A 51,864-nucleotide genomic window follows, 5' to 3' on the forward strand; every position below is an offset into this window, starting at 1 on the left:
AAACCCCGCTCGACTTGCATGTATTAGGCACGCCGCCAGCGTTCGTCCTGAGCCAGGATCAAACTCTCCAATAAAGTATTGAAAAGAGCGATAAGCTCATTTTGAATCTGACGAGATATAAATCTCATGGTTTGCTGTTATTTACATAACAGCGGTACTCACTCGTTGTTCAGTTTTCAAAGATCAAGCTGTTCAGTTAGCTGAGATAATGTTTCATCAGCAACTCTTATAATATATCATGTCCTATTCGATTGGTCAAGCTTTTTTTGATTCGTTTATTACTGCTAAACTTTTCATAATCAAAGGCTTATCCAACTCGAATGACCGAGATCTAATGTATCATATATTCATTTCCTACGTCAATACGTTTTTCTATTCCGTTTACTGCTAAATAATAAATAATCGCCGCACCTTTGTGCAGCGATTGCTCAACCCTATTCTATACACAACTAGCTTATTAACGTTATCTTTAGAGCGTAAATCATGGCCACACCCGGCAAACCCAGTACAGCAACGGTACCAATTGTATAGGGATTTAAGGGAATATAGGCGTACCCCGGCCAATTCAGCTCGTTCACAGCATACAGCGCTACCGCAGCCAATACTAGATGGAATCCGAATACGGTTAACCACGCTGCCCCGATTCGCCTGCGAATAGACAGGAGAACGATAGCTGATAAAGAAAGAATAAGCACTCCCCAGATCGCGATCTTCATATCAAGTTCCTCCCCCACAGCGCTTATCCATTTTGCTCGACTTTCGTCTCACCAGGAACGTGAAACCGATGAAGACCTGCCCTTTTGGCCTGCCTTAAAAACATCTGGTATTTGCGCTCAGCTGCCTCCAAGGCGAATATAGCGTAATCAATTTCATCTGTTCCGCTAGCTTCATGAAAAACTTGATATGCCCGCTCCCATTCTCGCTGTGACTTCACGATCTGATCGTACAGCTCCTGCCTGCCATTCTTCTCTTGCCGTTCCTGCTCTCGCGCTCCGAACCATTTACTACGCCACCCCGCCACGCAGTATCCCCTCCCGTAAAATGGATCATGTACGTTCATTCGCCTATAACCATATGTATCAGGGGAGGGACAAACTTAGAACAAAAAAGAGGCCTCTCGGCCCCTCTCTGTTACACATCATGTGCAGTCATTCAATAATGGATTAGTTCAGTTCACGGCGGCCTTCCAAAGCTTTGGACAAGGTCACTTCGTCTGCATACTCCAAATCTCCGCCTACCGGCAGACCATGGGCAATTCGTGTCACCTTGATTTCAAACGGTCGTACCAGCCTGGAAATATACATAGCCGTTGCCTCTCCCTCGATATTTGGATTAGTAGCCAGTATCAGCTCCTTCACCCGCTCATCACTCAGACGCGTCAGCAGTTCCTTCAGCTTAATGTCATCCGGCCCAACCCCCTCCATCGGAGAAATGGCACCATGAAGAACATGATAGTACCCGTCGAATTCCTTGGTGCGTTCCATTGCTACCAGGTCCTTGGCTTCCTGCACCACACAAATGACGGAAGCATCCCTTGTCTTATCCTGACAGATTCGACAAGGGTCTGTATCGGTGATATTGCCGCACACTGAACAGAAATGAAGATTACGCTTCACACTGACCAGCGCTTTGGCAAAATCTATAACGTCATCTTCTTTCATGTTCAGAACATGAAACGCTAGACGTGCCGCTGTCTTCGGCCCCACACCCGGCAGCCGGGTAAAAGCATCGATCAGCTTCGCTATCGGTTCCGGATAATACAATGTTAGGTTGCTCCTTCTTAAGACAGATTAGAACAAGCCCGGAATTTTCATACCACCGGTGAATTTGCCCATGTCATTATTGGCGAGATCATCTGCCTTGGTCAGCGCATCGTTAACCGCTGTCAGAACGAGATCCTGCAGCATTTCTACATCATCCGGATCAACCGCTTCAGGCTTGATGGCGATGGAGAGCAGTTTTTTGTGTCCATTGACTTGAACTGTAACAACACCGCCGCCTGAAGTGCCTTCAATCGTTTTTGTTCCAAGCTCCTCTTGAGCCTTCAACATTTGTTCCTGCATTTTCTTAACCTGCTTCATCATTTGGTTCATGTTATTCATTCTGTTCATCTCCCTATTTAAAGTATATTTGGATCCTTATTCTTTAATTTCTACAAGCTCTTCGCCAAACAGCTGGATCGCCTCATCAATCCAAGGCTCCGCTGATTTGGAAGATGACTCATTCTCCGGTTCAAGCTTAAACTCTTCCTTTGGTGTCTCCACAGCACCTTCAACGGAAGTCGTCCAGTCCTTCTGCATCATGGTGACCAGCTGCAGCGGGCGTCCGAATACTTCTTGAAGAACGTACTCAATGACCTGTCGATTTGCCGGCTTCTCTGTAGTCTCACGATGAATATTATTCTTAAACGCTACCAGCACCCGGTCCTCATGAATCGAGACCGGCTCCCCGTCCATAAACCAGGCATGCACGGTAACCTTCTCCTCCTTCACCCGAAGCAGCACCTGGCTCCACTTGCGGGCTACCTCCGAGAACTCAGAACTTCCCTTGTTGGCGACAAACTGCTCCAGCTGCGGAGGAAGCTTGGGTGATGACGATGCCCGCTGGACAGGTGCACGAACACCACTGCCGCGCGAGTTCGCCGGCTGTTCCTGCGCTCCGCCCTTGCCTATACCGCCCTGCATGGCGCGCTCCAGCTTCTTCTCCAGTTCAGCAAGCTGCTTTCTCAGCGCGGCTACTTCTCCAGAGTCTGCGGCTGCTTGCGATCCAGACTGCCGAGCTGTCTGTTCAGATACACCACTTAGCTTAAGAAGCGCCACTTCGAACAAGGTCTGCGGCTGGGCGGCATACTTCATTTCACTCTGATAATGGTTCAGCGTATCGATCATCTGGAACAGCTGGTCTTTGGTAAAGGTCTCGGCCATTTCCCTGAAAGAAGCTGCATCCAGTACTCTTTCGGTCATGTGATCGGCATTAGGTACCATCTTGATCATCAGCAGATCCCTGAAGTAATAGAGCAGGTTCTCCATACATTTGTCGGCGCTTTTGCCTTCCTGCATGAAGCTCTCGATCATCTGCAGGACGGTGCCCACATCTCCCTGCTGCAGAGCAGCAGCCAGCTTTCCGAATGCCTCGGAAGGAATCCCACCTGTCATATTAAGCACCTGCTGGTAAGACACCTGTCCGTCCGAAAATGAAGCAATCTGATCGAGCACACTCAGCGCATCGCGCATACCTCCGTCCGATAGACGGGCAATATACTGCAGCGCTTCCTCATCAGCCTGGATCCCCTCCTGCTCACAGATCAAAGTCAGACGCGACGTCTGCTCTTCCAGGGACACCCTGCGAAAATCAAACCGCTGACAGCGTGATATGATCGTTGCCGGCAGGCGATGGGGTTCCGTTGTTGCCAGAATAAACATAACATGTGGAGGCGGTTCCTCCAATGTCTTAAGTAATGCGTTAAAAGCCTCTGTTGTCAGCATGTGCACTTCGTCAATGATATACACTTTATGCCGGACTTCGGTAGGCGCGTATTTCACTTTCTCCCTCAGATCCCGGATTTCTTCAACCCCTCGGTTCGAGGCAGCGTCAATTTCCTGCACATCCATAACTGCACCAACGGTGATTCTTCGGCACGCTTCGCACTCGTTGCAAGGCTCAGCTGCCGGTCCTCGTTCACAGTTCACCGCCTTGGCCAGAATCTTGGCCGCACTTGTCTTGCCGGTTCCCCGCGGTCCGCTGAACAGGTAGGCATGGGAAAGGCGCTGTTCCCGGATCGCGTTCTGCAGAGTCTGTATTATATGCTGTTGTCCCACCATGTCTTGAAACGACTGAGGCCGCCAAGCACGGTACAACGCTACATGGTCCACTATGCGTTACCCTCTTTCAGCTTCCACTTTCGTGGGCTATGATACCTTATTATTATACTATATTCGTGAGCGAATCTAAACTTAAAGGATGCTAAATTCAGGGTCTGCAGGCCTGAAAAATAAAAAAACATCTCTGCATCAGCAAAGATGTTAAATGGCTACTATGTAGCCGTGCACCTGTTATTGATCGTTGCGATCCAAGCGGCAATCCTGCACAACAACTCGGGCTAGGCCACCCTCCGGCACAAGAGTGAACTTGCTTATGGCTGCTTCCTTCCGGACCTGACCAGGTTCACAAGTACTCATTGCGGAGGACCCAACCGTCAACATTGAGTGCAGGGACCAGCCTCACATCGACAACACCTCTAACAGGAATTCAACCTCGCTACAGCGGATTGCGAGTTACAGGGCACCGCTACCTCCCCGTCTAGCACGGTAAAACCAAGTATATCTTATGCCTGTCTAAAATGCAACCGGCGTCAGATATTGGCACAGCTGGGCAAAAGAAAACCCCTGCTACACACATAGCAAGGGTGATCAAAGCTGCATTAGATACCGTATTTCTTCTTGAAACGATCAACACGACCGCCTGCATCAAGGAACTTCTGTTTACCCGTGAAGAACGGATGACAGGAAGAGCAGATCTCTACACGAAGAGACGGAACAACCGAACCAGTCTCAAACGTATTGCCGCAAGAACAAGTAACCGTAGTCACATTGTATTTAGGTTGAATAGCTTGTTTCATGACTTTCACCTCTTTCCGCCCTGAGCGTCAGATCAGCCCAGAGTTATATGGACACCACGACATTGTAGCATAGCCGTCAGCTGTCAGCAATCGATTTCTTTGAGGGGCAGAATCTACGAGCAAAGACAGAAGCCCATCAAACGCATTGTCGCTATTTTAAGGCAGACAGCGGGGGCTTCGGCCGCGCCATGCCTTGTGGAGGTACATGAGTAAATGATCCGATAACGACATCAGGCAGCTCCTCACGGTAAATATCCAGCATCTGCTTCATACCGAGAATGTCCCCCTGTGCCGGCGGAATCAGTTCCAGATAACTTTCCGGATCGATGTTCAGATTGCGCATCTGAATCAAGCGCAGCTTAGTCCGTTTGGCAAAGTCAATCATCGCTTCAATCTCTTCCTCACGATCAGTTACACCTGGGAAAATCAGATAGTTGATCGATGTGTACACTCCCTGCTCTGCCGCATACCGCATGGACTTTTCCACATTAGCCAGCGTATAGGCCCGAGGTTTGTAATAGGCGTTATAGTGGTCATCGAGAGCACTAATGGTACTGACCCGCATGAGATCAAGCCCGGCATCAACAATACCACGGATATGATCATTTAGACCGGCATTTGTATTGATGTTAATATACCCCATGTCCGTGATCGAACGCACTTCCCGAATAGCTTCAATAATCAGTTTGGCCTGAGTGGAGGGCTCACCTTCGCAGCCTTGTCCAAAGCTGATAATCGACTCCGGTGTTTTCAGATGCTCCAGCATAACCTCTACAATTTCATCCACGCGCGGACGGAAGTTCATCCGTGTCTGCGGCGATACGAAGCCACTGTCATCCGGCTGTTCCGAGATACAGCCAAAGCATCCCGCATTGCAGGAATATGACACAGGCACGCCGCCTTCCCATCGGTTTAAGAAGGTATTGGAGGACGTCAAGCACTCATAACCTAGTGCACAGTTGGTCAAATGCTGATAGAGTCTGTTCTCCGGGTACTCGCTGACCAGACGCTCAACTCCTTGTCTGACCTGATCCCGATCACAATTCAGCGGGTTCCACTTCAGCGGATCGTCCGACATTTCTGCCGTTACATAAAAACCGCCGTCCTTCCATACGACAGCAGAGTAGCCGAACAATGGAAGTTTGTAATCCTTATCAGCTTTGACATATCCGGGCAGACTAAGGCGAGTAAAGCCTTGGGGCAGCAGTGCACCTACTGCCTGCATTTCCTTGGGAAGCGGAATCATCTCGCCGCTCTCCGGATCAAGTCCGATTGCACGGGTGCTGGGGAGGCTCACCAGTGTAGCACCCTCCGGAAGCGGAATTAATTCATCCTCCATAATTTCAACTACCATATCCGCACTGCGGGCGAGCCCGTAAAGCGTAGGATGGTCATAGACATTGCCTTGTTCATCAGCGTACACAAGATACATCGTTTAAGAAACTCCTTTCAGGCCTTGCCATATAAAAAGATGATCAGCGCAGCCGGATCGGCCGCGCTGTAAATTAGGAATTAGTCGTCATGGGAACATGACTGGAGGTCGTACGAGGCGATCTGCGCTGTCCGCCGCCGCCAGTCGTTGAAGCCGACGAGTTCGTAGTATTACCGGCAGTATCCATCACTGCAATGAACTCGGTATTCGTTTTGCTGTCACGCAGCTTTTTGAGGAATCCTTCTACAAAATCATAACTCTCGTTCATGTTCTTGCGGATAGACCAGATCGTGTCCAGTTCTTCCTTAGTCAGCAGAGCCTCTTCACGGCGGGTACCAGAACGTCTAATGTCAATAGCCGGGAAGATACGCCGCTCGGCCAGTTTGCGGTCAAGATGCAGTTCCATATTACCTGTACCTTTAAATTCTTCGTATATAATATCGTCCATCCTCGAGCCTGTGTCAATGAGAGCTGTTGCCAATATCGTCAGACTGCCGCCCTCTTCCACATTACGAGCCGATCCGAAGAAACGCTTAGGGCGGTGGAATGCAGCCGGATCAATACCGCCGCTGAGTGTGCGGCCGGAAGGCGGAATCACCAGGTTGTAGGCACGTGCAAGTCGTGTAATACTGTCAAGCAGAATAACTACATCTTTCTTGTGTTCTACAAGACGCAGCGCTCTCTCCAGCACCAACTCTGCCACTTTAATATGGTTTTCCGGCAATTCGTCAAATGTAGATGCGACAACCTCACCCTTAACTGAACGCTGCATGTCCGTAACTTCCTCCGGGCGTTCATCAATGAGCAGCACAAACAACTCGATATCAGGATTGTTCGTTGAAATGCTGTTGGCAATTTCTTTAAGGAGAAGCGTTTTGCCAGCCTTTGGAGGGGCGACAATCAGTCCGCGCTGTCCCAGTCCAACCGGGGCTAGCAGGTCCATGATACGGGTAGACAGATGATTGGGGGTAGTTTCGAGAACCAGCTTCTTTTGCGGGTAAAGAGGAGTTAAAGCCGGAAAGTGCAAACGTTCGGCAGCCATCGAAGGGTTCTCGCCGTTAACGGCGTTCACTTGCAGTAATCCGAAATAACGCTCATTTTCTTTAGGGGTTCGACATTTACCGGATACGAGGTCTCCGGTCCTTAGATCAAACTTGCGGATTTGTGAGGCTGAGATATAAATATCCTCCGCGCTCGGAAGATAGTTGATTGGCCTCAGAAAGCCGTAGCCTTCGGGCAGAATCTCCAGTACGCCTTCCATGAACATAAGGCCGCTCTGTTCTGCCTGCGCTCGCAGAATTGCAAAAATTAGTTCTTTCTTCTTCAGCTGACCATAGTACGGTATCTGATACTTCTTCGCTAATTTGTACAGATCGGTCAGCTTCATTTCTTCCAAATCGGAAATTTGCAGATCCATATAATAACCACCTATTCAGTTAATAAGTCCAGACTACACAGGGAAAGTCCATTAAATAAGCTTTACCCAAAAGAGGATCGGGTATGCAGCGGCAGGGCAAAAATAAGTCCATCCTCCCAGACTCCTCCACCCTGTCCGCCACCTTATTCCGACCATTGATATCTATTCATTCTCACGCCATATATCCGCACCCAGAGCCCGGAGGTTCGGTACCAGATGATCATAGCCGCGATCAATAAATTCCACACCGGTAACCTCTGTAATACCAGAGTCAACAGTTAATCCTGCGATAACAAGCGCTGCACCCGCCCGCAGATCCGTAGCCTTGACCTTTGCCGCATTCAGCAGGCTGTGTTCAATAATGGCAGAACGGCCTTCGACACGGATTTTGGCACCCATACGAACAAGTTCCGGAACATGCTTAAACCGGTTGCTGTATACAAAGTCACTCAGTACACTAACACCACGGGCCTGAGTCAAAAGACTCGTCATCGGGGACTGCAAATCGGTTGGAAAACCGGGATAAATCAGGGCCTTTACGTCTACATGGTCGTAGTTCTCACGTCCGATGACCCTGATGCTTTCATCATATTCTTCGATGCCTACGCCCATTTCTTCCATTTTGGCCGTCAGCGCTTCCAAGTGTTTGGGGATAACGTTGTCGATTAAGACATTACCGCGTGTTGCTGCAGCAGCAATCATATAAGTTCCCGCCTGGATACGGTCAGGAATAATGGAGTGGCGGCAGCCATGCATTTCAGGGACCCCTTCAATCCGGATCGTCTCTGTACCTGCGCCCTTAATCACCGCACCCATCGAATTCAAAAGTGTTGCAACATCTATAATCTCAGGCTCTTTAGCCGCATTTTCAATAGTTGTAGAGCCTTTGGCACGTGCAGCCGCCAGCATGATGTTAATCGTAGCACCCACACTGCTGACATCCAGATAAATCTTGGCGCCGCGCAGTTCCTTGGCGTGCAGGTGAATGGCTCCGTGCTCGTTGGTTACGGTTGCCCCAAGAGCTTCAAAGCCTTTAATGTGCTGATCGATGGGCCGAGGCTCAAAGTTACATCCGCCCGGTAAACCGATGACCGCTTGTTTGAAACGGCCAAGCATAGCACCCATCATGTAATAGGAAGCTCTCAATTTCTTTACAGGCCCATTGGGCATAGGAATGGATTTAATGGTGGAGGGATCAATCTTCATTTGACTGCCATCCCGGGTTACTGTGCCACCAAGCTCCTCAAGGATCTCAGCATATACTGCCACATCACTGAGGATCGGCAGATTATCAAGTATGACTTCGCTTTCCGCCAAAATAGCAGCAGGAATTAACGCGATTGCGCTGTTTTTGGCACCACTGATAGAAACCGTGCCATGCAGTGGGCGTCCACCGCTAATCATCAATTTTTCCATAAGCTCTTGGGTCCCCCTACATACTTCGCAGCCGCAAGTTATTCTTAGGCAGTCTATTTTAGGTAATGAAATGGAAAAACACCGGCTTAGCGGTGTGCTTCCTGATTGGACTATTTAATGGCAGAGGCCCCTTTCGGGGCCTTCCATATCATTGTAACAATAAGCTAAACATAACGATAATGCAAACGATTAGGCTTTGTTGTTGGAGCCGAACTCGCGGATTTTGCCGATAACGGTTTGTTTGATCGCTTCACGGCCTGGCTGAATGAATGTACGAGGATCATAAGCATCCGGTTTAGCCGCCAGAACTTCACGAACTTTTTTGGCAAATTCGATTTGGTTCTCTGTGTTTACGTTGATTTTGGAAGTGCCCAAGGAGATCGCTCTCTGAATGTCGTGAGTTGGAATGCCTGTACCGCCATGCAGTACGAGCGGCAGTTGAACCGCATCACGAATCTCTTCCATTTCCTTGAAGCCCAGGTTAGGCTCGCCTTTGTAAGGTCCATGAACAGAACCCAGTGCAGGAGCCAGGGTGTCGATACCAGTTTCTTTGACAATACGCACGCAGTCATCCAGCTTCGCATACATTACGTCGCCGACAACGTCGTCTTCCTGTCCGCCAACCATGCCCACTTCGGCTTCAACAGAAACACCCTTGGAGTGTGCATATTCAACAACCTTCTTGGTAGTTTCGATGTTGGTGTCGATTGGGCTGTGGGAATCGTCGATCATTACAGATGTGAAGCCTGCATCAATCGCTTCCTTACATTTCTCGAAGCTGGAGCCATGGTCCAGGTGAATGGCAACCGGTACAGTGATCTTCATGTCGTGGATCAGACCTTCGACCATCTTAACAACTGTATAGAAGCCGCCCATATGGCGAGCTGCGCCTTCGGATACACCCAGGATAACCGGGGATTTCTCTTCTTCTGCAGCGCCCAGAATCGCTTGGGTCCACTCCAGATTGTTGATGTTGTATTGACCTACAGCATACTTTCCTTCAAGAGCCTTGTTGAGCATATCTGTCATTGATACTAATGGCATCGTTTACTCCTCCTAAAAGTCATCAGTTAGTCTATGGTATTAAGCCGTGTTCACATACGGGCTTATTATACCACATCCCATGTTAAATACTAAACAAGCAATTATCATCCTGCTGTGCTGTATGACACAGCAGAATGGTATCACCATATATAGGTTACAATCTGCATAAACGGCTCCAGATCTAGCTATATCCATTGAAAAGATTCCATTCCTTACTATTCCCTGGCATTCATCTTTCCATGCTTCTCTACAATAGTTTCCCCCGAATTAAAAAATCCCGTGATTTCACAGGATCTAGCTCAACCGGTCCGCCGTATTCCCTTTCAAATGACTATTCACAGCTACCCGCATCTCATCAATATCAAAGGGTTTGGTGAAATGCATCAAAGCGCCGAGGTCGGTCGCTTCCTTGATCATGTCAAGTTCCCCGTAGGCTGTCATCATAATCACCTTGATATCCGGATTCATCTGTTTGATGTGCTTGAGAATTTCAAGGCCGTCCATGCCGGGAATCTTCATATCGAGCAGAACCAGATCGGGCACCTCTTGTGCCACGATTTCCAGAGCAATTTTTCCATTAGCTGCCTGATAAGTGCTGTAACCTTCGCTGTTGAACACTTCCATTAGCAAAATGCGAATCCCGTTCTGATCATCGACAATCAATACTTTTTTCTTTTCCACTGATCTAAACCTCCCAGGTATTTAGGCAGTTACAAAAGATAAATCGGCGATACATCCGATGGATATCCATTCCATAACCAACTCTTTAAATTGGTAATTCGCTCTCAATAGTGGAAATCCTGCTCTCCTTTAAAAACTATCTAATACAGCATCTTACAGTCCTTCAATGGATAGAAAAAAGAACCCTTACGGGTTCCTTCTCCATATATATAGAAGTTCTATTAAGCCTTATGCTTCAGCGATGCTTTCACGAATTCACGGAACAGCGGCTGAGGACGGTTCGGACGTGACGTAAATTCCGGATGGAACTGCACCGCCAGGAACCAAGGGTGGCCTGGAAGTTCCACGATCTCAACCAGACGTCCGTCAGGAGATGTGCCGGTAATCTTAAGGCCGGCTTTCTCAACCGCTTCACGGTACTCATTGTTAAACTCATACCGGTGACGGTGTCTTTCATATACCAGCTCATCATTGTAGCATTCCATCGCCAGAGAGCCTTCCTGCAATTTGCAAGGATATAATCCCAGACGCATGGTTCCGCCCAGGTCCTCGATATCCTTCTGTTCCGGAAGCAGGTCGATAACCGGGTATTCTGTCGAAGGGTTGATCTCCGAGCTGTTCGCACCTTCGAGACCAACAACACTGCGTGCGTACTCGATAACCGATACCTGCATCCCTAGGCAAATGCCGAAGAACGGAATATTCTTCTCGCGCGCATAACGAATGGCGCTGACCTTACCCTCAATACCGCGATCACCAAAGCCGCCCGGTACGAGGATACCCCCGATGCCGCCCAGCAGATCATGTACGTTCTCATCTGTGATCTCTTCAGCGTTCACCCAGCGGATCTTCACATCTGCATTGGCATCAAAGCCGGCATGCGACAGGGATTCTACTACACTCAGATAAGCATCATGCAGTGCGACATACTTACCAACGATAGCAATCTCCACCGTCTTCTCCAGCTTGCTGATCCGATCAACCAGGCCTTCCCACTCGCTCATATCCGGTGCAGGAGTAGTCAGCTTCAGATGGTTGACTACGATCTCATCCAGCCCTTCCGCACGCAGGTTCAACGGAACCTCGTACAGTGTGGAAGCATCACGGCATTCCACAACCGCGTTCGCATCAATATCGCAGAACAAAGCAATCTTGGCTTTCATGTCTGCAGACAGTTCATGCTCCGTGCGGCATACAATCACGTTCGGTTGAATCCCGATGCTGCGCAATTCTTTTACACTGTGCTGGGTTGGCTTCGTTTTCACTTCACCTGCAGCCTTGATGTAAGGAATCAGCGTTACGTGGATGTACATAACATTCTCGCGTCCCACTTCGCTCTTGATCTGACGAATAGCTTCAAGGAAAGGCAAGCTCTCGATGTCGCCCACAGTTCCGCCGATCTCGGTGATAACTACATCCGAACCAGCCTCCCGGCCTGCACGGAATACACGTTCTTTAATCTCATTCGTGATATGAGGAATAACCTGAACCGTACCGCCCAAATACTCTCCGCGACGTTCTTTGCTGATGACGCTGGAGTATACTTTACCTGTTGTGACGTTGCTGTTCTTGGACAGATTGATGTCAATGAAACGCTCGTAGTGGCCCAAATCGAGGTCCGTTTCCGCGCCATCGTCGGTTACAAATACTTCACCGTGCTGATAAGGACTCATGGTACCTGGGTCAACGTTCAAGTACGGGTCAAACTTCTGAATCGTTACCTTCAGTCCTCTGTTCTTAAGAAGCCGTCCAAGTGAAGCAGCCGTTATCCCTTTACCCAGGGAGGACACGACCCCGCCCGTCACGAAAATATATTTTGCCAAGTTAAAACCCTCCTAATAAAGTACAGAAATTCAGGCGACATATGATGTTATCGTAACCCGTTTTCACGGATTATCCTCGTTCCTCAGGCCTCTGTAAGAACTTCCCATCCGGATTGGGGTTACAAGTTCACACGCTTGCCAGAACACTGTTAGAACTACTGTAAATCCTCTAATTCATCTAATAAAATAAAAAAAGTGACTCCCGTGGTACGGGGCACTTTTGATTAAAAATACACATATATATAGTCCTGCCATTCATAAGCCCATGCAATAGTTTACTCTGTTGCCTGTACCCCTGTCAAGAAATTACCTGCATTAAAAAAAGGAAAAGGGAAAAACGTTTGTCGGCGTATTTCACGCATTGCAGGCCGCGTTTAAAGACAGCGTTTGTGGTAGGATCGGAAAGGGGGGTTCCCGGGCATTTACTTTCCTCTACTATACAAAAAAGAAGAGGGATACCCCTCTTCTCTCTTAACGTTCGTCTTCCTCATCGAGGGACTCGTCTTCATCCTCATCGGAATCGTCGTCCTCTTCGGCGAGTTCATCATCATCCACGACCACGTCTTCGTCCACGTCACTGTCCTCATCTTCGTCGAAGATTTCTTCTTCGTCCTCATCCTCATCGGGATTATCGAAATCTTCGTCATCTGCAGTGTACGTTTCTTCCTCGTCGTGATATTCCTCTTCCTCATCATCGTCCTCGTCGTTAATGATACGCGGACGCTTGGAGCCAGTCAGTCCATCCTCGGACTTGTCGATCGGATACCAACGCTTCAGCCCCCACAGGTTCGTCCCTACGCAAGCAAAACGGCCATCGATGTTGATCTCAGTATATAGCTGTGCAATCACATCGTTGATATCTTCTTCAGATAATCCGCGCAGTTTGGCAACCTCGTTCATAAGGTCACGGTAATATTTAGGCTCATTTGCAGCTTTCAGCACCATGAAGGCCAAATCGACCATCGGTGTTTCCATGATCTTTTCCTGATCCATGTTTAAATTGAGCGGTGTACTCACCTACGGACACTTCCTCTCACGCATAATTCACATTGCTTCTTCCATTTGCTATGACGACTCAATAGAAGAGACCAGAACAGGCTCATTCTATATAACATATCCATTATCAAACCTAAGTAAAACCTATTTAAGCGCAAAATGCAAGTTTATCCTTAGCTTGATTGAAACATAAGAAAAGACGGGGAAGTCTCCTTCACCGCCTTTTGACTGTATCCTCCCTGAAGGATGGCCTTACAGGGTCGTGCGCAAGAGCCCGCAGGCTCTCCATGTATCCTATGTCCGGCCGTGTGTTTTGACACGCAGGGCAGCCTATTTTTTTGGAAAAAGGGCAAGTTCCCCATGCGGCGTATATGCCGGAGTCATACAATACTTCAGCATGGCTCATCGGAGGGAGACTGCCCGCTATGGACTACCCGGAATTTTTGCAAATGCTGAATAAGGAGATTTCCAATCCAGCGTCAGGCCAGCTCAGCCGTCAGATCATTACCTTCGCACGGCCAAGACAGTACCGGGAGTGCCTGCATGCTCTGAACAATATGAAGTCAACGCTGACCAGCCTGCGCCAGGTACAGCCTTCTCGTCTTATTGATGCGCTGATCGTACCCCTGGCATCCACCGCCAGGTTGACAGCCTATCTGGGGGATATCTTCATCGAAGAAGATGAACGGATTGCTATGCATGGTGCCGCCATGACCTCCCCGCTGAAGAATAATGCAAACACGGGTGTCCCGTGGGGAGTTGAGCAGATTAAAGCACCCAAGGTCTGGTCCACCTCAACCGGCTATCGGGTGAAGATCGGCGTGATCGACACCGGGGCAGACTACCAGCATCCGGATCTTCGTTACTCGCTGGCCCCCGGCATCAACCTGCTCAACCGCATGATGCTGCCTTATGATGATAACGGGCACGGTACACATATCGCCGGTATCATTGCAGCCGCCAACAGCACCGGCGGTATGATTGGCGTGGCTCCGCGTTCGCTGATTTACCCGGTTAAGGCTTTTGATCATCAGGGGTCAGCTTATGTCTCTGATATCATTCTCGGCATCGACTGGTGCGTACGCAGCGGGCTGGATATCATTAATATGAGTTTCGGGATGAAGACCCGCAGCAAGGCTTTGCTTGATGTTGTGAAACGGGCAACCCGGGCCGGCATCGTGATTGTTGCCTCTTCTGGCAATGACGGCAAGCGCCGCTCCATTGACTACCCGGCCCGTTATCCGCAGACCATCGCCGTCGGAGCAACCGACCGGCGGCGCAAGATTGCCGGGTTCAGCAATCGCGGACCTTACGTGGACATCTATGCACCCGGAGACAAGATCGTCTCTTCCTGGGTTCGCGGCAAGCATCATGAAATGAGCGGCACCTCGATGGCCACATCCCATGTGAGCGGTGCCATCGCATTGCTGCTGGCACAAAGGCCCGGGCTCAGTCCTGCTGAGATTAAGACACTGATTACCCGCACAGCCAATCCTCTGCCTGTTCGTAAGAACGCGAAAGGTACAGCTCAGGTTTCTCGCGGTGAAGTCGATGCGCTGCGTCTGGTACGCGAAGGCATGCGTCTTCCCTCATCAAAAACGTAAAAAAGGGCTTTGCCATGATGGCAAAGCCCTTTTTCTATACTAAATCTCCAATGGATAAAATTACATTTTTTCCGGTGCCGTAACGCCCACCAGCTTCAAGCTGTTAACGATTACTGTGCGAACAGCAGCAAGCAGTGCCAGGCGGGCCTGAGTCTGTGCCGCATCGTCCGTGATCACGCGTTCCGCCTTGTAGTAGCTGTGGAACAGAGAAGCCAGCTCATAGACATAACGGATGATACGGTGCGGTGCATAGTTGCCAGCCGCAACTGCGATTTCCTCTGGCATCTCGCCAAGCTTGCGCAGCAGATCATATTCATGTTCTGCATTCAGCTTGCTGAAGTCCAGATCCCCCAGCGGCAGCAGCTGAATCCCCTGCTCGTCCGCCTGACGGAAAACACTGCAGATCCGGGCATGCGCATACTGAACATAGAAGACCGGATTTTCGTTGGAGGTCGAGATGGCCAGATCCATGTCAAAATCGAGATGGGAGTCCATGCTGCGCATGGTGAAGAAATAGCGGATAGCGTCAACGCCCACTTCTTCCATGAGATCTTCCATCGTTACAGCTTTACCCGTACGCTTGGACATCTTCACTTTCTCGCCATTCTGGAACAGACTGACCATCTGCGCGATCAATACCGTCAGCTTGGACGGATCATTGCCCAGAGCTTCCATTGCGGCTTTCATCCGCGGAATATAACCATGGTGATCCGCTCCCCAGATGTTGATCATCTCGTCATAACCGCGGGCGTATTTATCACGGTGGTAGGCAATGTCTGGTGTCAGGTACGTATAGGTGCCGTCATTTTTGATCAGAACACGATCTTTGTCATCGCCGTACTTCGTGGTACGAAGCCATGTAGCTCCTCCTTCTTCGTACACTTCATCATCACGGTCACGAAGCTCATTCAGAGCCTTCAGAACTTCTCCATTCTCATACAGGGAGGTTTCGCTGAACCAGCTGTCAAAATGAACACGGAATTCCGCAAGGTCGCGCTTGATCTTGTTCAGTTCCTTCTCCAGTCCATAGTCACGGAAGTAGGCCGCACGGTCTCCTGGAGCCATCTCCAGCAGCGAAGCTCCCTTCTCGGCAACAAGCTCCTTCGCGAAGCCGATAATATCTTCACCATGATAGCCGTCTTCCGGCATTTCGGCCTGCTGTCCGAGCTCCTGAAGATAACGGGCTTCAATGGAACGGCTCAGGTTATAGACCTGGTTGCCGGCATCATTAATGTAATATTCACGTGTCACCTGGTAACCTGCAAAATCCAAAATGTTGCAAAGTGCATCACCCACAGCGGCGCCGCGTGCATGTCCCAAATGCAGGCTGCCTGTCGGGTTGGCACTAACGAACTCAACCTGAACCTTCTTGCCTTCGCCCAGTTGTACCCGTCCGTAATTCTCTCCCAGTTTTTGAACAGATTGAATGACCGGGTACAGGTAGCTCTTGTCCAGACGGAAGTTAATAAAGCCCGGTCCTGCAATCTCGGCTTCCATAATGGAAGCTGCATTCAGATCCAGATTGGCGATAATTTCTTCGGCCAGCTGCCGAGGGTTTCTCTTAGCGATCCGCGTCAGCTGCATCGCAGCATTCGTTGCCAGATCTCCGTGTGATTTGTCCTTGGGCACTTCCAGTGTGATGACCGGCATCTCTTCACGGCTGACGATGCCTGCGGCTACGATTGCGTTCTGAATCGCCTCCGTCACCTGTTGGTTAATGTGCTCCAGTGGATTGACTGTCATGATTTTGTTTCCTCCTGTATGTGTAAACTGATCGCGAAATGCCCAGAGAGTTGCTCGAATGCATACAAGTCATAGGTCCACTCCACCTTGCCGTTCAGACCATCCCTGTGTACTTCCAGCTTCGTGGTATGGGTAGATAATGCAAAGCTTGTATATGGAGACCGATAAAAGCCTGGCAGCCTGCGGCCCAGCTCAAAAGACTGCTCGGATTGGACTTCACCGTGCCGGATAATTTTCAGCTCCTGCTCCCCGATCTTCACGGTTGTTCGCGTGGCTCCGCCTTCCGGCCCTGAATTCGGCTCTTCATAGCGGACATATAATTGGCTTCCCCGGATCGTGGCTTCACCCGGCAGCTCCTGAATGACCTGTTCCCCGTCTTGCCGGCTCTTCAGCCGCACAGTGACCGGCTTCATTGTTGACATATTAGCAAACTCCAATCATTTTGTTTCCTATTGTACTACTATATCCAGTTCGCCGTTTCAATTCAAATCAGGTTTTGCTCAAATACCGCTTTTTTGCAATAAAAAACGTGTCTGCCCGCGGGCAGACACGTTCTATTGTTGTTCATTGAATTCCCTAGTGCTTCTCATGAAACTGGATCAGCGGTGTCCAGGTCTGTCCGCCATCATGAGTGACATAGACCGCCGGGTTTCTAAAGCCGGTTACCGCCAAGTAGCCGGTCTGAGCTGAACGGAATGAGATCACCGAGCTGTAGCCCGCAATATCAGACTTCAAATTGTTCCAGCTCCTGCCACCATTCGCCGAGCGACCGATTCCTACGACTTCACCCGCGGGAGAGCCTGCGCTTAGATATGCGGTACTGCTGCCGATCAGCTGCATATTGCCAGGATGACCGCCAGGCCCCGCCGGACCTTCCTTCTTCAGACCGTCACGACCGCCGGGAGCAGGCCCGCCGCCGGCTGTGCTTTGGCTGATATCCTTGGTCCAGTGCTGACCACCATCTGTTGTCGCGTACATGGAGTAGGATATCTGCGACATGCCTGCGCCCCCGTACAGAATGACATACGTCTGCTGGCCGCTGCTGTAGACGTCTCCGCTTGTTGCATTCATGGAAGAATTAACACGAAGGGACAGGGACCAGTGGGAACCGCCATTTGTTGTTTTCATTACCCGATATCCGCTTCCGGGCACAACGACGACTGCGAAGCCGTTATTTATATTGCTGAAGAATGCGCCGCGCGTATTGGCAGGTGTCTTCACCTGATTCCAGCTGACACCGCCGTTGTTCGTTCGGTAGACTGCATTATACGCGTAAGCAAATCCGGTCTGTTTGTTCAGAAATTGAATCCGGTCAAAGGCTACACTCCCTGTTGAAATACGGGTCCAGTGGGAACCGCCGTCTGAGGTACGAATCAGATATCGGGCCGGCTGGTCGGGCGATACCGATGCCAGTGCCCATCCATTCACATTGTCCGTAAAATCAATCTGCGCAAACTGCCATTGGCCTGTATAGATCTTCTGCCAGTCTGCGCCTCCATTTGAAGTTCCTATCATAAATCCGCTTCCTGCTGCTCGTCCAATATGATCACTTAGAAATTGTACATCACTAAACTTCAGGCCCGCCGGCTGTCTGGAAGCGAGAGTCTGCTCCAGGCTGTTGACCAGGCCAGCACTGCCTGTTCCAGCTGCCGCTGCCGGCTGAGCCGATGCCATAGGGAACGTTATAGCAATCATTGCAGATGCGGTAAGAATTGCTTTTGTAATCCACTTTTTGCAGTTAAATTTCATGTCGATATGCACCTCCTCCTGTTACATTACCCGTTCCATATCTCTTAGAATTGACAATTCCATAAAAATGATATGACAGTTTCGTTATATAATTCTGCTCTTGTCAGCAGTAATCCCGGGCTGAACACTGAATATCCGCTCCGCTCCTGTACCATACTGAAAATTAGAAACACATGGAAGGGAGTGGCATCATGGGAGATGAACTGAAGAGACAGCGCAAGCATTCGTCACGAAAGTGGATCCTGCTGTTCAAAGCGTTCTGCATATCCCTCGTGCTTGGTGTACTGGCGGGTGCTGCTCTGCTGACCTATCTTTATGCGACCAGTCTGCCGATGGCGGAGAGCGACCGCAATTCCCGCCTGCTCGACAGCAGCGGAGCCGTGATCGCAACCTTCTCCAGCGGCGGTAAAGATTCTATTCCTGTTCAGCTGAATGAGATTGCGCCCTCTCTGGTTGATGCCACCCTTGCCGTAGAAGACCGTAAATTTTATGACCATTACGGTTTTGACTTCAAAGGTCTCGGCAGGGCTGTACTGGTTAACTTAAAACGGATGGATATGGCGCAAGGGGCGAGCACTCTTACCCAGCAGCTTGCCCGCAACCTCTACCTGTCTCATGAGAAAACATGGAACCGAAAGCTTAAAGAGGCCATGTACACGGCACAGCTGGAGATGAAGTACAGCAAGCATGACATCCTTAATATGTATTTGAATGAAATATATTATGGACACGGTGCGTATGGAATCGAGGCCGCTTCACAAATGTATTTCGGAATTCGTGCCTCTGAGCTGACTCTGGCGGAAAGCGCCATGCTGGCCGGCATTCCGAAAGGGCCTACGTACTACTCTCCTTATAATCAGATGAAAAATGCAAAGGACCGCCAGAAGGTCGTGCTGGAGGCTATGGTAGACACAGGCACAATCACCCGGCAGGAAGCTGATGCAGCCTACCAGCAGACACTGCCGTTCAAAGCACCCAGTGAGCGGCGGACCGTTGAGGAGGCTCCTTATTTTCGCGACTATGTGAAAAATGTGGTCACCCAGCAGCTCGGCATTTCTCCACAGCTTTTGGACCATGGCGGGCTGAATATCTATACCACGCTGGATTCACAGATGCAGCAGGCGGCTGAATCAGCTGTTGCTAAAGGGATGGATGCCAAGAGTGAACTGGAGACCGCTCTGGTATCCATAGATCCACGAACCGGTTACGTCAAAGCCATGGTGGGCGGTAAAAACTATCTCAGCAACCAGTACAATCATGCACTGGCCAGCACCCGTCAGCCCGGGTCGTCTTTTAAACCCATCATGTACCTCACTGCACTTGATTCCGGACAGATGACAGGAGCCACGGTTTTTAACAGCCAGCCGACGATTTTTCATTACGATCATGACCGGCTGACGTACCAGCCCAAAAATTTTGGCGATAAGTTTCTGGGCGAAATCAATATGCGCCGGGCTATTGCAGCATCAGATAATATCTATGCTGTAAACACGATTATGAAAATCGGCACCGAGAAGGTCATCGCCATGGCACGGAAAATGGGAATCAGCGGCAGTCTTAACCCTGTTCCCTCTCTTGCGCTCGGTACATCGCCGGTCAGCCCGTTCGAAATGGCTTCTGCCTTTGCGGTTATCAGCTCTGGTGGACAGAAGCTTCCGGCAACTGCCGTCCTCCGAATAACTGATGCTGCAGGCCGGGTTGTGTATGAGGCACCGCAGAATCGTCCCGAGCAGGTCGCAAGTCCGGCCGCAGCCTATGTTCTCACCCGAATGATGGAGAGCGTATTCGAGAGCGGGGGAACCGGAAACCGGGTAGCCAATGTGATGAAAAGGCCGGTTGCCGGCAAATCGGGAACAACGGATACCGATGCCTGGATGGTCGGCTTCACACCGGAGCTCTCAACCGCCGTATGGGTGGGTTACGATAAAGGAAAGGCGATTCAGACGGCGGATGGTCACCGGGCAGCGCCAATCTTTGCCCAATATACAGAACAGGCGCTGACGAATGTCCCGCCCAAAATCTTCCCTGTACCTGACGGTGTAGTCAGTGTCTATATTGACCCGCAGAGCGGCAAGCTGGCAACAGCGGCCTGTCCCCAGAAGCAGCTGGAAGTGTTCGTGGCCGGCTCTGAACCAAAGGAATACTGCTCGGACGAAGGCACAAGCCCGCCGCAGCCTCAGGACAAGCAGGCCGACCTGAAGAAGGAGAAGCATTCATGGTGGTCTGACTTCAAGCGCTGGTGGATGAATTAACACATACATCTAGAAAAATGACTGCAGCTACCCTCCATGTTGCCTTGATGGAACAGGAGGGTATATTTATATACATCAGAGAATTATTAGGAAAGAAACCAATATACCAGAGTTAGCAGGTGAACTGACATGAGCAAGGAAATTCCCCATATGAATCAAAGCGGGGACAATGGGAACAGCAAGGTCAATCAAGGCTGGGTACATCCGAATCCCCATGTCCCCAGCCCGGCTGAGTTATGTGCCCTGCCTGCGCTGGAGGCAGCTCCCCTGCTGCTGGGGTATACGCTGGTCCGCCGAACCGAGGAGGGTGACATCCGCTGCCGGATCGTGGAGACCGAAAGCTATGGCGGTATGGAGGACAAGGGCAGTCATGCCTATGGCGGGAGAAAAACCGGCCGTACGGAAGTCATGTTCCGCAATGGAGGCCTGGCCTATATCTACCTTATCTACGGCATGTACCATTGTCTGAATGTGGTTACCGGCCGGGAGGGAGATCCGCAGGCCGTACTGATCCGTGCTGTCGAGCCGCTTTCCGGCCAGGATCTGGCTATAATGCGCAACAACCGGAGCACCCCGCTCAGGAGGGAGCGTGACATTTCGAGCGGGCCTGGCAAGCTGTGCCGAGCCCTGCGTATTGACCGCTCGCTGAACGCCAGCAGTCTGCTGGTTCCCGGACAGCCGCTGTGGCTGGAACCGCCCCGGGAACTTTCTGAGTGGAAAATCATGACGGCGCCGCGTGTAAATATTGACTATGCGGCAGAATATGCCGAGAAGCCATGGCGGTTCTTTATCGGGGGCCATCCTTATATTTCCGTTACAGATCCGCGGGCAGTTCCCTTATAATCCGTTAATAAATCTACGCCAAGAGGCTGAGCATACACCGGCAATCGCCCGTGCTGCTCAGCCTCTTGGCCTTACTATAATTGATCACCAGAATCCATCGTGAAGCTTATACGTCCAGTGCCTGCTTCAGCTCGTCCGGCGAAGCATCCCACCACTCGCTGTTGTGCTCGACCAGCAGCTTCTTAAGCGCTGCCCTCTGCTCCGCTCCGAGCTCCTCCAGCATGAATCGGCGCTTCATGGCCGCGTCCATTTTGTTTACGTGGTCCGGGAGGATCTTCCAGCCCCGCTTGGCTTCGGTGTCGATCAGCATCTCGCAGGCGGTCGCCCCGCCATACAGCTGGCCTTCCGGGGTACGGTCCACTGCCACCCAGACAAGCCATACCTGACGGCCATTCGGCACATCTTCTTTGTTCGAAGAAAACTTGATTCCGCGCTCCACCTTGCTCTTCGCATGCATGGCACCAATATCAATTCTGGCCTCATCCCCATCAATGATAACAGGAGAAAGATTGTTCAGATCAATTGAGCCTGCGCCAAATCCTTTATGTTTATTGCTCTTACTGCTGACAATATTTAAAGCAATCTGCTTTTTAACGCCGGGTTGTTGATTTTGGTCCATCGTCCAAGCCCTCCATCATGTATACTTTCTTCTCTCCGAGTATGAACTTCATTGAATTTAATCACTGCTGCTCCTCTGGCAATAGTCTGCCCCCAATATTTTAACTAATAATCTCCCGAAAGCCAACATATACATGCCGTAGATGCTTGTTCAACGGGAGGTATCCATTGTATGACCCCATTTCGTGCCAAAGTCATCATCATGTCCGTGCTTGCGCTATGCCTGACCGCCGGAAGTGCTGGATGGTATATGTATTCCTCATCCCCCACAACCCAGGCTCTGTTCGCCGTTGAAAAGGGCAAGCCTTCCGCCCCGCAAGCTGCTGCACCGGAAAGTGTACAGCAGCCCCAGGCTGAGGTGCTGAGCGATCGCATCGTCGAATATCACATGGACGTTGCCCTTGCCGATGAGGGGGTGCTGAAGGGAACGGAGACGCTGACCTGGAAGCATCCCGGTAAAAAAACGGTGAACGAGCTCTATTTTCACCTCTACCCGAATGCATTTGCCTCCATGGATACTACCTTCATGAAAGAGACCGGAGGTAAGCTGCGCGGAGATACTATGCCGCCGGACGGCTTCGGCTCCATGTCTATTCTGAGCATGAAGACAGCAGACGGATTGTCATTAATGCCGCGCATCCAGTATATCCAGCCTGACGACGGCAATATCAAGGACAAGACCCTAATGAAGGTCCGTCTGCCCAAGCCCGTGAAGGCCGGAGAGAGCGTTACTCTGAGCATCCAATTTGAAGTGAAGCTGCCTAAGGTATTTGCCCGCATGGGTAAGGCCGGCTCCTTCATCATGGCAGGCCAGTGGTATCCCAAGATTGCTGTCTACGAAAGAGCCGGTGAACGCGGCCGTACGGAGGAAGGCTGGAACGCCCATCAGTATCATGGCAATACGGAATTTTACTCTGACTTCGGTATTTACAGCGCACGCATCCGTGTGCCTTCGAATTACATCGTGGCTGCATCGGGATTTCCGACGAGGCAGGCTGAGGTCAAAAACGGCAGCAAAATTTATCAGTTCTATGCCGATGATGTCCACGACTTTGCTTGGTCGGCTTCGCCTGATTTTGTCGTAGCCGAAGAACCCTTTTCTGCAACCAACATTCCAGGTGTTCGCATTAAGCTGTATCTGGACCCGGCCCACAAGGATCTGAAGGAGCGTTATTTCTATGCCGCTAAGGCTGCCTTATCCAACTACAGCAAATGGTACGGTTCTTATCCCTATTCCACATTGTCCATTGTTGTTCCTCCGAAGGAGGGTAATGGTGCCGGGGGGATGGAATACCCCACCCTTATTACCGCTTTCGGTGCGAGTGATGCGAACCCCGGATATTCGCTGGAGCGGACGGTAGTGCATGAGATCGGCCATCAATACTTTTACGGTATGATCGCCAGCAACGAAGTGGAAGAAGCCTGGCTGGATGAAGGTTTTACTTCTTATGCTGAAGACCGGGTCATGGAGCAGGAATACGGTCTTTCTCCAAATCTGCCTATGCAGGCCGGTTATGTCTCCTCCCCTGCCTCTCTGACCCAGTCTGCCTGGAAATATGGCTCTCAGGAACGGTATGCGCAAAATGCCTATATTCGGGGCAAGCTGGTCCTGTCCGGCATTGAACAGCAGGTCGGCCGGCAAACGATGGATAAAATCATGCGCACCTATACGCAAAAATACCGTTTCAGACACCCTTCGAGCGCAGATTTTCAAAAGGTGGTGGAGCGAGTTACGAACAAATCGTGGTCCGGCTACTTCAACGACTATATTTATGGCGCCAAGATGGCTGATTTTGCTGTAGATCATATTGAAGTAACCCCGTCCCCGGGTAAGGGCAAGGAAAACTATGAATCTAAAGTCGTCATCTCCAAGCGGGGCGGTGATTATCCGAAAATTCCGGTTCTCTTTACATTCAAGGATGGACACGAAATGTATAAGTCATGGAACGGTCAGGGCTCGACGGTAACATTTAATTTGAAATACAGTTCTCCAGTCTCAACCGTAACCGTAGATCCGCTTCATCAGATTGTGCTGGAGAACAAGCATATTAACAACTATCTCAAGGCTGAGGTAGATGAGAAGGTGGCTACCCGTTGGAATTTGGGCGTTACCAAGCTGATCGAAACCCTGCTGGGAAGTCTGTCATGGTGAGGTGGAAAGAAAGCATGAACCGACACGTTAAAGAAGGCTGGCATCTGACGGTCAAACAATTTTATATCGTTATCATTCTATTTCTGTACCAGCTGCTGTGCGGTGTGCTGCTGTACCGGCTCGTCCAATCTGCAGTCATTCCCATCCTGCTCCGCTATCCCGATCCGCAGCAGAGTGAGTTGAGCCAGGTTCTCTACTGGATGGAAGGACAAATTCAGCTGATGGAGAGCAGAGAGGTTCACCTTTACCTGTGGGCCCTGGCTGGGTTCGGATTGTTCCGGATTCTTCTCACCCCCTTGATCCGATCGGGGATCTACTACAGCCTGCATGAAAGAAATGAAGAGCAAAGCCGGCCTTCCTTTATCCAGGGGATGTTCAAGTTATGGAAACCGGTCACTCTGTATTACACGATCGAGCTTCTGCTGTTGGCTCTTCCTGCCTATTGGGTTGTACCGAAGATGGTTCCGGGTGTGATCGGCAGCATTCAGGATCCAGCTCAGCTGCTCCATGTCATCCCCTATATGCTAGGCTGGCTGATCTATGGTTTCCTGGTTAAGGAAATGCTGCTCTTTATGCAATTCGGAGCTACCGGGGGCAGCCGTGCTGTGGAAGGCTTATGGATCAGTGTACGTCATATTCTTCCCCTGCTTGCCGTTGCCCTTACGCTTGGATTGTTTAATGTGATATGCTTCGGACTCTTCAGCGCCGTTTCAATGATCTGGACTGGGCTGCTGGCACTACTTCTTCAACAAAGCTACCATCTGGTACGATGTATCCTTCGGCTCTGGAATATAAGCGCCCAGTTTCACCTCTATCGGTCTTATATCAGGAAAGATTAAAAATGTGTCATTTCTCCAAGCTAACTGTATTTATGTCAATCACCGAAAATGAAAATCATATAACAACGAATTAATAACAAAACCCGCCCTGAATATATTCAGGTGCGGGTTATTTTTCGCGAAATAGGTCAGAAATAATTGCCAAATATCAGAACCTCTGTTACAATTAGCGCAGTAATCTTAGTAACAAGTTTGTAATCTTTAATGTAACTTTAACCACAGACGTCCATGTAAGAAGATATGTAGCTCTTCAGGTGCATAACTATGATGCAGCCGAGTTCCTGGCACCTGGGAAGCGGGGGAACCAGTTTTGGGTGAATTGATCTTGCAACAAAGGGATCATAGGGAGACCTTCTACCGAATCCTTAAGCTAACCTCGCAGGCACTGGAAGGGGTTTACTTGCTTGAAGAAGAAACTAACACTCGCAGTTATGGGTTTTGCAATTGCACTAACCCTCGGAACGGGAAGCGCATTTGCGGATTCCAAGATGGACCAAGTGATCGATAGTGCAAAAGGAACGTCCTATGTTTCTGGTGGGACTTCATTGAGCGGATTTGATTGCTCCGGTTTTACGATGTATGTATTCAACAAGCTTGGCATTAAACTGCCGCATCAATCGGGTTCGCAGTTTTCTATGGGTAAGTCGGTATCAAGAAACGAGATGAGACCTGGAGACCTGGTATTCTTCAATACCAGCGGAAGAGGAGTATCTCATGTTGGCATTTTCGTTGGGGAAGGCAAATTCGCACATGCATCATCTTCCCGCGGTGTGATCATCAGCTCCCTGAACGAGAGCTACTATGCCAAACGTTATATCGGTGCTAAACGGATCATGAGTACGGATGCTTATCAGAGTGTCGCTGTTGACTCTCCTGATTATGATGATGTGGATTAATCTTAAAAAGTAATATAATATATGCCCGTAGTGACGTTCGCCATGAACGCTCGCTGCGGGTTTTTTATATCTTACGCAGTTATGATCAAAAAGGTTTCAGCTGGATTAACGGTTTCCCATAACCTTTCTTACTCCACATTTACCCTGCGTAGAGGAAATATAAACGGCCACTTTGCAGATTTAATGATTTTTTCATTCACTTTCATTTTGGTTGCACTTTTCTATAGTTCCCTTTACCATTAAAGAAGAGAACATATCAGCATTTGGCTCTGCTGAAGGCTGCATGCTCGTTAACCCATCATTCTTCACGGGAGGAATGGCAAGTGAACAGTGACATACGCTTTTATGTTTTGCCCATGCAGGAGGCGGACGCGGCGCAGATCTGCACGTGGAAGTATGATCCCCCCTATAATGTGTATGGATGGCTGCCGTGGGAACAGATGAAAGCGCTTGAAATTGAATTTGGTCATCCGGAGCTCCGCCGTAAACAGTACGTTTCTGTCATTGATGATATGGACAGGCTTTGCGGGTTTGCTCAATATTTCCCAATGCAAGGGGTAACCCGACTCGGTCTGGGCATGAAGCCAAGCCGCTGCGGCCGGGGGACAGGCTCTGCATTTGTGAGGGCCGTTGCCGAAGAAGCCCGCCGGCGCCAGCCGCAGGATGAGATTGACCTGGAGGTCCTCACGTGGAATATCCGTGCTATCCGTGCTTACGAATCTGCAGGTTTCCGTATTACCGATACATATGAAAGACAAACCCCTGAAGGGATGCAGCCCTTTCACTGCATGGTTTACGAAGATTAGACAGGTTCCAGCACAAACAGACCATCCCGGGGAAGAACCCCCCTTGTGATGGTCTGTGAGCTTTTTGATCCACATCCAGTTAATCTGCTTGATCCTTCATTCGTTCAAAAGCTTCGTTATACTGCTGCGCTTCCTTGAAATCCAGGCCGGTAATCCCGCCTTCCTCCCTGGATGTCAGCCGGAGAGTGACTGTCTTATAATCGATAGTGATAAACGGATGATGGTTAAAAGCCTCCGATATAGCGGCTACTTCATCCACGAACGCTATTCCCTTCATGAAGTCGGAGAACAGAAAGGTCCGTACAATCCACCGGCCTTCCTCATGCATCCAACCGTCCAGCCGTTTCAGATGCGCTTCCACTTCTTCCTGCGTATATAGCATGCTTAATATTTACCCCCTATCTTCTGCGTTCCCAACCCAGCCAGCGTCAGATTGAAGTCAGATATTACATTAAATTAAAGAGACAAAGGTGAGTTCCTCTTCTCCTATAAGCACATTAATGCGGTGGTTCTCTTTATCATAAATGACGACACCGCTGCCCACTTCAATAACAGGCTCCGTTCCGAGCCCGTAAAACACATCTTCAGCCAGGGCTTCACTCACTTCCGTACGCTCGGACTCGCCAAGTCTGTCCCATTCTTCTGCTTCCATCTCAAAAAAAACATAGCTGTCGGGAATACGCTGCATTGCTTCTGTCATGTCTTTCAAAATATCTCCATAGTCCCGTCCATGCTTAACACCCATCCGGCTCACTCCACCTCTCATCATATTCAAGCCCCGCTTATCTTATTATACCGGAAAATTGCCCTTAAAAAAAAAGCACCTTTTGTCGATAAAAAGAGTAGTTGAGCATTTTGCATGAAGCATGATGCTAATTTCTCGTCTGGCTGCTGCTTATTGTCTTCATAGATATGCACGAAAGGATTCACATTTATTACTCATGGATGAGGTGTAGAATGAATATTTCAACGATTGTCGGTCTGGTACTCGGACTCGTCTCCCTGGTTGTGGGGATGATGCTGAAGGGCGCGCCTCTGGTCAACCTGGTGAACAACCCGGCCGCCTATGTTATCATTTTTGTCGGGACTGCCGGTACTGTATTTATGGCATTCCCAATGTCGGAAGTCAAAAAGATTCCGAAGCTGTTCAAATTGATTTTCTCTGAGCCCAAGCTCATTGATCGTACACAGTTAATCAGCACATTCATGGAGTGGGCAGGCATTACACGCCGTGAAGGTCTGCTGGCTCTTGAACCGAAGGTTGAAGAAATTGATGATGCGTTCCTCCGCAGCGGGATGCGCATGATCATTGACGGTAATGACCAGGAGTTTGTCAGCGATGTGCTGATGGAAGATATTAATGCAACTGAAGAGCGCCACCGTGCAGGTGCCCTCATCTTCTCTCAAGCCGGAATGTACGCACCGACACTGGGGGTACTCGGAGCCGTAATCGGTCTGATCGCTGCCCTGGCTGACCTGAGTGATATGGAGAAGCTGTCTCACGCTATTGCAGCAGCCTTTATCGCAACCCTGCTCGGTATTTTCTCCGGTTACGTATTATGGCATCCCATGGCCAACAAGCTGAAGCGGATGTCCAAAAAAGAAGTTGAGATCAAATTGATGATGGTCGAAGGCCTGCTGTCCATTCAGTCCGGCGTTTCCACCATTGCTATCAGCCAAAAGCTGTCTGTATTCCTGACTCCGACTGAGCGTGAGAAATTGAGCAGCAAGGAGGCTGAATCCGGTGAGCAAAAAGACTAGACATGAGCCTCACGAAGAACACGCCGACGAGAGTTGGCTTCTTCCGTACTCAGACTTAATGACCCTTCTCCTGGCCCTGTTCATCACCCTGTTCTCCATGAGCTCGCTGGATGCAAAGCAGTTTGAGGAGATGGCGAAATCCGTCAGTGCAGCATTTAACGGTGGTTCAGGCGTCCTTGATTATAAGTCGGCCAATCCGACAGAGGCTACAGCGGATCTTGGCAAAAACAAAGAAGAGATTGTACCAACAAAGACTAAAAATCCGGATGCAGCCGTTAAATCACAGACGAATACACAGAAGCTTGCACAGCAGGAAGAAGAAGATCTGCAGAAGCTGAAGCAAAAGCTGGATCAATATATTAAGCAGCATGGCTTGACGAACCAGCTGAATACCAAGCTGAACCAATCCCAGCTCCTGATTACGATCAGTGACAATGCTCTGTTTGCTTCAGGACAAGCTGAAGTAAAGCCTGATGCCCGCATTTTGGCCAAGGCGATCTCTTCTATGCTGACCCAGTTCTCCGGTTATGATGTGATTGTATCTGGACATACGGACAATATGCCTATTGAGAACAGCCGGTACGCTTCCAACTGGGAGCTGAGCTCTGACCGTGCTAATCATTTTATGAAAATATTACTGCTGAACAATCAGCTGAACCCCAGCAAATTCAGCACGATCGGTTATGGGGAATATCGTCCAATTACGACCAATGATACGCCTGCAGGCCGAGCCCAAAACCGCCGTGTTGAAGTATCCATTGTACGTAAGTACCAGAACGGCACCCAAGTGATCAGCGCAACATCGCGCAATAACTAGGAATGTGCAAGAAAAGCTGCAGGAGATCAACTCCTGCAGCTTTTCTTGTTAGATAGAGACTTGATTGACGGTCTAGGAAAGATTATAGTCGAGCATCTTTCCCAATTCCTGCTTTTCCTCAGGAGTCAGATCGCGCCAGGCACCATTCTTCAGGCTGCCCAGCTGGATGTTCATAATCCGGATTCGTTTAAGCTGGCGGACTTCATAACCGAATGCAGCGCACATCCGGCGGATCTGACGGTTCTTGCCTTCGGTCAGAATGATACGGAATACCCGCTCCGACATCCGGGTAACCTTGCAGGGCAGCGTACGCTCACCCAAAATTTTGACACCGGAAGACATGCCTTGAACAAAGGAGGGTGTAATGGGACGGTCTACCGTCACAATATATTCCTTCTCATGCTTGCCTTCCGCCCGCAGAATTTTGTTAACGATATCGCCGTCATTGGTCAGCAGAATTAAGCCTTCAGAGTCCTTGTCCAGCCGTCCAATCGGAAAAATTCGCTCCGGGTGACCGACAAAATCTACAATATTACCTTGAATATGCTGCTCTGTCGTACTGGTAATACCCACAGGCTTATGGAGTGCAATGTAGACATGCTTGCGTTTGGCTGCAACCGGCTTGCCGTCAACCCGGACATCATCTCCCTCTTCCGCCTGACTGCCCAGTACAGCCTTCTCGCCGTTAATCGTCACACGCCCGCTGTCAACCAGACGATCCGCCTCGCGCCGCGAGCAGAAGCCTGTCTCACTGATAAACTTATTAATACGCAATGTGATCCACCTCAATCTGTTGATACTTCTTCAGGAGTGGATAATGGGAGCTGGATCATCACCTTGGTCCCTTTTCCTTCCTCACTCTCAATCTCCAGCGTTCCCCCATGAGACTGGATAATTCGCTGACTTACCATAAGACCCAGACCCGTGCCGGATTCTTTGTTAGTCAGAAATGGTTCACCCAGCTTGGCCATCATATCAGCAGGGATCCCAATGCCTTCATCCTCAATAACCAGCTCCGCCATGGCCTGCTGATCTTTCGCATGCAAGGACAGGATCATCCTAATATGTCCTCCCTTAGGCATGGCCTCCATGCTGTTCTTCAGCACATTGATGAATACCTGCTTAAGCTGATTCTCTTCACAGTGCACCATGGCCTCCTGCTGACCAAGCTTCAGATCAAACTGTACATCATACAGATGAGCCTGACTGTCTAAAAGGGAAACGACATCTCCCAGTATAAACCGTAGATCCTTATCCTGAAAGCGGACTGCCTGAGGTTTGGCCAGGATCAGAAACTCACTCACAATCAGATTAATCCGGTCCAGCTCGGAGAGCATGAGATCGATATGCTGCGGATTGAGCTTTTGCGTCTCCTGCTGGAATTGCAGAAAGCCCCGAAGCGTCGTGAGCGGGTTGCGGATCTCGTGTGCCACTCCTGCAGCCAATTGCCCGACCGTCGTCAGCTTCTCAGAGCGCCTCAGCAGCTCTTCCATCCGGTTGCGGCTTGTAATATCCCGCGACACGCTGATAAAGCCCATAATCTCTCCAGCTTCGTCCCGGACAGCCGAAGTACTGATGCTTACCTCCACCAGCGTTCCGTCTTTTTTCTGGCGCAGCGATTCCATAGGAGGGACCTGAATACCTTCAAGCATTAACTGCAGGCGTTCTGTATCTTCGCCCTTCAGATAATCCGGCACGATCGGAGAGGGCCTGCCGACCACTTCCCTCGCTTTCCATCCGTACAGTTCCTCAAAAGCCCGATTCACACGCATGATGACCCGGTCCTGGTCCCAGACATGGATGGCATCCGCAGTCTGATTAATGACAGACTCCAGATATTCCTTAACCGATCGGTTCTCCTCATACATCTGCTCCAGACGCCGGGTATAGAGTCCCAGGTTCTCAGTCATCGCATTAATACGATTGCCCAGCTGTCCGAGCTCGTCATGACTTTTTACGACCAGCCGAGTATCAAAGTGTCCATCCGCTACCTCGCTGACCTTTCCGAGCATTGATTGTACCGGCCGGATAATGAATCCTGCCAGGATATAGCTGCCCAAAATCACAATCTCCAAGAGAACGACCGAGATCGCAATATGACTGACAAGCTGCTCCGAGACGACAGAGGAGATCGCTGCATAATCGTTTACGATCCTGATGACATAGGGATCCCGCTGCTGCGGGAAGATCGGTACAAAGCTCTTGATGACCTTGGTTCCATTCAGTGTGGAGAGAAAGACCTGGTTCTCGCCGGTCCATACAGCCTTCTTAACTGCTTCTTCCTCTTCGGCGGTATTATCGGAGTGATAGCTGCCAAAGCGTATCGGCTGGTTGGTCAGGGCGTTGAAGCTTGACTCCGTGCCATTCGAATTCAGCGGTTCTTTGCCGAAGCTTTTCGGATTAATGCCGGTAATCTCGAGAACCTGGTTATTCACCTTCTTGGTCTCTTCAACAATCTCGTTCGGGCTCATCACTTTCAGGTAGTCCTCAATGGCTGTGTCCTGGAAATAGGGATTAATCATATAGTTGCGCTTGCCATCATAGTAATATCCCCATTTATTAATGCGGTCAGGCTCACTGTAAGACTGTTCAAACGGTCCTGACCAGAAATTGTCCAGAATCTGTCCCTGCTTTACCGTAACCGGTTGGCGGCTGAACAGCTGACTCAGTGCTTTGTACCAGTAATCCCATCGCTTGGTAGATATTCCGATCTCGGCAGGATCCGACGAGCGAACGGCTACGATATCATCATCTTTCCTGACAAAAAGGGTGATATGGCTGACGCCGATCTTCCGGCTGAGTGCAATCAGATTATCGTTAGATATATTCTGAATGTCAGGATCCAGCTCATCTGCAGCGGCGCTGGCCGCTATTCGGAGGTTATAAGCAATCTGCCTCTCTACATAATCAGAGCTGAATTGGCTCTGTTCAATAGCCACCGCAATCTGTTTGGCGGTCAGGACAGTCTTCAGGTCACTGTCTTTTTTGAGATTCTCCTGGGTTGTGAAATAATTAAGAGCAATATTCAATACTAAAATTAATAGTACCGACCCTGACATTATGATGGATAACTTCGTTTTTATTGACAAACCCGTCCCTCACTTTTTGGCGGATATTGGCGATAAATGGTAGTTTACAATCTCATCATACCTTCTCCCTGAGGGTTTGAAAAGAAAATCCCTGCATTGTTAATTGATATTTTCTCCACCCTTCCCTACAATAATAAGTATCCATCCACAAACTGTGCACAAATCCACAAAGATATGCAGAATTTGTGGACAACTCTGTGTATAACTGCTTAGTTATCCACAATTTTGTGCACATCATGTTAACAAACGAATATTTGTTCGCAGGATAATTGCTTGAAAGAAAGGGGCATATTTAGTGCCAGAAACGAAAGAAATGACTCCGGAAGAGCTTCCTCATGAATACTGGATGCAGCAGGCAATCCTAGAAGCCCGCAAGGCTGAAGAGCTCGGAGAAGTGCCCATCGGTGCTATTGTAGTCCGGGGCAATGAAATTATCGGCAGAGGTTATAACCTGCGTGAGACGTCCCACGATGCTACCGCTCATGCGGAGATTGTCGCCATTAAGCAGGCCAGTGAATATCTGCAGGCTTGGCGGCTGCTCGACTGCAGGCTGTATGTTACATTGGAGCCTTGTCCAATGTGTGCGGGAGCCATTGTCCAATCCCGTATTGAAGAAGTGGTCTATGGTACAACCGATCCCAAGGCAGGATGTGCGGGTACCTTAATGAATCTGCTGCAGGAACCCCGATTTAATCACCGTACCCAGATTGTAAGCGGCGTTCTGCAGCGGGAGTGTGCATCTCTGCTTACAGAGTTTTTCCGGCGTCTGCGCCGTAAATGATAAGCATCATTTAAATTACACATAGGAGGTTTTTCTGTATGGCCCTCACATTGCAGCACAAGGCGAAGGGTTTTTACCTGCGTCCATTCCAGTTGGATGATGCTCAGATTCTCTATGAGTTCAGAGTTCGTAACCGTGCATCACACCAGCCTTTTGAACCGAAGAGGGACCCCTCGTTCTTTACATTGGAAATGCAAGAGGAATTGATACGGCAGCGCCGGGATGATGCTGATCATGACTTGGCTTATATGTTCGGCGTCTTTGATGCCCTTGATGATCGCCTGCTCGGTCATATTACGCTGTCCAATATATCTCGTGGCTTTGGCCAGTATGCTGATGTAGGTTATTCTATGGATCATGAAGAGCAGGGGCGGGGCATCATGACGGCTGCTCTTCAGCTGGTCCTGCAATATGCTTTCCGTTCCCTCAAGCTTCATCGTATACAGGCAATCATACTGCCGACAAATCATCGCTCCCGGCGTGTTTTGGAGAAAGCGGGTTTTCGCTCTGAAGGCATTTGCCGTCAAATCCTTAAAATTAATGATCAGTGGACGGACCAGGAGCGATATGCCATCATTGAGGGTGACATTCCGGAATACAGCAAATGAACCTTTATATGCTCGCAAAGTAAAACCCCCTGCCTAATAGGCAGGGGGTTTGGTCATTCAAAATTAGTATGTGCTTCCTGTTTCCTGTTGAAGTTGTTCCATCGTGATGACTTGGTCACCTGTTGGAATACCAATCTTGAAGTCTTGTTTTTCATTGATCTTGCTGTACTGGCTGCTGCCTGTAAAGGCAACCTTAACGTTCATTTCCTCATCCTGTACCTCAACATCTGTTTTGATGTTCTGGTAAACAGGGTAATTATCTTTGTTCATTGCCATGTTGATGTTGAACTTGTTCACCTTCAGGTGATCCTTCATCTCATTCAATGTTTTGTTCAATTCGGATTGATCGGTGGACTGCAGCTCTTTCTTCGCTTCATCCAGATCTTCCTGTTTGATCTGCAGCATGTCACGGTATTCCGGCTTGCTCAACACATCCAGCACCTTCGGCATGGATTTGTTCACGAAGATCGTTACAGCTTCTTTAACGTTGCTGTTGTCTACACTGAATTGAACAACCTGCTTCGCATCTACACCTTCAGGAAGGCCAGCATCACTTGGTTTGATGTTCTTAAAGTATTTCGTCTGGTCATATTCAGCCAGGATCGCATTGATAACATCTGTGGACAGCTGCTGCATTTTGGCTTGGTCCAGCGAGTCCGGACTGAACTCTGTACCGGATTCCTCAGCCAGCTCCTTCAGATCCATTTCGAGGAATTTGCCCACAATCTTCTCAGGCATCGGCAGCATTGGAATGTTCGGAATCTTCACGAACAGCTTCTCTTTGGTCATTACCATAGGAACCGTGAATGTCATAGCCATGTCGCCTTTAAGCGCCAGGTTCATGGTCATTTCCGTCTGCATAGGGTCTGCTTGGTACACACCGTCTACAGTCAATTCTGCATTCTTCAGATAGCTCATAGCATTGCCAATAGCTGCGTTCTCTGATTCATTCTTCATAACAATGGACAGGTTATCCAAAGTGAATTTACTTTTCATTGCATACGAAGTCATTTTTGTAGCGTTCGCAGCTGCCGACTTAACGGCCTCTTTAGGTTCCTGCTGTTTCGCGCCACATCCAGCCAATGCTACCATCACTGTTAAAAGCAGTGCCAGCATCGCGGCTGTATACTTTTTACTCATGTGTTTCTCTCCTCTCATTCTGCACACATCAATAGTTCACGTTCTATGATAACCCACTTTTTTAGAAATGGAAACACTTTTTGGAAATCGGTAAGATGGAATTAGGAAATAAAACTTTAGTCCTAATATGGTTATGTAATTATAGATGTATCTGCAATATGTCTAATAAAATATAAAAATCCCGGCATACGCCGGGACCTGTCTGACTAGGATCCTTCAGGATTCAAATGATCCACATGGTTATGGTTCTTTACCTTTTTGGAACCGGATAAAGGCTCCTGTTGTCCACCGCTGTGTTTTCTTCTTGGCGGTGTATCCTGCGCTTCCGGAACCGGAATTGTCTTAGGCTTACTCACAGTCCTCACACCTGTTCTTCAATATGAATTGGATTGGGTTTACTGATCCTGCAGACCTGTAGGATGGCCATGACGGAGCTCGCTCAGATGGCGGCGGTCATTCCGGTCCTGATTAACCTGCTGTGCCTGATGACTGTTGACCGGTGTCTGCTCCAGATCTCGCACTACACCGCTCAGGTTTTTGTCCAGGCCGTTTTTTGCTTTTCTCATCTTGTGTCCCTCCTGCCGGATCATTTGCCATCTTGCACTACGGATGGGTCAGCTGTTGAAGCGTTTGGGCGCATTCGTGAATTTGCCTTGTATAATCAGAAGCAAGCTCCTGAATTGGACCCGTACGCTCATCAACGTGCAAACCCGACCTTTCGACATCCACCAGTTCTACGCGGACTTCCCGGGAATCAACATAAGCGCACTTAAAATCAAACGAGTACATTTGACGGCCTGAAGAATCGATATGAATACGAAGTGCATTCGGATCGGCTTCATCGGCGAGCACTGTAGCCTGGTCTCCTGGCTGCAGTATATTCCCCATTTGCTCCTGCCAGGCGCCTGCCAGCTGCTGCTGATCCATATTCAGCTCTCGGTTCATGTGAATCACCTCCACCCTGTTAACGTGCGGAGAATGTCACTCTTTTATACGTAGCATGCAGGAACATAAAAAGCCATCATTCAGATGACTCTGAACAATGGCTTAGATGCTGTATGTATGGCGGAGAGGATGGGATTCGAACCCATGTGGAGTTGCCCCCTAACGGTTTTCAAGACCGCCCCTCATTGTAAAAGCCCACCAACCCTTATTTTGTCTGATTTTATGGCACTTATTGTTGAACCGCTACAGCGGTTTCAGTTATAGGTTCAATTGGATACATGACCGTTAGATAACTTCATTTTATTATTCTCAGAAGCACAAAATCAACTTCTAATAACAAAGATACTAGTTATCATCATTTTTTTCGCTTTATCTGTATCTCCAATTTACTTAATTCGTTGGATATTATTTCACTATATTTCACTAACAATAAAATTGCACTTCAAATATTCTAATAAATTAGCAGGCGACAGACTGTTTACCATCATTAAAATGCATGGTAATATTTTTACATTCTAATACTAAGGAGAGCAAGATATGCACCCTATTGATTGTTCCGGTAAAGTCTTTATTAAAGAGGAATTAATACATGCAAATAATGCAGCAATAAAGGAAGAAAGAAATCGGCAATTAAAAGAAGATTTTTTAGAAAAGTTATCCCCTGAAATCTATTATCCCATCTGTTTAGCATTCGACCATCATAATAAGGGAGAAGTCCGAGTAGAGATAGTATTTGGAGAAGGCTTATATGGGTTTTTAGATATGTCAAAAAAGAGATATGACTTATTACCTGTTGCTTCAAAAAATGAAGAAGGTAGAGTAATTCTTACATACCCAAATGGAAAAGCTCATCCCGATAATAGACCTTATGAAGAAAAAGTCCATAAAAAATTGGTTAGAAAAAGAGACTTTAGAAAACAAGTACTCGAAGCTTATAATTACAAATGTGCAATGTGTGAGGTAAAAGCGAAGTCTTCTTTAAAAGCTGCTCATATTTATCCAGCACATAAGTGCAATGATGATTCAATTAAGAATGGAATATGCTTATGTGCAATTCACGATGCAGAATATGAGGTAGGGAACATATGTATTAAACCAGACGGAACAATAATCAATTTTGTAATTGATGAAATCGTAATTGCAAACTATAATAAAATCTCTCTGCCAGACAATCCAGAAAACCATCCTTCCTCTGAGCGGTTACAACAAAGATTTGAGCTTTCACTTACAAAAAGAAAGAAAAAAAACTAAATATAGATTTTTAAAATTAAAGGAGCCACAATAAATGGCTCCTTATTCTAATTAATTTATTTAATCCATCTCTCGGCTAATTTATCAAAGGAGATGTCCAGCCATTCTTTTTTCCAGTGTTCGAGATACATTATGTCATTTGAGGAAGGCGATGGGGCACATCTATCAATTGTGACTAAAGAAGGCATAATCAATGCATCACCTAACAGAATTGCATCCCCTTCTTTAAGTGTGGGTAGTGAATCTGTAAGTGGACCTAGCGTATCAGGCATTAGTCTTTTTACATAGTTCTGGTCCTCAGGGTTGGTTAACCGCATGGAGACAAAATTGCTGCATTGTGAAAATATTGTCTCAGAAATTTCGGATGGTCTCTGGCTTACAATCATGGCACTAACACCATACTTTCTTCCTTCTTTAGCTATTCTCTCTATAGATACTCTGGATGCATTGTATTTTGCTGAGCTGTTCTTTGGTACATACTTGTGGGCTTCCTCGTATACTAACAATATAGGAGCATATTCTAAATTAACCTCGTTGTTTGATTGTACCTTTTCCAGCATTTTTTTATAGTGATATCCATATTCAAATATTAATCTTGATATTAAGGATACAGTAATACTTAACACCTCGAACGGAACTCCACTCAAGTCGATTATTGTGACATTTGATTCTCTATCTTCTTCATAGCCTAATATTTGTCTCAAGGTGCTTTCAAACGTATGGCTTTCACTTTTTTCTCCAAATAAAAATTCTAACCTTTTATCCAAATATTTATTTCTTATACGCGAAATAAACTTTTCTAAACTTCCATCATTATAAGTCCCCTTGCTAAAACTCTGACTTTTCGCTTCTTCGAACTCATATTGTTTTTTAAAATAAAAGTCAAATTTTTCTTCATCTGTTTCAAAAGATTGCTCATTACTCTTTATGCTCATTTTGTTTGGACTTTTATAATTTTTTGTTTCTCTACTTAAATTTAGTAGACAATTCAAAACCTCAGAAACTGAAAATTTAACAGGTGCATCATAAGTTAAATTGCTGTTATCATGGGTAGTTTGTTTGTTTCTAGTTATTATCCTTCTCAGGAGAGATGATTGATTATAAGCTTGATTTTCACCTGTTTCCACCAATAATTCTTCTAATTCCTCTCCATTCATAAGCCAATAAGGCAGAAACAGAGAATCAACATCAAGGTAGTTCGCATGCGGAAACGCAGTATGGTACTCAGAATGGATGTCAAAGATAACTATATGAGAATTATTCAAGTTTTTGTAGCCAACATTTTTTGTTAATGTCGCTTCCTGTAAAATCTTCGCAACTGTATGTGACTTACCTGAACCAGTTGACCCAACTACAGCAATATGTTTATTGAAAAATTTATTTCCATTAACAGGTACTTTAATTGATTTATCTTGAGAAAGTGATGCAAAACAGAACTTACTATCAATTTCGATTGAATCATAAATTTGTTGAATTTCTTCATTTTTTGCTGTCTCTACATCAGTTGGAGGAATAGCAATGTTATTGCCTCCCCTTGTGAACTTACCATCAACATCTAAAAAGCCTATGGGCATTGCTTCTATAAGATAAATACTATCTTTGTTTTCTTCCTTTTGAATTGTAAAATTTTCAATTATACAAATTAATGCGCAATCTTCGCTATCAGATACTCTCAAATAAGAACCCACAGAAAACTTTTCACTCTGTAGCTTAAATTGCTCAATATTATTGATTTCAATTTTAATTTTGTTAGGTAGAACAGAAATAACCTTTGCGACTTTCTCCTCAATATCAAACATACTCATTGTACATCGCCCTCCTAGGTTAAATTATATTTAATATCTGAGAAATATCTTCAAGATGAATGTTTGTAATTCGGTCTTTAGCTCCATCTATCTCAAGATAATCACTTAAATAGAAATGGTAAATTTCATTAATGTAATTAGCACTTAGTACCTCTTCTAAATTCTTCTCATTTATAATTTTAAAAAGGCAATCGTTGTCATCTTTAAACTTCTCAATTCTAAATCTGTCCCCATCAAAAAATGTGCCATCATTAAATTTGTCGCCGTTATCATACACAAGTTGTTTGAAATGATTTGTTCTCTCTCTGCTCAATTTTCTCAAATAAAAAATAGGAGGTGGCGATTTACTAAGTCTCTTATATTTTCTTATAATCTTAGACATTATCTTGGCTATAATAGAGAAGTGCAAATCTTCATATATATCTACTATGAATAACCTTTCTAAATTTAATAAATTTAAGTCAACTGTAAAGTACATCTTTTTAAGGTATCTTTCATATTTTTCTCTTCCAAGATAACTAGCGTAACCCGAATCGAAGAACAACTTTCTCGCCTTTATTACATATGAATCTAAATTTGATTTATTAATCATCCTTTGTAACTTATCTTTATTTATTGATAATTGAAGTAAATGAGAGCGAATCATTGCATGATGTAAAATAGCCTCCTGCCTATCTTTTAAACTGTAGGAAGATTCAATTAATGAAATGACCTCGTCGAATTGCGTAATAAAATCCTCAGTATAATAAAGTTCAAAGCATTTTAAGAATTTTGCTTTTTGCTGAGCTGTATAATTAGATTTCTCAACCGATAGAATGTCGTTTAATTCTTTTATAGATAAATTCTTCTTGTGTGAAACTGTATTTTTAAAGTAACAATGCAAGCGATATTTTTTACTTTCATCCTCTTTATGTAAATCTAACAACTGAACAATTGGTTTTCTAATTTTACTATGAGCATATGTTTGTGATTCTTTATGTTTTACTTGAATGATAAAATTTTCATAGCTGATATCTTGCAATTGTTCAAATAGAACGTCTTGAGAAGGATTCAGCAATATAGTTTTTATAGTCATATCGAATTGATATAGAAATCCTTTTACTGCATAGTATCCGCCATCTCTGTCTTTGTTTACATTTTCCGATAAAGTCCCCAATTAAAGCACCTCTTCAAGGCTAAATATTTTAAGTTACTTATATTCTAACTGCCTTGTTTGACAATGTATGTCGAAATAAGGCGAATCTATTACAAGTAGTTAAAAAACATTTATCGTCAATTAAACTGTTATTAAATCCAAATTCATCTATATATATACCGTTACATTTCAATACGATATTCTGAACAAACTGATTCTGATAATATACCTTATCTGAAGTGGGGGAGGGGGATATTCGCCGGAACGGAATCAGAACGAGGAAGTTAGGGCTACGCAGGGTCACACACAAAAACTCCGGTTTACCAAGAGCACTTTAGTTAGATGAAGTATAAGTCATGATTATGTATCCATCGGTTCCAACGACAACATTCTGCTAAGCAACATTTTTGTTGGCAATATTCTGACAAGCCCATAACATCCTTTTATCTGAATCTTAGCGCCGCCACTATAGGAATGATTACGTAAGCGCTTAGATTTGGACGACGACTTGCATAAGAATATATTTTATCCATTGGCAAGTAGAGTATAATTTTAATTTTAATACGTCATATTGTTCACTCCTCTGCCAATGCATATTTGATTTTAAACATGCGGAATATATTTCATTCCAGTTCAGGCGGCAAGTACCTAACCATTTAACTAAGATGACTGGGTACTTCAATCATATATATGTTATATCATTAATCAGCTATATATTCTTTGCTAATGCCTATAATTTGAATCGTCAACAGGGACATGTTGAATAAGATTGACGATTGCTTGCTTTGCTTCGCGGTAAACGGATTATTTTGGGTAATAAATAACCTTTCTGCCTATAGTTATAACTTTAATAATTATATATATCTTCTAAGATAAGAGAGATACTACTTTTGGGAAGTCCCTAAAACCCTTATGGCTCTAAGGCTGAGACCACTTTAAAGTTTGCAAAAATACCCCTCGGTTGTTCAATATTCCTGCAAAAACACCCCTCGATTGAGATTGCATTTTCCTCTTATAAAATTTGTGAATATCACTTTCCGGTACATGTTACAGGAACAGCGCATTAATTACGGCTCTGTTCCGTCAAAGTAAAGTCTGCTTTCACTAGTTCCGATGCAATACCTCGATAGAATAATGATGGATTGACTTTGTAAACACTGTTCTTCCCAGCCTTAAACGAGCCAAAAACATGCTCGCCAGACAGCTTAATTCTAAGATGTTCCTTGACATTCTTTTCATCCATACCAGTGATTTCTACTACATCCCTTAGAGATAATGCTTCTGCACTGGATAAATCCTTTTCGTAGGGATGCCTTACAAGGTGATTACTTTCAAAGTGCATATATGGGAGTATACGATATAAGAAACCAATATCAGCGGGCTTTATATCCTGCTGACTGTACAGTTCATGCATAGCTTCGATGAAAACCTTGACTAGTCTAGTCTCTTTGCTTGTTCCCCTTAGGCAATAGGCTTTACTGATGTAAAACGCTTCATATTCTTTCTTAAATAAAGAAACCCTTTGGCTTTGTATTAAGCCTAGTTCATCGAACCTTCTGAGCAAGTTGGAATATGTTCTTTTATCTCTTATCCTTAGTACTTCCGCTAGTCCCTTCTCAGTCATAGGTATTCTTGCATCTAACGACATTTTAAGCATGTTGTCATAACCTATATATGATTGAAGCACCAAAAAATATCCCAACTCCTTTGTACTCAACCTCTCCATTGTCGCTAATTGTTTTGCTCCTTCCATATTCACCATCGTAAATGGATTTTCCGTCCTGTTCCTGTAAGTCTCCAGCTTCCCCCTCCTTCTAGCCGCTTCCCGCATTTCAGGGGTTATTACTATGCAATCGGTTCGTTCTTCCCCATTCCCATCTATTACTCTATTAACTCTACTTCTCTTTAATCTTTTGTCTGCTTCTTCGAGTAGCTCACGCGCTATACTCATTCTTTTCCCGCTCCTGCCACCATAACTTTGTTAGATTCAATCCATTTAGCCACTTCAGCAAGCTGATACCTGACCATGTTGTATGATAATTTGACAGAAGGTAATCCCTCATGTTTCCATCTGCATAGCGTGCGTTTAGAAATGCTGTACTTGTCACACACTATATTTGAACTCACTAAACTTTCCATTCCCACTTCTCCTTTGAATAATCTACTTTAAGAGCTTTGATTCTGACTTAATATGCCTTATTCGGACACATCTATATATTTAAGAAGACAGCTTCAAAAATCCCCACATAGTCGAATGAAATTCAAACTCATAATGGATGCTGGAGAGGGGGGGAACAAAACATCTGGAATGCTGATACTGCCAAAGTTGCGGAAACAAAAAAAGACGACCTCAGTCTAGAAAGTCGCCTACAATCAAATATTAGATTTTAAGGAGAAGTACAGTCTTTCTTTCCTACTGAAATCCGAGGACTTTGCGGCGGCGGGAAAGATAAATATTAGTCCTGCTTGTCCTGACGATTTTTAATAAATCCAATGAGCTCCTCCGTTGTCTCCCATCCTTGAATGACCCTATCTAATCTACGAACTAAATCGTAGTTGGCGTCTCCCCCAAATCTATATTGCCCAAAAACCATTTTTATCAAATGGTTTAATTTTGTGCGAGTATTTTCAGTATATTGATTAAACTCACCAGCCATCTCCAAGAACTTCAAAGCTGTTTCATCTTCGATAATTTGCTCTAACGGCTTTTTTGTGCTCATGGCGCCCACTCCTAATAATTAAAATATTCGTTGTTCCGCTGACTTCAATCTTCTCGTCTTTTCTTCTCATTTGAGGACTTCATTTGTTCTGCCGTCAGTTTCTTAATAGGTTTTGATTTAGAATATTTCCTTAAAGTCCTTATCCTTCTGTATTCCTCAATTCCAATAATTTTGCTCACTTGCTTCAATCGTATTCCTCCTCAAAGTTATTTCTTAAACTTTTGCTCAATCAGATACAGGATGGCACCAAATAGCATTCCAATTACAAACCAATAAGTTTTTAGAAATTCTTTAATTCCATTCCCTAAATCAGCATCGATATGGTTAAGAATACTGGTTGAAAACAAACCAAAACACCCCCCTTATTATTTCGTGAGGGGGTAGTGAAGTTATATTATAAGTAGTATTATAAGTGGTATTCCCTTCCATATTTTATCACAAAAATTACGCTAATGTTAGCCTACATAGTGCTCATCATCTTATCTACAACATCGCTTAGATACTTTTCTGAAAATGCCCAGAAGTTCAGGTGGTAGTTACACCATCTTCCCAGCCATACCTTAGTCCATAAGCACCGCTCAGTCCCCTCTGTTCATAAACTTCTCATATTGCTCACGAACATCAGCAACATCCTGATTAACATAACGGTTGACCATCTCCATTGATGAATGTCCGAGCAATCGTCGTAATGAAAAAGGGTCACCTGTTGCCTTTATATAACGAGTAGCAAATGTATGGCGGAATGTGTGAGGACTTATACGAACCCCCGTAATCTTTGCCTTCTTCCCGATGTAGCTAATACATCTTGTTGCCCAATTCTTATCTAATGGCTGACCATATTCATTTAGAAATAAGTTTGGAGCTTGTCCGTTCATCTCATGCCAAGCAAGGTAAATAACCAATAGTTCTTGGGTTCTTACTCCAAAGTAAACTGTCCGTGCTTTTCTATTTTTAGCTGATTCTGCACGTACGGAAGCAGAGCGATTCTGTAAATCAATTTCCTCTACAAATATTCTCATGCACTCCCCAATACGCACCCCAGTATCAAGCAGAAAAGACATCAATAATGCATCACGCAGTCCCAAGAAAGTAGTCAATTCACAGCAATTGAAGAGCTTTCTTTCCTGTGCCTTTGAAATCACTTGGAAATCTTCCTCAGGTACCTTCAATAACTCAACATTTTCAAATGGAGATTCTTTTATGATTCTTTCACTTATAGCCCAATTAAACATTGCCTTAACTGTACGTAATCTAATATTTATTGTTGAAGGCTTCAACCTCTGTACCGTCAACATAGATGAAATCCATACACGGATGACATCACGGTTAGGTACAAAGTTATCAAGACCGCTGTACTCGTTGGCTAAGAAACGCCGAAACCAGTTCATATGCTTTCTGTAGTCTTCTAAGGTGCGTTCTGCCGCCCCTGCCGCTTGTCGTGCGGCGTAGTAACGGTTAAATAGCTTGTCCAGTGTCAACGTCTCAGGGCGAGGTTTCTCGGCTTCTTGAAGCGTGGACCGAGGCGTTTCCAAGACCGAAGGAGTAAGGCGGTCTAATAACCGCTGGGGAATGTCTAAATTATTCTTCCTTTGCCCGCGCTTTTGCGGTGTTTTTCCATTGCTTGAACTCATATTGATTACCTCCCGTTAGATTTTTCACTAACGGTCACCAATACAAAAAAACGCACCAGACCGCTGTTCAACAGTCTAGTGCGTTTCAATCATAATCGCCGTAAAGCAATGTACGGCGTGTCATTTAAAGGTTATGGCGGAGAGGATGGGATTCGAACCCATGTGGAGTTGCCCCCTAACGGTTTTCAAGACCGCCCCGTTATGACCGCTTCGGTACCTCTCCAGGTGATAAAATGTTCTGTTACATTCACAGGTTCTCTGAACACGTAACAAAATGATTTTACCACATTTACTAAATCAAATCAATCTTTTTAGTTCTTGCGCGTGATTGTCTCAACACCACCCATGTATGGACGGAGTACTTCGGGGATCACTACACTGCCGTCTGCCTGCTGGTAGTTCTCCAAAATGGCGGCAACCGTGCGGCCTACGGCCAGTCCGGACCCGTTCAGGGTGTGTACGAATTCTGGCTTTGCTTTGGCTTCGCGGCGGAAACGGATGTTGGCCCGACGCGCCTGAAAGTCCTCACAGTTCGAGCACGATGAAATTTCACGATACATATTGCTCTCCGGAAGCCAGACTTCCAGATCATACGTTTTGGCAGCTGTAAAGCCCATATCAGCGGTACACAGCGACAGAACACGGTAAGGCAGGTTCAAAAGCTGCAGCACACGTTCGGCATTATTCGTCATCATCTCCAGCTCTTCATACGAATGATCGGGATGAACAATCTTGAGCATCTCCACTTTGTTGAATTGATGCTGGCGAATCAGACCGCGCGTATCACGGCCTGCGGAACCCGCCTCCGAGCGGAAGCAGGAGCTGTACGCTACATAACGTTTAGGAAGCTCTTCTCCGTCCAGGATCTCTTCACGGTGGTAGTTCGTAACAGGTACCTCAGCAGTAGGAATGAGGTAGTATTCTGTATCCCGCAGTTTGAACAAGTCTTCTTCGAATTTGGGGAGCTGGCCCGTACCATACAGACTGTCTCTGTTCACAATGTACGGCGGCAGCATCTCTTCATAGCCGTGTTCATTGCTGTGAAGATCCATCATAAAGTTGATCAATGCACGTTCAAGTCGGGCTCCCAGACCTTTATAGAAGGTAAAACGGGAACCTGTCACCTTGGCCGCTGCTTCAAAATCCAGAATACCCAGATCCTGCGCAACATCCCAATGTGCCTTTGGTGTAAATTCAAATGAACGCGGCTCCGACCAGCGGCGGATCTCCACGTTATCATCTTCCGATGTCCCAACCGGTACGCTCTCATTAGGAATATTCGGAATCGCCATTGTCAATTCATCGATACGGGCTTCCAGATGGCGGATCTCCTCATCCATTTGCTTGATTCGATCCGATACTTCGCGCATTTCGACAATTAATTCATCTGCATTTTCCTTGTTCTTCTTCAGGCGGGCAACTTCACCCGAGACCGTATTACGGCGATTCTTCAGTGCTTCGCTCTCCTGCAGCAGTTCACGGCGGCGCGTATCCAATTCAGGAAAATCAGCGATCAGATCAAGCGACTTACCGCGGTTCTGCAGAGCCTGCTCCACTTTGCTGAATTCATTGCGCAATATTTTAACATCTAACACAAGATAGCCTCCTAAAAAAACAACCTTCACTCCTGCAGAGAACTTTCAATCGGCGGGCCGCCGCACCTGTAGAGGGCCGTGCCTTTCTCATGAAGCTCTCTGCTGCGATCAGGCATCTCAATCGGTACCGGAGTCGCTGGAGTCAAGGTGTTCTTATCTTTTGCATTCATATCACCGTTAAGGAACGGCTCATCCGATTACTTTGCTGCTTCTTCTACCATTTTCACAAAATAGCTGTGGAGACGGTAGTCGTCCGTTAATTCCGGGTGGAACGAGGATGCCAGCAGATGCCCTTGACGTGCGGTCACAATCTCACCTTTATACTCACAGAGCACATCCACTTGTTCCCCAACCGATTGAATCAGCGGCGCGCGGATAAAGACAGCCCGAACCGGCTCTTCAATTCCTTTTATCGTCAAATCCGTCTCAAAACTTTCGCGCTGACGACCAAAAGCATTCCGGGTTACCGTCATATCCATTAGTTCCAAGTGAGCCTCTTCCTGACCGTCAATCCGTTCTGCCAGAACGATCAGACCGGCACATGTACCAAAGATCGGTTTCCCATGCGAAGAAAATTCACGAATCGCATCCATAAAGTCGTATTTACGCATCAGCTTGCCAATGGTTGTGCTCTCTCCGCCAGGAATAATCAAGCCCTCGATCTCTTCCAGCTGCTCTACACGTTTGATGGCCACACCTTCAGCTCCGGCCAGCTCAATACTGCGAATATGCTCGGCGACAGCGCCTTGTAATGCCAATACCCCTATCTTCATGCTAGTTCCTTCTCTCTTACCAGCCGCGATTGGCCATCCGATCAGCTGCAGCAAGGCTGGAGATTTCGATGCCTTTCATTGGTGTGCCCAGGTTCTTGGACACTTCGGCAATCAGTTTGTAGTCCGTGTAATGTGTCGTAGCTTCTACGATGGCACGGGCAAATTTCTCAGGATTGTCCGATTTGAAGATACCGGAGCCTACGAATACACCGTCTGCACCCAAGTGCATCATCAGAGCCGCATCAGCAGGAGTAGCAACACCGCCGGCAGCAAAGTTAACGACAGGCAGCTTACCTGTCTCATGTACACCAAGCAGCAGTTCATACGCTACACCAAGGTTTTTAGCTTCAGCATACAGTTCATCCTTGGACATGTTGGCCACTTTGCGGATCTGGCTGTTGATGAAACGCATATGACGCACAGCCTCAACGATGTTGCCTGTTCCTGGCTCACCCTTTGTACGGATCATGGACGCGCCTTCGCCAATACGACGGAGTGCCTCGCCAAGGTCCTTGGCGCCACAAACGAAAGGAACGGTAAACTCGTGCTTATCAATATGGAAAACTTCATCGGCAGGAGTCAGTACTTCACTCTCATCAAGGTAATCGACACCCAGGGATTCCAGCACTTTAGCTTCAACATAATGACCGATTCTTGCTTTGGCCATAACAGGGATGGATACAACCTTCATAACTTCCTCTACAATTGTAGGATCAGCCATACGAGCTACGCCGCCGGCAGCACGAATATCGGAAGGTACACGCTCAAGTGCCATTACAGCTGTAGCACCGGCTGCTTCTGCAACTTTTGCCTGCTCCGCATTCATGACGTCCATAATGACGCCGCCTTTTTGCATTTCTGCCATACCTCTTTTTACACGCGATGTTCCCGTTTCCATGTTCATGCCTCCCGTAGTGGTTATACATATGCAAAATGTTTGATAACAACATTTTTTCTGAAAATGATATTACAATCTAACTCGATATTTTACATTAAGCATCTTAAATATACAACAGTTTGTCCTTAAACCCCTGTCGTTTAATAAGGATTAGAACAGATTTTTGATGCTGTCGAACAGGTCACCGAAAAATTCGCCGATAGCCCGGAACAGCTGGCGGAACCAGCCTGCCTTTTCCACTTCTTCTGAAGTGATCAGGTTAACGGTTTGGGTCTGCGGCTGCGCCTTAGCATCCAGCTGATACGTATAAGTGACTGTTCCGACCTTGGTACCGCTCTTTAACGGAGCCACGAGGGATTCAGCGGGCGTGATATTAGTTTTGGTTGTGAGCTTAGGATCCTTGGCGCCTTTTGGAACGATGAAGCTTACAGCTTTATCTGTTACAACAGGTACTGAAGATTCCTTGCCCTTGGTTACGTTCACTGTCTCTGTGCCTTTAACCGTTGTTTTGGGAGCTACGACCTGTTTGACTTCGAAGTTGTTGAAACCATAGTCCAGCACTTTCTTGGTCTCAGTGAAACGATGTGCTTCGGTATCTGCACCAAAGACGACACTGATCAGCCGAACGCCATTACGAACAGCAGTCCCTGTGAAGCAGTTGCCCGCATTTGACGTGTGTCCAGTTTTGAGACCATCCAGACCCTCGTAAGCGAATTGCTTGAAATTGGTCACATTCTTGTTGGCCTCAAGCATCCAGTTCCAGTTCACAATCGGAGATGCATCCCGGTCACGGAACTTGTAGTTCTGAATGGTTGTATACTTGTTAAAATCAGGATGATCCTGAATGATCCGTGTAGCCAGAATAGAGGCATCCCGAGCCGTCATCAAGGTTTCTTTGTCCGTGTCCGGTCTGTACTTGGCGGGCATATCTGCACGGTCCAGACCCGTGGAATTAATGAACACAGTGTTCTTCATACCCATCTTCTTGGCAGTTTCATTCATCAACTTAACGAAGTTTTCTTCAGAACCGGAGATATACTCAGCGAGTGCTACCGTTGCATCATTGGCTGATCCAACGGCCATCGCTATATACAGCTGCTCAATCGTATGTTGGTCTCCTTTAGCCAGAAAAATACGGGACCCAATGCTTTGTGCCGCATTCTCTCCAACGGTTACAACATCAGACCACTTATGCTTGCCCTGCTTGATCTGATCAGCCACGATGTACTCGGTCATCATCTTAGTCATACTGGCAGGAGGCAGCGGCTCATCTGGGTTCAGAGACAAGAGTACCTGTCCGGTGGTAGGTTCAATCAAAATTGCAGAATTCAGCTTAAGCTGTGGGGCAGTGACGGACGGGTTAATCGTATTTGGCGTTACAGCTGTTGAAGCTGCCGCAGCGTAAGTCGCATCAGGCGCCAAAATAGCTGCAGCTGGCAAAGCTGATACACATAACATATTTAAAAGCATAACTGAAGCCATGCTCTTCTTGATGATTTGACGTTTGCTCTTACCGGAACGTAGTTGTTGGATATTAAGCTTCGCTTTCAATGAATATAAACTCCTCTCAAACCCTTATTCAAATTCATTAAACCGGAGTTTAACGAGCGTTCCTACAGAACAGATTTATATGCGGATTTGCTTATGCTGGCAGGAGAAAAGTGTCTCTCTACCATTCTCTATGTATAGGTTAACCTATTCTATCAACTGACGTTGAAGGAGAATTTAAACCCTTTGCGTGTTCTCTTGTTGGCCGCTTGTTCTATTCTATCATAGTGATATAAGCAAAAAAAGACAGACAGAGCCTTTTTACGCCCTGCCTGCCTGGTAAGATTGTCTATTTCCGAATTTACAGCGAGTAGTTAGGTGCTTCTTTCGTAATTTGAATATCGTGCGGATGGCTCTCACGAAGGCCTGCACCCGTAATACGGATGAAGCTTGTATCATCACGCAGTTCCTTCAATGTGGCTGTACCACAGTATCCCATACCGGAACGAAGCCCGCCGATGAGCTGATGTACAGTATCGGACAGAGGGCCTTTAAAGGCCACACGTCCTTCAATACCTTCAGGTACAAGCTTTTTGTCATCATCCTGGAAGTAGCGGTCTTTACTGCCCATCTTCATCGCTGCCATCGATCCCATACCACGGTATACTTTATAACGACGACCTTGATACGTTTCAGATTCACCAGGACTTTCCTCAGTACCTGCGAACAAGCTTCCCAGCATAACAGCAGAAGCACCAGCTGCAAGAGCCTTGGTAATTTCACCTGAATACTTGATACCGCCGTCAGCGATAATTGGAACACCGTACTCACGGGCAACAGTCGCACAGTCATAGATCGCTGTGATCTGCGGTACACCAATCCCTGCGATTACCCGAGTTGTACAGATGGAGCCTGGACCGATACCGACTTTGACAACAGAGGCACCAGCTTCGATCAGCTCCCGAGTGCCTTCGCCTGTTGCAACGTTACCTGCAACGATGGTCAGTTCAGGATATTTGCTTCTCAACTGGCGAACTGCATCAATAATGTTAATGGAATGACCATGGGCCGAATCCACAACAATCAAATCTACACCAGCGTTAACCAGCGCTTCGGTCCGTTCGAAAGTATCTTTGGAAATACCGATTGCTGCACCAACAAGAAGGCGGCCCTGCTCGTCCTTAGCTGCATTCGGGAACTGAATAGCTTTCTCAATATCCTTAATGGTGATAAGACCTTTTAATGTGTTGGTCTCGTCCACCAAAGGAAGCTTCTCAATTTTGTGCTGCTGCAGAATAACTTCAGCCTGCTGAAGGGTTGTACCTACAGGAGCAGTGACAAGGTTCTCATGTGTCATAACTTCACTGATTTTGATGTTGAAGTCATGAATAAAACGAAGGTCGCGGTTAGTCAAAATACCAACCAGCTTGTTGTTCTCATCAACAATCGGTACACCTGAAATCCGGAATTTGCCCATAACCCGTTCAGCATCCGACACCAGATGATCCGGAGTAAGGGAAAATGGATTTGTAATAACGCCGCTCTCGGAGCGTTTTACACGATCTACCTCTTCCGCTTGTTTCTCCACAGGCATATTCTTATGAATAACACCGATACCGCCTTCTCTTGCCATAGCAATAGCCATAGCGGCTTCCGTCACCGTGTCCATACCTGCACTCAACAGAGGAATATTCAATTTCACCTTACTGCTCAGCTCGGTCGCTACGCTAACCTCTTTGGGAAGCACCTCGGACTTGCGCGGTACCAGCAATACATCGTCAAATGTCAAACCTTCCTTGCCAAACTTATCTTCCCACACCTGGGTTTTCCTCCTTAGAATACGATTAGTTCAAAGCCTGTAAAACCTCTTGGTTCAGCACTATAAATAAGTTCCTGAAAATATATTATTGCAATCTTAGCAAAGCACTATAGGGGTGTCAAGCGAAACGGTTGACAGTTTCCAGCCTGTGTTTTCCACCAAAAACACTTGTGTTTCGAGTGAGGACAGCCACGGTTAAATTGGAAACAATCTATTGGTTTTGGACGTTATTGGTTATGTCATTAAAGCTTTGCCATCGAACAGCCTATCTGATGTCCAAGTTAGGATTCCCTAGTCACAAGATAAAATAAACAACAAAAAACCACTGTCGATCACTCAACAGTGGTTTTCATATGCTTGGCAACGTCCTACTCTCCCAGGACCCTGCGGTCCAAGTACCATCGGCGCTGGAGGGCTTAACGGTCGTGTTCGGGATGGGTACGTGTGGAACCCCTCCGCTATCGCCACCAAACGAATGTTTCAGGTCTCAACATCGCCAAATGTTGAAAACAATACTTCTTCCTTCAAGCTGCTTGAGCCTGTCGGTTGAAGGGATTGCTCCCTGAAAACTGGATCCGAAACAAACATGCGATTTAGCTGCCTACCGGATGTCTCCGGCAAGCTTGTAGGATAAGCCCTCGACCGATTAGTACTGGTCAGCTCCATGCATTGCTGCACT

General features: G+C 47.0%; 50 protein-coding genes, 1 tRNA gene, 2 rRNA genes, 1 other RNA gene and 1 riboswitch. Of the genes, 12 read left to right on the top strand and 42 right to left on the bottom strand.

Features of this window, described 5'->3' with window-relative positions; translation table 11 throughout:
• The 15 genes from Q5741_RS20010 to rpoE all read right to left on the bottom strand — a co-directional run.
• A 16S ribosomal RNA gene (locus Q5741_RS20010) occupies positions 1–74 on the bottom strand; the annotation flags it as partial.
• 375 nt (positions 75–449) lie between these two features.
• Positions 450–716, bottom strand: coding sequence for a pro-sigmaK processing inhibitor BofA family protein (locus Q5741_RS20015; RefSeq protein ID WP_305025884.1), 267 nt, complete (start codon positions 714–716; stop codon positions 450–452).
• Between the two features lie 23 nt (positions 717–739).
• Entirely contained in the window at positions 740–1,021 is a 282-nt protein-coding gene (locus Q5741_RS20020; RefSeq protein ID WP_305025885.1) for a DUF2508 family protein, read from the bottom strand.
• Between the two features lie 142 nt (positions 1,022–1,163).
• On the bottom strand, positions 1,164–1,763 hold the full coding sequence (recR, locus tag Q5741_RS20025) for a recombination mediator RecR (RefSeq protein ID WP_305025886.1): 600 nt from the start codon (positions 1,761–1,763) through the stop codon (positions 1,164–1,166).
• 27 nt (positions 1,764–1,790) lie between these two features.
• The gene (locus Q5741_RS20030; protein WP_305025887.1) at positions 1,791–2,102 is read right to left on the bottom strand and encodes a YbaB/EbfC family nucleoid-associated protein; all 312 of its coding nucleotides are present in this window, start codon (positions 2,100–2,102) and stop codon (positions 1,791–1,793) included.
• A gap of 36 nt (positions 2,103–2,138) precedes the next feature.
• On the bottom strand, positions 2,139–3,872 hold the full coding sequence (dnaX, locus tag Q5741_RS20035; protein ID WP_305025888.1) for a DNA polymerase III subunit gamma/tau: 1,734 nt from the start codon (positions 3,870–3,872) through the stop codon (positions 2,139–2,141).
• A 169-nt stretch (positions 3,873–4,041) separates the two neighbouring features.
• Positions 4,042–4,308: signal recognition particle sRNA large type (gene ffs, locus Q5741_RS20040), an RNA gene on the bottom strand.
• Between the two features lie 112 nt (positions 4,309–4,420).
• Positions 4,421–4,618 (bottom strand): 50S ribosomal protein L31, encoded by a 198-nt coding sequence (rpmE, locus tag Q5741_RS20045; RefSeq protein ID WP_305025889.1) that lies wholly within the window; start codon positions 4,616–4,618, stop codon positions 4,421–4,423.
• A gap of 151 nt (positions 4,619–4,769) precedes the next feature.
• A complete protein-coding gene (locus tag Q5741_RS20050; RefSeq protein WP_305025890.1) occupies positions 4,770–6,050 on the bottom strand; it encodes a radical SAM protein in 1,281 nt (426 codons plus the stop codon).
• A 73-nt stretch (positions 6,051–6,123) separates the two neighbouring features.
• Positions 6,124–7,467 carry a transcription termination factor Rho gene (rho, locus tag Q5741_RS20055; protein WP_305025891.1) on the bottom strand — a complete coding sequence of 448 codons (1,344 nt, stop codon included), beginning with the start codon at positions 7,465–7,467 and terminating at the stop codon, positions 6,124–6,126.
• A 162-nt stretch (positions 7,468–7,629) separates the two neighbouring features.
• On the bottom strand, positions 7,630–8,883 hold the full coding sequence (locus Q5741_RS20060; protein WP_305025892.1) for a UDP-N-acetylglucosamine 1-carboxyvinyltransferase: 1,254 nt from the start codon (positions 8,881–8,883) through the stop codon (positions 7,630–7,632).
• A gap of 189 nt (positions 8,884–9,072) precedes the next feature.
• Complete coding sequence (gene fba, locus Q5741_RS20065; RefSeq protein ID WP_305025893.1) at positions 9,073–9,927, bottom strand: class II fructose-1,6-bisphosphate aldolase; 855 nt, start codon at positions 9,925–9,927, stop codon at positions 9,073–9,075.
• Positions 9,928–10,221: 294 nt separating this feature from the next.
• Positions 10,222–10,608 (bottom strand): response regulator, encoded by a 387-nt coding sequence (locus Q5741_RS20070; RefSeq protein ID WP_305025894.1) that lies wholly within the window; start codon positions 10,606–10,608, stop codon positions 10,222–10,224.
• 221 nt (positions 10,609–10,829) lie between these two features.
• On the bottom strand, positions 10,830–12,431 hold the full coding sequence (locus Q5741_RS20075) for a CTP synthase (protein ID WP_305025895.1): 1,602 nt from the start codon (positions 12,429–12,431) through the stop codon (positions 10,830–10,832).
• 471 nt (positions 12,432–12,902) lie between these two features.
• Positions 12,903–13,448: a DNA-directed RNA polymerase subunit delta gene (gene rpoE, locus Q5741_RS20080; protein WP_305025896.1), complete on the bottom strand. Its 546-nt coding sequence runs from the start codon at positions 13,446–13,448 to the stop codon at positions 12,903–12,905.
• 404 nt (positions 13,449–13,852) lie between these two features.
• Between rpoE and Q5741_RS20085 the strand changes: the two genes are divergently transcribed.
• The gene (locus tag Q5741_RS20085) at positions 13,853–15,031 is read left to right on the top strand and encodes a S8 family peptidase (RefSeq protein WP_305025897.1); all 1,179 of its coding nucleotides are present in this window, start codon (positions 13,853–13,855) and stop codon (positions 15,029–15,031) included.
• Between the two features lie 60 nt (positions 15,032–15,091).
• Here Q5741_RS20085 and argS read toward each other — a convergent pair whose 3' ends face one another.
• The 3 genes from argS to Q5741_RS20100 form a co-directional block, all read right to left on the bottom strand.
• The gene (argS, locus tag Q5741_RS20090; RefSeq protein WP_305025898.1) at positions 15,092–16,774 is read right to left on the bottom strand and encodes an arginine--tRNA ligase; all 1,683 of its coding nucleotides are present in this window, start codon (positions 16,772–16,774) and stop codon (positions 15,092–15,094) included.
• Positions 16,771–17,196 carry a DUF1934 domain-containing protein gene (locus Q5741_RS20095; RefSeq protein ID WP_305025899.1) on the bottom strand — a complete coding sequence of 142 codons (426 nt, stop codon included), beginning with the start codon at positions 17,194–17,196 and terminating at the stop codon, positions 16,771–16,773. The genes argS and Q5741_RS20095 overlap by 4 nt, the downstream gene beginning before the upstream one ends.
• Positions 17,197–17,350: 154 nt before the next feature.
• Positions 17,351–18,523 carry a WD40/YVTN/BNR-like repeat-containing protein gene (locus Q5741_RS20100; RefSeq protein WP_305025900.1) on the bottom strand — a complete coding sequence of 391 codons (1,173 nt, stop codon included), beginning with the start codon at positions 18,521–18,523 and terminating at the stop codon, positions 17,351–17,353.
• 191 nt (positions 18,524–18,714) lie between these two features.
• On the opposite strand from Q5741_RS20100, the gene Q5741_RS20105 reads away from it, so the two are divergent.
• Both Q5741_RS20105 and Q5741_RS20110 read left to right on the top strand, forming a co-directional pair.
• Positions 18,715–20,775, top strand: coding sequence for a transglycosylase domain-containing protein (locus tag Q5741_RS20105; RefSeq protein WP_305025901.1), 2,061 nt, complete (start codon positions 18,715–18,717; stop codon positions 20,773–20,775).
• A gap of 129 nt (positions 20,776–20,904) precedes the next feature.
• Complete coding sequence (locus Q5741_RS20110; RefSeq protein WP_305025902.1) at positions 20,905–21,618, top strand: DNA-3-methyladenine glycosylase; 714 nt, start codon at positions 20,905–20,907, stop codon at positions 21,616–21,618.
• Between the two features lie 106 nt (positions 21,619–21,724).
• On the opposite strand, the gene Q5741_RS20115 is transcribed toward Q5741_RS20110, so the two are convergent.
• Complete coding sequence (locus tag Q5741_RS20115; protein WP_305025903.1) at positions 21,725–22,237, bottom strand: YwhD family protein; 513 nt, start codon at positions 22,235–22,237, stop codon at positions 21,725–21,727.
• A 171-nt stretch (positions 22,238–22,408) separates the two neighbouring features.
• Here Q5741_RS20115 and Q5741_RS20120 point away from each other — a divergent pair, with 171 nt between their 5' ends.
• The 4 genes from Q5741_RS20120 (at position 22,409) to Q5741_RS20135 (ending at position 26,929) form a co-directional block, all read left to right on the top strand.
• On the top strand, positions 22,409–24,388 hold the full coding sequence (locus Q5741_RS20120) for a M1 family metallopeptidase (RefSeq protein ID WP_305025904.1): 1,980 nt from the start codon (positions 22,409–22,411) through the stop codon (positions 24,386–24,388).
• 14 nt (positions 24,389–24,402) lie between these two features.
• Positions 24,403–25,227 carry a hypothetical protein gene (locus Q5741_RS20125; protein ID WP_305025905.1) on the top strand — a complete coding sequence of 275 codons (825 nt, stop codon included), beginning with the start codon at positions 24,403–24,405 and terminating at the stop codon, positions 25,225–25,227.
• Positions 25,228–25,488: 261 nt separating this feature from the next.
• Positions 25,489–25,627, top strand: a riboswitch (cyclic di-AMP (ydaO/yuaA leader).
• 4 nt (positions 25,628–25,631) lie between these two features.
• Entirely contained in the window at positions 25,632–26,123 is a 492-nt protein-coding gene (locus Q5741_RS20130) for a C40 family peptidase (protein WP_305025906.1), read from the top strand.
• Positions 26,124–26,446: 323 nt separating this feature from the next.
• Positions 26,447–26,929, top strand: coding sequence for a GNAT family N-acetyltransferase (locus tag Q5741_RS20135; RefSeq protein WP_305025907.1), 483 nt, complete (start codon positions 26,447–26,449; stop codon positions 26,927–26,929).
• A gap of 79 nt (positions 26,930–27,008) precedes the next feature.
• On the opposite strand, the gene Q5741_RS20140 is transcribed toward Q5741_RS20135, so the two are convergent.
• Together Q5741_RS20140 and Q5741_RS20145 are read right to left on the bottom strand one after the other, a co-directional pair.
• Positions 27,009–27,311, bottom strand: coding sequence for a 4a-hydroxytetrahydrobiopterin dehydratase (locus Q5741_RS20140; protein ID WP_305025908.1), 303 nt, complete (start codon positions 27,309–27,311; stop codon positions 27,009–27,011).
• A 69-nt stretch (positions 27,312–27,380) separates the two neighbouring features.
• Complete coding sequence (locus tag Q5741_RS20145) at positions 27,381–27,674, bottom strand: hypothetical protein (protein WP_305025909.1); 294 nt, start codon at positions 27,672–27,674, stop codon at positions 27,381–27,383.
• 212 nt (positions 27,675–27,886) lie between these two features.
• On the opposite strand from Q5741_RS20145, the gene motA reads away from it, so the two are divergent.
• Positions 27,887–28,690 (top strand): flagellar motor stator protein MotA, encoded by an 804-nt coding sequence (motA, locus tag Q5741_RS20150; protein ID WP_305025910.1) that lies wholly within the window; start codon positions 27,887–27,889, stop codon positions 28,688–28,690.
• Positions 28,674–29,507: a flagellar motor protein MotB gene (gene motB, locus Q5741_RS20155; RefSeq protein ID WP_305025911.1), complete on the top strand. Its 834-nt coding sequence runs from the start codon at positions 28,674–28,676 to the stop codon at positions 29,505–29,507. The genes motA and motB overlap by 17 nt, the downstream gene beginning before the upstream one ends.
• Before the next feature lie 72 nt (positions 29,508–29,579).
• Here the strand turns inward: motB and rluF are convergent, their stop codons facing one another.
• Both rluF and Q5741_RS20165 read right to left on the bottom strand, forming a co-directional pair.
• Positions 29,580–30,281 carry a 23S rRNA pseudouridine(2604) synthase RluF gene (gene rluF, locus Q5741_RS20160; RefSeq protein ID WP_305025912.1) on the bottom strand — a complete coding sequence of 234 codons (702 nt, stop codon included), beginning with the start codon at positions 30,279–30,281 and terminating at the stop codon, positions 29,580–29,582.
• An 11-nt stretch (positions 30,282–30,292) separates the two neighbouring features.
• Positions 30,293–32,536, bottom strand: a complete 2,244-nt coding sequence (locus tag Q5741_RS20165) for an ATP-binding protein (RefSeq protein ID WP_305025913.1) — start codon at positions 32,534–32,536, stop codon at positions 30,293–30,295.
• Between the two features lie 373 nt (positions 32,537–32,909).
• Between Q5741_RS20165 and tadA the strand changes: the two genes are divergently transcribed.
• Together tadA and Q5741_RS20175 are read left to right on the top strand one after the other, a co-directional pair.
• Positions 32,910–33,377, top strand: a complete 468-nt coding sequence (gene tadA / locus Q5741_RS20170) for a tRNA adenosine(34) deaminase TadA (protein WP_305025931.1) — start codon at positions 32,910–32,912, stop codon at positions 33,375–33,377.
• A 38-nt stretch (positions 33,378–33,415) separates the two neighbouring features.
• Complete coding sequence (locus tag Q5741_RS20175; protein ID WP_305025914.1) at positions 33,416–33,985, top strand: GNAT family N-acetyltransferase; 570 nt, start codon at positions 33,416–33,418, stop codon at positions 33,983–33,985.
• Positions 33,986–34,048: 63 nt separating this feature from the next.
• Here Q5741_RS20175 and Q5741_RS20180 read toward each other — a convergent pair whose 3' ends face one another.
• From Q5741_RS20180 to Q5741_RS20195, 4 genes are all read right to left on the bottom strand, one after another.
• Entirely contained in the window at positions 34,049–35,125 is a 1,077-nt protein-coding gene (locus tag Q5741_RS20180; protein ID WP_305025915.1) for a DUF6612 family protein, read from the bottom strand.
• 206 nt (positions 35,126–35,331) lie between these two features.
• Positions 35,332–35,481, bottom strand: a complete 150-nt coding sequence (locus tag Q5741_RS20185) for a small acid-soluble spore protein P (protein ID WP_305025916.1) — start codon at positions 35,479–35,481, stop codon at positions 35,332–35,334.
• Between the two features lie 39 nt (positions 35,482–35,520).
• Positions 35,521–35,691: a hypothetical protein gene (locus Q5741_RS20190; RefSeq protein ID WP_305025917.1), complete on the bottom strand. Its 171-nt coding sequence runs from the start codon at positions 35,689–35,691 to the stop codon at positions 35,521–35,523.
• A gap of 37 nt (positions 35,692–35,728) precedes the next feature.
• A complete protein-coding gene (locus tag Q5741_RS20195) occupies positions 35,729–36,070 on the bottom strand; it encodes a hypothetical protein (protein ID WP_305025918.1) in 342 nt (113 codons plus the stop codon).
• Between the two features lie 537 nt (positions 36,071–36,607).
• Between Q5741_RS20195 and Q5741_RS20200 the strand changes: the two genes are divergently transcribed.
• Positions 36,608–37,321 carry an HNH endonuclease gene (locus tag Q5741_RS20200; RefSeq protein ID WP_305025919.1) on the top strand — a complete coding sequence of 238 codons (714 nt, stop codon included), beginning with the start codon at positions 36,608–36,610 and terminating at the stop codon, positions 37,319–37,321.
• A 56-nt stretch (positions 37,322–37,377) separates the two neighbouring features.
• Here the strand turns inward: Q5741_RS20200 and herA are convergent, their stop codons facing one another.
• From herA to rrf, 15 genes are all read right to left on the bottom strand, one after another.
• Positions 37,378–39,126 carry an anti-phage-associated helicase HerA gene (gene herA, locus Q5741_RS20205; protein WP_305025920.1) on the bottom strand — a complete coding sequence of 583 codons (1,749 nt, stop codon included), beginning with the start codon at positions 39,124–39,126 and terminating at the stop codon, positions 37,378–37,380.
• 19 nt (positions 39,127–39,145) lie between these two features.
• Positions 39,146–40,282 carry a hypothetical protein gene (locus Q5741_RS20210; RefSeq protein WP_305025921.1) on the bottom strand — a complete coding sequence of 379 codons (1,137 nt, stop codon included), beginning with the start codon at positions 40,280–40,282 and terminating at the stop codon, positions 39,146–39,148.
• Between the two features lie 1,042 nt (positions 40,283–41,324).
• A complete protein-coding gene (locus Q5741_RS20215) occupies positions 41,325–42,212 on the bottom strand; it encodes a hypothetical protein (protein WP_305025922.1) in 888 nt (295 codons plus the stop codon).
• Positions 42,209–42,400 carry a helix-turn-helix transcriptional regulator gene (locus tag Q5741_RS20220; protein WP_305025923.1) on the bottom strand — a complete coding sequence of 64 codons (192 nt, stop codon included), beginning with the start codon at positions 42,398–42,400 and terminating at the stop codon, positions 42,209–42,211. The genes Q5741_RS20215 and Q5741_RS20220 overlap by 4 nt, the downstream gene beginning before the upstream one ends.
• Positions 42,401–42,717: 317 nt before the next feature.
• Positions 42,718–42,981, bottom strand: a complete 264-nt coding sequence (locus tag Q5741_RS20225) for a hypothetical protein (RefSeq protein WP_305025924.1) — start codon at positions 42,979–42,981, stop codon at positions 42,718–42,720.
• Positions 42,982–43,025: 44 nt separating this feature from the next.
• Positions 43,026–43,169, bottom strand: a complete 144-nt coding sequence (locus Q5741_RS20230) for a hypothetical protein (protein ID WP_215079060.1) — start codon at positions 43,167–43,169, stop codon at positions 43,026–43,028.
• A gap of 390 nt (positions 43,170–43,559) precedes the next feature.
• Positions 43,560–44,612 (bottom strand): tyrosine-type recombinase/integrase, encoded by a 1,053-nt coding sequence (locus tag Q5741_RS20235; protein ID WP_305025925.1) that lies wholly within the window; start codon positions 44,610–44,612, stop codon positions 43,560–43,562.
• Between the two features lie 134 nt (positions 44,613–44,746).
• A tRNA-Ser gene (locus Q5741_RS20240) sits at positions 44,747–44,835 on the bottom strand.
• An 88-nt stretch (positions 44,836–44,923) separates the two neighbouring features.
• Entirely contained in the window at positions 44,924–46,207 is a 1,284-nt protein-coding gene (gene serS / locus Q5741_RS20245; protein WP_305025926.1) for a serine--tRNA ligase, read from the bottom strand.
• Positions 46,208–46,233: 26 nt separating this feature from the next.
• Positions 46,234–46,377: a hypothetical protein gene (locus Q5741_RS20250; protein ID WP_305025927.1), complete on the bottom strand. Its 144-nt coding sequence runs from the start codon at positions 46,375–46,377 to the stop codon at positions 46,234–46,236.
• Between the two features lie 27 nt (positions 46,378–46,404).
• Positions 46,405–46,980: a pyridoxal 5'-phosphate synthase glutaminase subunit PdxT gene (gene pdxT, locus Q5741_RS20255; RefSeq protein ID WP_305025928.1), complete on the bottom strand. Its 576-nt coding sequence runs from the start codon at positions 46,978–46,980 to the stop codon at positions 46,405–46,407.
• Between the two features lie 16 nt (positions 46,981–46,996).
• Complete coding sequence (pdxS, locus tag Q5741_RS20260; protein ID WP_305025929.1) at positions 46,997–47,878, bottom strand: pyridoxal 5'-phosphate synthase lyase subunit PdxS; 882 nt, start codon at positions 47,876–47,878, stop codon at positions 46,997–46,999.
• A 150-nt stretch (positions 47,879–48,028) separates the two neighbouring features.
• A complete protein-coding gene (locus Q5741_RS20265; protein WP_305025932.1) occupies positions 48,029–49,360 on the bottom strand; it encodes a D-alanyl-D-alanine carboxypeptidase family protein in 1,332 nt (443 codons plus the stop codon).
• A gap of 367 nt (positions 49,361–49,727) precedes the next feature.
• A complete protein-coding gene (gene guaB / locus Q5741_RS20270) occupies positions 49,728–51,185 on the bottom strand; it encodes an IMP dehydrogenase (protein WP_305025930.1) in 1,458 nt (485 codons plus the stop codon).
• 355 nt (positions 51,186–51,540) lie between these two features.
• Positions 51,541–51,657: ribosomal RNA gene (gene rrf / locus Q5741_RS20275) — 5S ribosomal RNA — on the bottom strand.
• Positions 51,658–51,864 lie beyond the last annotated feature (207 nt).

This window comes from Paenibacillus lacisoli, assembly GCF_030580655.1.
GTDB classification, from domain to species: domain Bacteria; phylum Bacillota; class Bacilli; order Paenibacillales; family Paenibacillaceae; genus Paenibacillus; species Paenibacillus lacisoli.

Excerpts from the sequence above, each read along its gene's own strand:
- Q5741_RS20050 (WP_305025890.1), bottom strand. The coding sequence starts at position 6,050 with ATGTATCTTGTGTACGCTGATGAACAAGGCAATGTCTATGACCATCCT.
- pdxS (WP_305025929.1), bottom strand. The coding sequence starts at position 47,878 with ATGGAAACGGGAACATCGCGTGTAAAAAGAGGTATGGCAGAAATGCAA.
- Q5741_RS20085 (WP_305025897.1), top strand. The coding sequence starts at position 13,853 with ATGGACTACCCGGAATTTTTGCAAATGCTGAATAAGGAGATTTCCAAT.
- Q5741_RS20215 (WP_305025922.1), bottom strand. The coding sequence starts at position 42,212 with ATGAGTATAGCGCGTGAGCTACTCGAAGAAGCAGACAAAAGATTAAAG.
- rho (WP_305025891.1), bottom strand. The coding sequence starts at position 7,467 with ATGGATCTGCAAATTTCCGATTTGGAAGAAATGAAGCTGACCGATCTG.
- Q5741_RS20110 (WP_305025902.1), top strand. The coding sequence starts at position 20,905 with ATGAGCAAGGAAATTCCCCATATGAATCAAAGCGGGGACAATGGGAAC.
- Q5741_RS20105 (WP_305025901.1), top strand. The coding sequence starts at position 18,715 with ATGGGAGATGAACTGAAGAGACAGCGCAAGCATTCGTCACGAAAGTGG.
- fba (WP_305025893.1), bottom strand. The coding sequence starts at position 9,927 with ATGCCATTAGTATCAATGACAGATATGCTCAACAAGGCTCTTGAAGGA.
- Q5741_RS20030 (WP_305025887.1), bottom strand. The coding sequence starts at position 2,102 with ATGAATAACATGAACCAAATGATGAAGCAGGTTAAGAAAATGCAGGAA.
- Q5741_RS20195 (WP_305025918.1), bottom strand. The coding sequence starts at position 36,070 with ATGAACCGAGAGCTGAATATGGATCAGCAGCAGCTGGCAGGCGCCTGG.
- herA (WP_305025920.1), bottom strand. The coding sequence starts at position 39,126 with ATGAGTATGTTTGATATTGAGGAGAAAGTCGCAAAGGTTATTTCTGTT.
- tadA (WP_305025931.1), top strand. The coding sequence starts at position 32,910 with ATGACTCCGGAAGAGCTTCCTCATGAATACTGGATGCAGCAGGCAATC.
- Q5741_RS20235 (WP_305025925.1), bottom strand. The coding sequence starts at position 44,612 with ATGAGTTCAAGCAATGGAAAAACACCGCAAAAGCGCGGGCAAAGGAAG.
- Q5741_RS20250 (WP_305025927.1), bottom strand. The coding sequence starts at position 46,377 with ATGAATGCAAAAGATAAGAACACCTTGACTCCAGCGACTCCGGTACCG.
- argS (WP_305025898.1), bottom strand. The coding sequence starts at position 16,774 with ATGACAGTCAATCCACTGGAGCACATTAACCAACAGGTGACGGAGGCG.
- Q5741_RS20100 (WP_305025900.1), bottom strand. The coding sequence starts at position 18,523 with ATGAAATTTAACTGCAAAAAGTGGATTACAAAAGCAATTCTTACCGCA.
- Q5741_RS20145 (WP_305025909.1), bottom strand. The coding sequence starts at position 27,674 with ATGGGTGTTAAGCATGGACGGGACTATGGAGATATTTTGAAAGACATG.
- Q5741_RS20120 (WP_305025904.1), top strand. The coding sequence starts at position 22,409 with ATGACCCCATTTCGTGCCAAAGTCATCATCATGTCCGTGCTTGCGCTA.
- Q5741_RS20060 (WP_305025892.1), bottom strand. The coding sequence starts at position 8,883 with ATGGAAAAATTGATGATTAGCGGTGGACGCCCACTGCATGGCACGGTT.
- Q5741_RS20095 (WP_305025899.1), bottom strand. The coding sequence starts at position 17,196 with ATGTCAACAATGAAGCCGGTCACTGTGCGGCTGAAGAGCCGGCAAGAC.
- Q5741_RS20265 (WP_305025932.1), bottom strand. The coding sequence starts at position 49,360 with ATGGCTTCAGTTATGCTTTTAAATATGTTATGTGTATCAGCTTTGCCA.
- Q5741_RS20200 (WP_305025919.1), top strand. The coding sequence starts at position 36,608 with ATGCACCCTATTGATTGTTCCGGTAAAGTCTTTATTAAAGAGGAATTA.
- Q5741_RS20190 (WP_305025917.1), bottom strand. The coding sequence starts at position 35,691 with ATGAGAAAAGCAAAAAACGGCCTGGACAAAAACCTGAGCGGTGTAGTG.
- Q5741_RS20115 (WP_305025903.1), bottom strand. The coding sequence starts at position 22,237 with ATGGACCAAAATCAACAACCCGGCGTTAAAAAGCAGATTGCTTTAAAT.
- Q5741_RS20225 (WP_305025924.1), bottom strand. The coding sequence starts at position 42,981 with ATGAGCACAAAAAAGCCGTTAGAGCAAATTATCGAAGATGAAACAGCT.
- Q5741_RS20140 (WP_305025908.1), bottom strand. The coding sequence starts at position 27,311 with ATGCTATATACGCAGGAAGAAGTGGAAGCGCATCTGAAACGGCTGGAC.
- Q5741_RS20175 (WP_305025914.1), top strand. The coding sequence starts at position 33,416 with ATGGCCCTCACATTGCAGCACAAGGCGAAGGGTTTTTACCTGCGTCCA.
- motA (WP_305025910.1), top strand. The coding sequence starts at position 27,887 with ATGAATATTTCAACGATTGTCGGTCTGGTACTCGGACTCGTCTCCCTG.
- Q5741_RS20015 (WP_305025884.1), bottom strand. The coding sequence starts at position 716 with ATGAAGATCGCGATCTGGGGAGTGCTTATTCTTTCTTTATCAGCTATC.
- rpmE (WP_305025889.1), bottom strand. The coding sequence starts at position 4,618 with ATGAAACAAGCTATTCAACCTAAATACAATGTGACTACGGTTACTTGT.
- Q5741_RS20180 (WP_305025915.1), bottom strand. The coding sequence starts at position 35,125 with ATGAGTAAAAAGTATACAGCCGCGATGCTGGCACTGCTTTTAACAGTG.
- pdxT (WP_305025928.1), bottom strand. The coding sequence starts at position 46,980 with ATGAAGATAGGGGTATTGGCATTACAAGGCGCTGTCGCCGAGCATATT.
- Q5741_RS20220 (WP_305025923.1), bottom strand. The coding sequence starts at position 42,400 with ATGGAAAGTTTAGTGAGTTCAAATATAGTGTGTGACAAGTACAGCATT.
- Q5741_RS20125 (WP_305025905.1), top strand. The coding sequence starts at position 24,403 with ATGAACCGACACGTTAAAGAAGGCTGGCATCTGACGGTCAAACAATTT.